This is a genomic window from Frigoribacterium sp. CFBP 13712 (genome assembly GCF_014842255.1).
In the GTDB taxonomy this organism is placed as follows: Bacteria; Actinomycetota; Actinomycetes; order Actinomycetales; family Microbacteriaceae; genus Frigoribacterium.
The window spans coordinates 57672-115342 of record NZ_JACYVH010000001.1 but is presented as its reverse complement, the minus strand read 5'-3'; the positions used below and the strand labels follow the sequence as shown (position 1 = coordinate 115342).

51 protein-coding genes (2 of these 51 cut by a window edge) are annotated in these 57671 nt (G+C 71.3%); 33 read left to right on the top strand and 18 right to left on the bottom strand.

The window, feature by feature from the left end:
- The 11 genes from IFT51_RS00530 to rbfA all read left to right on the top strand — a co-directional run.
- A protein-coding gene (locus IFT51_RS00530; RefSeq protein ID WP_192058068.1) for a MoxR family ATPase crosses the window boundary here: on the top strand, nucleotides 1-371 show its end. It extends 661 nt beyond the left edge of the window; 371 of the gene's 1032 nt are visible here — the last part of the coding sequence; the start codon falls outside the window, past its left edge; the stop codon is at nucleotides 369-371.
- Between the two features lie 5 nt (nucleotides 372-376).
- Nucleotides 377-1264 (top strand): DUF58 domain-containing protein, encoded by an 888-nt coding sequence (locus tag IFT51_RS00525; RefSeq protein WP_192058066.1) that lies wholly within the window; start codon nucleotides 377-379, stop codon nucleotides 1262-1264.
- A complete protein-coding gene (locus tag IFT51_RS00520) occupies nucleotides 1251-1733 on the top strand; it encodes a hypothetical protein (RefSeq protein ID WP_192058064.1) in 483 nt (160 codons plus the stop codon). The genes IFT51_RS00525 and IFT51_RS00520 overlap by 14 nt, the downstream gene beginning before the upstream one ends.
- Nucleotides 1724-2725 carry a VWA domain-containing protein gene (locus IFT51_RS00515; protein WP_192058062.1) on the top strand — a complete coding sequence of 334 codons (1002 nt, stop codon included), beginning with the start codon at nucleotides 1724-1726 and terminating at the stop codon, nucleotides 2723-2725. Before IFT51_RS00520 ends, IFT51_RS00515 begins: the two co-directional genes overlap by 10 nt.
- On the top strand, nucleotides 2722-3786 hold the full coding sequence (locus IFT51_RS00510) for a VWA domain-containing protein (RefSeq protein WP_371740628.1): 1065 nt from the start codon (nucleotides 2722-2724) through the stop codon (nucleotides 3784-3786). The genes IFT51_RS00515 and IFT51_RS00510 overlap by 4 nt, the downstream gene beginning before the upstream one ends.
- Nucleotides 3783-4607, top strand: coding sequence for a hypothetical protein (locus IFT51_RS00505; RefSeq protein ID WP_192058059.1), 825 nt, complete (start codon nucleotides 3783-3785; stop codon nucleotides 4605-4607). The genes IFT51_RS00510 and IFT51_RS00505 overlap by 4 nt, the downstream gene beginning before the upstream one ends.
- Nucleotides 4608-4651: 44 nt before the next feature.
- On the top strand, nucleotides 4652-6415 hold the full coding sequence (locus tag IFT51_RS00500) for a proline--tRNA ligase (RefSeq protein ID WP_192058057.1): 1764 nt from the start codon (nucleotides 4652-4654) through the stop codon (nucleotides 6413-6415).
- 156 nt (nucleotides 6416-6571) lie between these two features.
- The gene (gene nusA, locus IFT51_RS00495) at nucleotides 6572-7561 is read left to right on the top strand and encodes a transcription termination factor NusA (protein ID WP_192058055.1); all 990 of its coding nucleotides are present in this window, start codon (nucleotides 6572-6574) and stop codon (nucleotides 7559-7561) included.
- Between the two features lie 110 nt (nucleotides 7562-7671).
- Nucleotides 7672-7974: a YlxR family protein gene (locus IFT51_RS00490; RefSeq protein ID WP_192058053.1), complete on the top strand. Its 303-nt coding sequence runs from the start codon at nucleotides 7672-7674 to the stop codon at nucleotides 7972-7974.
- A 75-nt stretch (nucleotides 7975-8049) separates the two neighbouring features.
- Nucleotides 8050-10851, top strand: coding sequence for a translation initiation factor IF-2 (infB, locus tag IFT51_RS00485; protein WP_192058051.1), 2802 nt, complete (start codon nucleotides 8050-8052; stop codon nucleotides 10849-10851).
- A gap of 101 nt (nucleotides 10852-10952) precedes the next feature.
- Nucleotides 10953-11471 (top strand): 30S ribosome-binding factor RbfA, encoded by a 519-nt coding sequence (gene rbfA, locus IFT51_RS00480; RefSeq protein ID WP_192058048.1) that lies wholly within the window; start codon nucleotides 10953-10955, stop codon nucleotides 11469-11471.
- Here rbfA and IFT51_RS00475 read toward each other — a convergent pair.
- Entirely contained in the window at nucleotides 11468-12337 is an 870-nt protein-coding gene (locus IFT51_RS00475) for an A/G-specific adenine glycosylase (protein WP_192058046.1), read from the bottom strand. The two genes, rbfA and IFT51_RS00475, sit on opposite strands and share 4 nt — an antisense overlap.
- Before the next feature lie 71 nt (nucleotides 12338-12408).
- Here IFT51_RS00475 and IFT51_RS00470 point away from each other — a divergent pair, with 71 nt between their 5' ends.
- From IFT51_RS00470 to IFT51_RS00430, 9 genes are all read left to right on the top strand, one after another.
- The gene (locus IFT51_RS00470) at nucleotides 12409-12969 is read left to right on the top strand and encodes a hypothetical protein (protein WP_192058043.1); all 561 of its coding nucleotides are present in this window, start codon (nucleotides 12409-12411) and stop codon (nucleotides 12967-12969) included.
- Nucleotides 12970-13012: 43 nt separating this feature from the next.
- Nucleotides 13013-13915, top strand: a complete 903-nt coding sequence (gene truB / locus IFT51_RS00465; RefSeq protein WP_192059191.1) for a tRNA pseudouridine(55) synthase TruB — start codon at nucleotides 13013-13015, stop codon at nucleotides 13913-13915.
- Nucleotides 13912-14280, top strand: coding sequence for a hypothetical protein (locus IFT51_RS00460; RefSeq protein ID WP_192058041.1), 369 nt, complete (start codon nucleotides 13912-13914; stop codon nucleotides 14278-14280). Before truB ends, IFT51_RS00460 begins: the two co-directional genes overlap by 4 nt.
- Nucleotides 14281-14338: 58 nt before the next feature.
- Nucleotides 14339-14752, top strand: coding sequence for a hypothetical protein (locus IFT51_RS00455; protein WP_192058039.1), 414 nt, complete (start codon nucleotides 14339-14341; stop codon nucleotides 14750-14752).
- Nucleotides 14752-15696, top strand: coding sequence for a bifunctional riboflavin kinase/FAD synthetase (locus IFT51_RS00450; protein WP_192058037.1), 945 nt, complete (start codon nucleotides 14752-14754; stop codon nucleotides 15694-15696). The genes IFT51_RS00455 and IFT51_RS00450 overlap by 1 nt, the downstream gene beginning before the upstream one ends.
- A gap of 208 nt (nucleotides 15697-15904) precedes the next feature.
- Nucleotides 15905-17473, top strand: coding sequence for an SDR family oxidoreductase (locus tag IFT51_RS00445; RefSeq protein WP_371740666.1), 1569 nt, complete (start codon nucleotides 15905-15907; stop codon nucleotides 17471-17473).
- 78 nt (nucleotides 17474-17551) lie between these two features.
- Nucleotides 17552-18136 (top strand): GDSL-type esterase/lipase family protein, encoded by a 585-nt coding sequence (locus IFT51_RS00440; RefSeq protein ID WP_192058033.1) that lies wholly within the window; start codon nucleotides 17552-17554, stop codon nucleotides 18134-18136.
- 75 nt (nucleotides 18137-18211) lie between these two features.
- Complete coding sequence (locus tag IFT51_RS00435; protein WP_371740627.1) at nucleotides 18212-18577, top strand: DUF6804 family protein; 366 nt, start codon at nucleotides 18212-18214, stop codon at nucleotides 18575-18577.
- A 115-nt stretch (nucleotides 18578-18692) separates the two neighbouring features.
- A complete protein-coding gene (locus IFT51_RS00430) occupies nucleotides 18693-20324 on the top strand; it encodes a stealth conserved region 3 domain-containing protein (RefSeq protein WP_192058030.1) in 1632 nt (543 codons plus the stop codon).
- A 105-nt stretch (nucleotides 20325-20429) separates the two neighbouring features.
- Here the strand turns inward: IFT51_RS00430 and IFT51_RS00425 are convergent, their stop codons facing one another.
- Nucleotides 20430-20906: an NUDIX domain-containing protein gene (locus IFT51_RS00425; protein WP_192058028.1), complete on the bottom strand. Its 477-nt coding sequence runs from the start codon at nucleotides 20904-20906 to the stop codon at nucleotides 20430-20432.
- Nucleotides 20907-20944: 38 nt separating this feature from the next.
- Here IFT51_RS00425 and IFT51_RS00420 point away from each other — a divergent pair, with 38 nt between their 5' ends.
- A complete protein-coding gene (locus tag IFT51_RS00420; RefSeq protein WP_192058026.1) occupies nucleotides 20945-21769 on the top strand; it encodes an oxygenase MpaB family protein in 825 nt (274 codons plus the stop codon).
- Between the two features lie 506 nt (nucleotides 21770-22275).
- Here IFT51_RS00420 and IFT51_RS00415 read toward each other — a convergent pair.
- The 9 genes from IFT51_RS00415 to IFT51_RS00375 all read right to left on the bottom strand — a co-directional run bounded on the left by IFT51_RS00415 (nucleotide 22276) and on the right by IFT51_RS00375 (nucleotide 32951).
- Nucleotides 22276-23259 carry a phosphodiesterase gene (locus tag IFT51_RS00415; protein WP_192058024.1) on the bottom strand — a complete coding sequence of 328 codons (984 nt, stop codon included), beginning with the start codon at nucleotides 23257-23259 and terminating at the stop codon, nucleotides 22276-22278.
- Between the two features lie 226 nt (nucleotides 23260-23485).
- Nucleotides 23486-24661, bottom strand: coding sequence for an alcohol dehydrogenase catalytic domain-containing protein (locus IFT51_RS00410; RefSeq protein ID WP_192058022.1), 1176 nt, complete (start codon nucleotides 24659-24661; stop codon nucleotides 23486-23488).
- Between the two features lie 131 nt (nucleotides 24662-24792).
- Nucleotides 24793-25053, bottom strand: a complete 261-nt coding sequence (gene rpmA, locus IFT51_RS00405; RefSeq protein WP_192058019.1) for a 50S ribosomal protein L27 — start codon at nucleotides 25051-25053, stop codon at nucleotides 24793-24795.
- Nucleotides 25054-25082: 29 nt separating this feature from the next.
- Complete coding sequence (gene rplU / locus IFT51_RS00400) at nucleotides 25083-25394, bottom strand: 50S ribosomal protein L21 (protein WP_192058016.1); 312 nt, start codon at nucleotides 25392-25394, stop codon at nucleotides 25083-25085.
- Nucleotides 25395-26089: 695 nt separating this feature from the next.
- The gene (locus tag IFT51_RS00395; protein ID WP_192058014.1) at nucleotides 26090-26428 is read right to left on the bottom strand and encodes a histone-like nucleoid-structuring protein Lsr2; all 339 of its coding nucleotides are present in this window, start codon (nucleotides 26426-26428) and stop codon (nucleotides 26090-26092) included.
- A gap of 197 nt (nucleotides 26429-26625) precedes the next feature.
- A complete protein-coding gene (gene manD, locus IFT51_RS00390; RefSeq protein WP_192058012.1) occupies nucleotides 26626-27864 on the bottom strand; it encodes a D-mannonate dehydratase ManD in 1239 nt (412 codons plus the stop codon).
- A 125-nt stretch (nucleotides 27865-27989) separates the two neighbouring features.
- Nucleotides 27990-28325, bottom strand: a complete 336-nt coding sequence (locus IFT51_RS00385; RefSeq protein ID WP_320480007.1) for a TraR/DksA C4-type zinc finger protein — start codon at nucleotides 28323-28325, stop codon at nucleotides 27990-27992.
- On the bottom strand, nucleotides 28322-29344 hold the full coding sequence (locus IFT51_RS00380) for a glutathione S-transferase family protein (protein WP_192058009.1): 1023 nt from the start codon (nucleotides 29342-29344) through the stop codon (nucleotides 28322-28324). Before IFT51_RS00380 ends, IFT51_RS00385 begins: the two co-directional genes overlap by 4 nt.
- A gap of 115 nt (nucleotides 29345-29459) precedes the next feature.
- Nucleotides 29460-32951, bottom strand: coding sequence for a DNA polymerase III subunit alpha (locus IFT51_RS00375; protein WP_192058007.1), 3492 nt, complete (start codon nucleotides 32949-32951; stop codon nucleotides 29460-29462).
- 111 nt (nucleotides 32952-33062) lie between these two features.
- Here IFT51_RS00375 and IFT51_RS00370 point away from each other — a divergent pair, with 111 nt between their 5' ends.
- The gene (locus IFT51_RS00370; RefSeq protein ID WP_192058005.1) at nucleotides 33063-34457 is read left to right on the top strand and encodes an aromatic acid exporter family protein; all 1395 of its coding nucleotides are present in this window, start codon (nucleotides 33063-33065) and stop codon (nucleotides 34455-34457) included.
- 203 nt (nucleotides 34458-34660) lie between these two features.
- Complete coding sequence (locus tag IFT51_RS00365; protein ID WP_192058003.1) at nucleotides 34661-36025, top strand: glucose-6-phosphate dehydrogenase; 1365 nt, start codon at nucleotides 34661-34663, stop codon at nucleotides 36023-36025.
- 94 nt (nucleotides 36026-36119) lie between these two features.
- Here IFT51_RS00365 and IFT51_RS00360 read toward each other — a convergent pair whose 3' ends face one another.
- The 5 genes from IFT51_RS00360 to IFT51_RS00340 form a co-directional block, all read right to left on the bottom strand.
- A complete protein-coding gene (locus IFT51_RS00360) occupies nucleotides 36120-37907 on the bottom strand; it encodes a glycoside hydrolase family 15 protein (RefSeq protein ID WP_192058001.1) in 1788 nt (595 codons plus the stop codon).
- A 21-nt stretch (nucleotides 37908-37928) separates the two neighbouring features.
- The gene (gene pnuC, locus IFT51_RS00355) at nucleotides 37929-38618 is read right to left on the bottom strand and encodes a nicotinamide riboside transporter PnuC (RefSeq protein ID WP_192059186.1); all 690 of its coding nucleotides are present in this window, start codon (nucleotides 38616-38618) and stop codon (nucleotides 37929-37931) included.
- A 124-nt stretch (nucleotides 38619-38742) separates the two neighbouring features.
- The gene (locus tag IFT51_RS00350) at nucleotides 38743-39069 is read right to left on the bottom strand and encodes a DUF6504 family protein (RefSeq protein ID WP_192057999.1); all 327 of its coding nucleotides are present in this window, start codon (nucleotides 39067-39069) and stop codon (nucleotides 38743-38745) included.
- Nucleotides 39070-39176: 107 nt separating this feature from the next.
- Nucleotides 39177-40220 (bottom strand): App1 family protein, encoded by a 1044-nt coding sequence (locus IFT51_RS00345; protein WP_192057997.1) that lies wholly within the window; start codon nucleotides 40218-40220, stop codon nucleotides 39177-39179.
- A 17-nt stretch (nucleotides 40221-40237) separates the two neighbouring features.
- On the bottom strand, nucleotides 40238-40960 hold the full coding sequence (locus IFT51_RS00340; protein WP_192057995.1) for an SOS response-associated peptidase: 723 nt from the start codon (nucleotides 40958-40960) through the stop codon (nucleotides 40238-40240).
- Between the two features lie 147 nt (nucleotides 40961-41107).
- On the opposite strand from IFT51_RS00340, the gene IFT51_RS00335 reads away from it, so the two are divergent.
- Nucleotides 41108-41755, top strand: a complete 648-nt coding sequence (locus IFT51_RS00335; RefSeq protein WP_192057993.1) for a TetR/AcrR family transcriptional regulator — start codon at nucleotides 41108-41110, stop codon at nucleotides 41753-41755.
- Nucleotides 41756-41816: 61 nt separating this feature from the next.
- On the opposite strand, the gene IFT51_RS00330 is transcribed toward IFT51_RS00335, so the two are convergent.
- Nucleotides 41817-42476: a VTT domain-containing protein gene (locus tag IFT51_RS00330; RefSeq protein WP_192057991.1), complete on the bottom strand. Its 660-nt coding sequence runs from the start codon at nucleotides 42474-42476 to the stop codon at nucleotides 41817-41819.
- Between the two features lie 86 nt (nucleotides 42477-42562).
- On the opposite strand from IFT51_RS00330, the gene IFT51_RS00325 reads away from it, so the two are divergent.
- From IFT51_RS00325 to cydC, 4 genes are read left to right on the top strand one after another with little or no spacing between them, the layout of a single operon-like run.
- Complete coding sequence (locus tag IFT51_RS00325; protein WP_192057989.1) at nucleotides 42563-43975, top strand: cytochrome ubiquinol oxidase subunit I; 1413 nt, start codon at nucleotides 42563-42565, stop codon at nucleotides 43973-43975.
- Nucleotides 43975-44976, top strand: a complete 1002-nt coding sequence (gene cydB / locus IFT51_RS00320) for a cytochrome d ubiquinol oxidase subunit II (RefSeq protein WP_192057987.1) — start codon at nucleotides 43975-43977, stop codon at nucleotides 44974-44976. The genes IFT51_RS00325 and cydB overlap by 1 nt, the downstream gene beginning before the upstream one ends.
- A 10-nt stretch (nucleotides 44977-44986) precedes the next feature.
- Entirely contained in the window at nucleotides 44987-46648 is a 1662-nt protein-coding gene (cydD, locus tag IFT51_RS00315) for a thiol reductant ABC exporter subunit CydD (RefSeq protein WP_192057984.1), read from the top strand.
- Nucleotides 46645-48378: a thiol reductant ABC exporter subunit CydC gene (gene cydC / locus IFT51_RS00310; protein ID WP_192057982.1), complete on the top strand. Its 1734-nt coding sequence runs from the start codon at nucleotides 46645-46647 to the stop codon at nucleotides 48376-48378. The genes cydD and cydC overlap by 4 nt, the downstream gene beginning before the upstream one ends.
- A gap of 63 nt (nucleotides 48379-48441) precedes the next feature.
- On the opposite strand, the gene IFT51_RS00305 is transcribed toward cydC, so the two are convergent.
- On the bottom strand, nucleotides 48442-49338 hold the full coding sequence (locus tag IFT51_RS00305; protein ID WP_192057980.1) for an aminotransferase class IV: 897 nt from the start codon (nucleotides 49336-49338) through the stop codon (nucleotides 48442-48444).
- Between the two features lie 12 nt (nucleotides 49339-49350).
- Between IFT51_RS00305 and IFT51_RS00300 the strand changes: the two genes are divergently transcribed.
- The 5 genes from IFT51_RS00300 to holA form a co-directional block, all read left to right on the top strand.
- On the top strand, nucleotides 49351-50742 hold the full coding sequence (locus tag IFT51_RS00300) for an anthranilate synthase component I family protein (protein ID WP_192057978.1): 1392 nt from the start codon (nucleotides 49351-49353) through the stop codon (nucleotides 50740-50742).
- A gap of 147 nt (nucleotides 50743-50889) precedes the next feature.
- Nucleotides 50890-53520, top strand: a complete 2631-nt coding sequence (gene leuS, locus IFT51_RS00295) for a leucine--tRNA ligase (RefSeq protein WP_192057976.1) — start codon at nucleotides 50890-50892, stop codon at nucleotides 53518-53520.
- 38 nt (nucleotides 53521-53558) lie between these two features.
- Complete coding sequence (locus IFT51_RS00290) at nucleotides 53559-54269, top strand: ComEA family DNA-binding protein (RefSeq protein ID WP_192057974.1); 711 nt, start codon at nucleotides 53559-53561, stop codon at nucleotides 54267-54269.
- 14 nt (nucleotides 54270-54283) lie between these two features.
- Nucleotides 54284-56758 (top strand): ComEC/Rec2 family competence protein, encoded by a 2475-nt coding sequence (locus IFT51_RS00285; protein ID WP_192057972.1) that lies wholly within the window; start codon nucleotides 54284-54286, stop codon nucleotides 56756-56758.
- Nucleotides 56668-57671, top strand: the 5' portion of a protein-coding gene (holA, locus tag IFT51_RS00280; protein WP_192057969.1) for a DNA polymerase III subunit delta. The gene runs 31 nt beyond the window's last position; only the first 1004 of its 1035 coding nucleotides appear in the window; the start codon lies at nucleotides 56668-56670; its stop codon lies beyond the right edge, outside the window. Before IFT51_RS00285 ends, holA begins: the two co-directional genes overlap by 91 nt.

Here is a 57671-nt window from a genome sequence, read left to right as displayed (position 1 = left end):
GATCCGGGGTCTCCCTCGACGACGTCGTGTTCCTGCAGGGGCTGGCGAAACGGGTCTACGTCGACCCCTCGATCGTCAACTACATCGTCCAGCTCGTCTACGTGACCCGCCACCCGCAGCAGTACCTGCCGGGCAGCCTCGCCGACTACATCGAGTTCGGGGCGAGCCCCCGCGGCAGCATCGCGTTCACGCAGGCCGCGAGGGCGCTGGCCCTGCTGCACGGCCGCGACTACGTCATCCCCGAAGACGTCAAGCACCTCCGCCACGGGGTGCTGCGGCACCGCGTCATCCTCGGCTACGAGGCCGCCGCCGACGAGATCGCGCCCGAGACGATCATCGACGCGGTCTTCGCCGCCGTCCAGACCCCCTGACGACCGTGCCCAGCCTGCTGCTCCGGGTGCGGACCACCATGTCCCTCCGCGCGCACCGTCGATCGCTCGATCTGCTCGAGGGCGGGTACGCGTCGATCCATCACGGTCGCAGCCACGACTTCGACGATCTCCGCGCCTACGTGGCCGGCGACGACGTCAAAGACATCGACTGGAAGGCCACGGCGCGGCACGGCGAGCCGCTGGTCAAGCGGTACATCGCGAGTCGCCGGCAGCATCTCGTGCTCGTCGTCGACACCGGGCGCAACATGGCGGCGACCGCGGCCGGCGGCGAGACGAAGCGCGACATCGCCGTCATGGCGGCCGGCGCCCTCGGCTACATCGCCGCCTCGCACGGCGACACGGTCTCGCTCGTCGCCGGCGACGAGTCGGGCACCCGCGCCTTCCCGTCGGGCGGCACCGAGGCGCACCTCGAGATGCTGCTGAGGCAGATCGACCGGCGCGTGTCGCTCGACTCGGCGCGCAGCGATCTCGTCGGGGTGCTCGACTGGGTCGCGCGCGGCATTCGCCGGAGGTCGATGCTGCTGATCGTCACCGACGACGTCCCCCTCGACGACCGGCTCTCCCGGCTGCTCCGACGTCTCCGGGCGCAGCATGAGATCGTCTGGCTGACGGTCGGCGACGCCGACCTGATGACCCGGGGCGGTCGCGCGTCCGAGGTGTTCGACGTCCACGAGATGGCCGGTCTCCCGGCCTACCTCCGCGAGAACCGCGAGCTGCGGGTCGAGTTCGACCGTGCCGACGAGACCCTGCACGACGAGACCGAGCGCGGGCTCCGCGCGCTCGGCATCAGCAGCGAACGCGTCGGGAGCCGTGCCGAGGTCGTCGCGGCCCTGTTCACCCTGATCGAGAAGCACCGCCGTGCTCGACGATAACGGCTTCTTCGGCCCGTACCAGTACCAGGGCTGGCTGCTCTACGCCATCGTGGGCGTGCTGCTGCTGGCACTGATCGCCGGCTGGTACGTGTTCGTCGTGCGCTTCACGGCCCGGCGGCTCCCTCCGGAGGCACGGCTCGCCCTCCGGGGTCGACCCGCGGTCGATCTCCCGTCGCTGCGAGCCCGCTACCTCGGGTTGATCGACGACGTGGCGATGGCGTCCGAGCGGGGTCAGCTCGACGAACGGGCCGTCCATTCGCGGTTGAGTCTGCTGCTCCGGTTCTTCGTGCACGAGACCGACGGCGTCGACACGCACGTGATGACCCTGGCCGACCTCCGCGAGACGGAGCTGCCACGGCTGACCGGCGCCGTCGAGCAGTTCTACCCGCCGGCCTTCCAGCGCCTGCACCCGGGGGACCCGGCCCGGGCCCTCGAGACCGCCCGAGAGGTCGTGCGGACGTGGGGCTGATCTTCTGGTGGATGCCGCCGGTGCTGCTGGTCGTCGTGGCGGTCGCGGCCGTGCTGGTGGTCCGCCGTCGGCGCGGCGACCGCGATCGGCTGCGGCGCCTCGGCACACCCGTGGCGCACGGCGAACGCCTCACGCGCCTCCCCGTCTACCGCCGTCTCGTCGCCCGCTACCGGCTGGTGCTGATCGCGACCCTGGTGGCCCTCGTCGGGCTCGGCGGGGTCGCGGCGCTGCTCGCGTCGCGCGTCTCCAGCGTCGACGTCGTCGAGCCCCCGTCGTTCAAGCGGGACATCGTGCTCTGCCTCGACGTCTCGGGGTCGATGACCGAGGTCGACTCGCAGATCGTCGAGACCTTCGGTCGGCTGGCGGAGGGGCTCGACGGCGAGCGGATCGGACTCTCGCTGTTCGACAGCTCGTCGGTGACGGCCTTCCCGCTGACCGACGACTACGACTTCGTCCGCACCCAGCTCGAGCTCTACCGCCAGTCGTTCGACACCGTCGGAGAAGAGGGCACGCGGTACTGGTCGGGCACCGACCTCGGCGAGGGGGCCAGTCTGATCGGCGACGGTCTGGCCTCGTGCGTGCTCGGCTTCGACGACGACGGCGAGAGCACCAGACCCCGCTCGGTCATCCTCGCGACCGACAACTACGTCAACGGCGAGGCGCTCGTCACCCTGCCCGAGGCCGGCGAGCTCGCGACCGACCGCGACGTCCGCGTCTACGCCCTCAACCCGGCCGACTACTCGACCGACGCCGTCGCCGATGAGGTCGCGACCGAGCTCAAGACGACCGTCGAGGCGACCGACGGCGCCTACTACGCCCTCGACGACGACACGAGCGTCGCGAGCATCGTCGAGCAGATCGACGCGCGCGAGGCCGGCCTGTTCACCGGCGCCCGGCGCCTCGTGGTCACCGACGACCCCGTCGGTCTCGCGATCGCCGGTCTCGTGGCGGCGCTGGCCGCCCTGGTGCTCCTCTGGCGGGTGCGGCTGTGACGTCGATCGTCTTCGACCCCGTTCTCCCCACGTGGCTGCTGGCCGTCGCCGGGGTCCTCCTCGGCGGGTTCGCGGTCTGGCGTGTCGTGGCCGAGCGGCGCGGTCGTCGGCTCGCAGCCGCCTGGGCGCGCCGCCTGGTCGTCGTCGGTCTGCTCGTAGTGATCGCGGCGCGGCCGGGGCTGCCCGGCGGGTCGGCGCAGGCGTCGTCCGCCGACCTCAACGTCTTCTTCGTCGTCGACACCACGTCGAGCATCGCCGCCGAAGACTGGGGCGACGGCGAGCCGAGACTCGACGGCGTGCGCGCCGACGTGACGGCCATCGCCGAGCAGCTGGCTGGCGCCCGGTTCTCGCTCATCTCGTTCGACAGCACCGCCGTGCTGCGGACCCCGCTCACGGACGACGCGGCGGCCGTCGTGACGGCCGTGGAGGTCATGAACCGCGAGATCACGTACTACTCGACCGGCAGCTCGATCAGCGAGGCGAACGACCTCCTGGCCGAGCGTCTGGCCGAGGCACGCGAGACCGACCCCGGACGCGCCAACGTGGTCTACTACCTGGGCGACGGCGAGCAGACCGCCGACGCCGAACCCGAGTCGTTCGACGAGGCCGCCGGCGACGTCGACGGCGGAGCGGTCTTCGGCTACGGCACCGACGAGGGCGGGCGGATGAAGGTCTTCGACGGCTACGGCGACGACTACTCGGCCGACGAGTACATCGTCGACGGCACGCGGGCCGGTTCGCCCGACGCGGTGTCCCGCATCGACGAGGAGGCGCTGGGCGCCATCGCGACGCAGCTCGGCGTCCCGTACGTGCACCGTGACGCCGCCACCCCGGTCGACTCCGCCGTGGCCGACGCGCGCGACGGGCGGGTCACCTCGACCGACGCCCGCGCCGAGAACGTCACCGAGCTGTACTGGATCGCCGCGGTGCCCCTCTTCCTGCTGGTGCTCGTCGACATCGCGCTCGTGCTGCGCGCGCTCGGCGAGATCCGCGGGGGGCGGCGGGACGAGCCGACCCGCGCCTCCCCGGCTCCGGTCCCGTCGACGAGGTCGAGATCATGACGGCCCTGCTCGGGCCGCCGCCCGTCGACGACCGCGGCCCCTCGACGCTCGACGACGCCGGGATCACCGCCTATCGACGGAGACTCCGACGACGACTGCTCGGCTGGTCGCTGCCTGTGGTGCTCGTGGTCCTGCTCGTCGCGCTGAAGCTGCTCAGCATGCCCGTCTTCGCGGGGCTGACGCAGTGGGCTTACGACGACCGCGCTTACGAGCGCAGCACGACGCTGAGCGAGCCGCTCGGCGTGGCGAACCTCGTCGAGCCCTGGGTGCACCACTTCGACCGGGGCACCGGCTACGCGCAGATCGGCGTGCTCGACGTCGCCCGGCGCGAGTTCGGCACCGCGCTCGAGCTGGCACCCGACGACCCGACCATCTCGTGCGTCATCCGCACCGACCTCGTGCTCACCATCGAGGCGCAGGGCGACGCGGCGCTGCTCGAACTCCGGTACGACGACGCCGAGGCGCTGTTCCTCGAAGGGGCGAAGGCCATCGACGAGGCTCCCGAGGGCTGCTTCCAGCCCCCAGAGCAGCAGGGAGCGCCCGACACGTCCGAACCGCTCGAGGAGGCCGACGGCCGTCTCGGCGAGAAGGAGCAGGAGGCGCAGCGCGAGCAGCAGGGCGGCGACCCGCAGCAGGGCGACGAGGGGGAGCCCGAGGGCGGTGACGCCGACGAGGGGGACGGAGGCGGCAGCGGGTCCGCCGACCCCCTCGACCGCTTGCGCGAGCAGGGCGAGCAGAGCCAGCGCGACCAGCAGCAGGAGAACGACCGTCAGCGGTACTACGAGCAGAACCCGGGGGAGTACGACGGGCGACCCTGGTGAGCCCCGACCGTCGCCGCCGCCGGGTGCGCCCCTAAACTGGAACGGTGTCCACACGCCTCTCCCAGCTCTTCGTCCGCACCCTCCGTGAAGATCCCTCCGATGCCGAGGTGACGAGCCACCGGCTCCTCGTCCGCGCCGGCTACATCCGACGCCAGGCCCCGGGCGTGTTCGCCTGGCTGCCGCTCGGTCTCCGGGTCAAGGCCAAGATAGAGGCCGTCATCCGCGACGAGATGACCGCCGCCGGCGCTCAGGAGGTGCACTTCCCCGCTCTGCTGCCGCGCGAGCCCTATGAGGTCACCGGCCGCTGGGTCGAGTACGGCGATGCGCTGTTCCGCCTGAAAGACCGCAAGGGGGGCGACTACCTGCTCGCGCCGACGCATGAAGAGGCCTTCACGCTGCTGGTCAAAGACCTCTACTCGTCGTACAAAGACCTGCCCCTGACGCTCTTCCAGATCCAGGACAAGTACCGCGACGAGGCCCGTCCGCGGGCCGGTCTGCTGCGCGGTCGCGAGTTCACCATGAAGGACGCCTACTCGTTCGACGTGTCCGACGCCGGTCTCGACGCCAGCTACCAGGCCCAGCGCGACGCCTACGAGCGCATCTTCACGCGACTCGGTCTCGAGTACGTGATCGTCAAGGCCGACGCCGGGGCGATGGGGGGCTCGCGCAGCGAGGAGTTCCTGCACCCGACGGCCGTCGGCGAAGACACGTTCGTGCGCTCCGCGGGCGGGTACGCGGCCAACGTCGAGGCCTTCACGACCGTCGTGCCCGAGTCGATCGCCCTCGAGGGTCTGCCCGAGGCGCACGAGCTCGAGCCCGCCGACACGCCGACGATCGCGTCGCTCGTCGACCAGCTCAACGAGAGCCACCCCCGGGCCGACGGCCGCGACTGGACGGCGGGCGACACGCTCAAGAACGTCGTCGTGGCGCTCAGTCACCTCGACGGCTCGCGCGAGCTCGTCGTCGTCGGGCTGCCCGGCGACCGCGACGTCGACATGAAGCGACTCGAGGTGGCGTTCGCACCGGCCGAGGTCGACGCGGCGGGCGACGCCGACTTCACGAAGAACCCCGTGCTCGTCAAGGGCTACCTCGGCCCGCAGGTGCTCGGACTCGAGTCGGACTCGGGCATCCGCTACGTCGTCGACCCCCGCGTCGTCGAGGGCTCCGCCTGGGTCACCGGGGCGAACCGCCAGGGCGTCCACGTCTCCGGTCTGGTCGCCGGTCGCGACTTCACCCCCGACGCCGTCATCGAGGCCGCCCAGGTGCGCGAGGGCGACCCCGCCCCCGACGGCTCCGGTCCCATCGAGACGGCGCGCGGCATGGAGATCGGCCACGTCTTCCAGCTGGGTCGCAAGTACGCCGAGGCGCTGGGGCTCAAGGTGCTCGACGAGAACGGCAAGCAGGCCACGGTGACGATGGGCTCGTACGGCATCGGCGTGACCCGCATCCTGGCCGTCATCGCCGAGTCGAACAACGACGAGAAGGGGCTCGTCTGGCCCGCGAACGTGGCGCCCTTCGACGTCCACGTCGTCGCGACCGGTAAGGACCCGGTCGTGTTCGAGGTCGCCGAGAAGCTCACTGCCGATCTCGAGGCGCATCGACTCGACGTCCTCTACGACGACCGCCCCAAGGTCTCGCCCGGGGTCAAGTTCGGCGACGCCGAGCTGCTGGGCGTCCCGCAGATCGTCGTCGTCGGACGCTCCGCCGGCGAGGGGATCGTCGAGCTCTGGGATCGCCGCACCGGTGAGCGGACCCCCGTGCCCGTGGCCGAGGCGGTCGCGACCCTCTCGGCTCCCCGCACCGTCTGAGCGGCGGTCGACCCGCGCCTCCTCGGCTCCGAGCCCAGGAGGCGGGGGTCGACCGGGCCGGCCGTCCCGCGGTCGCCCCTCACTCGGGTACCGTAGGGGGATGCTGTGTGCGCCACCGCGCGTGCAGCCTGCAGATCTGAATAGTGGAGGCCCTCAGTGGACATCGACCTGAGTGTGCTGCGCCTCATGGAGCGCGAGCGTGAAATTCCCTTCGACGAGCTCGTGGGCATCATCGAGCAGGCCATCCTCACGGCCTACCTGAAGCACACGGACCAGCCCGAGAGCCGCGTTCCGGCTGCTCGCGTCGAACTAGACCGGAAGACCGGCCACGTGTCCGTCTTCGCCATCGAGCGCGACGAGGAGGGCGAGGTCGTCGGCGAGTCCGTCGACAGCCCGAGCGACTTCGGTCGCATCGCCGCGTTCGCCGCCAAGCAGGTGATCAACCAGCGTCTCCGCGACATCGGCGACGACAAGGTGCTCGGCCAGTTCAAGGGCCGTGAGGGCGACATCGTCGCCGGCGTCATCCAGCAGGGGCCGAACCCCCGCATGGTGCACGTCGACCTCGGCACCATCGAGGCGATCCTGCCGCCCGAAGAGCAGGTGCCGGGCGAGAAGTACGTGCACGGGTCGCGCATCCGCGTCTACGTGACGGGTGTGAGCAAGGGCACGAAGGGGCCGCAGATCACGGTCTCGCGCACGCACCCGTCGCTCGTCCGCAAGCTGTTCTCGCTCGAGGTGCCGGAGATCGCGAGCGGCGTCGTCGAGATCGTGTCGCTGGCGCGCGAGGCCGGTCACCGCACCAAGATCGCCGTGCGCGCCACCGAGGCCGGCGTCAACGCCAAGGGCGCCTGCATCGGCGAGATGGGCGCGCGCGTCCGTGCCGTGCAGACCGAGCTGAACGACGAGAAGATCGACATCGTCGACTACTCGAGCGACCTGCCCGTCTTCGTGGCCAGCGCCCTGTCGCCGGCCAAGGTGTCGTCGGCGTTCGTCATCGACAAGGCGACGAAGGCCGTCCGCGCGCTCGTGCCCGACTACCAGCTCTCGCTCGCCATCGGCAAGGAGGGCCAGAACGCCCGCCTCGCCGCGAAGCTGACGGGCGCGCGGATCGACATCCAGCCCGACAGCATCCTCGAAGACGACTGAGCGGATGGCGATCCGGTCACACGGATGAGCCGTCCAGCCCGACAGCATCCTCGCCGACGACTGAATCGCCGAGACCGTGCGTCTCGTATCCGACGACCCGAGGGGGTAAGGTGGATCCCGTCAGAACGTGCATCGGTACTCGAGCGCGCGCTCCGCGATCCTCACTCGTGAGGGTCGTCGCCCGAAACGGACGCCTCGTGGTCGACCCGACCGCGTCGCTCCCCGGGCGGGGTGCGTGGTTGACGCCGTCGATCGACGCGTTCGAGTCGGCAGCGAAGCGCAGGGCCTTCCGCCGTGCACTCCGCCTCGACTCCGAACCCGACATCGACGAGCTCCGCGCCTATTTCACGCGGATCACCGCTGCACGACCAGTAGCCACGACAGAACAGGCTGAACGGCACATGGACAACTAATGAGCGGCTCGAAATGAGACCCGTCCAGAACTGAAGGCTCTTCCCGTCTCGGGAGGAGCCCGAGACAGGAGAACTGTGGCTAAACCACGCGTACACGAGATCGCCAGCGAGCTGGGGATCGACAGCAAGACCGCACTAGAGAAGCTCAAGGAGATGGGCGAGTTCGTCAAGGGCCCGTCCTCCAGCGTCGAGCCCCCCGTGGCTCGCAAGCTGCGTCAGGCGTTCGCCGGCGCCGCCAAGCCCGCCGCCACGCCGGCTGCATCCTCGGCCGCACCCGCTGCACCGGCGGCCCCCAAGGCTCCGGCCTCGTCGGCACCCAAGCCCGGCGGTCCCCGCCCCGCTGCCCCCAAGCCCCCGGTGGCCGAGCCCGAACCGGCTGCCGCCCCGGTCGCCGAGCCCGACGTCGAGGCTGCTCCGGCGCCCGTGGCCCCGCTGACCGTCGCCGAGCGCCAGGCTCAGGCCGAGGCGCAGCGCGCCGCAGCCGCTGCGGCGAAAGACGACACGGCCGCACCCGCCGCCGACACCGCCACGCCCGGTGCCGCCGGCCCCAAGCCCGGCGGACCGCGCCCGGGCGCACCCCGTCCCGGCAACAACCCGTTCGCGAGCAACCAGGGCATGGGTCGGCCGAGCGCCCCCCGTCCCGCAGGCTCCGGTGCGGCCAGCAGCATGCCGCGTCCCGGTGGCGCAGCGGGCCCGCGCCCGATGGCTCCGCGTCCCGGCGCCCCTCGTCCCGGTGCACCCCGCCCCGGCGTCGGTGCCAGCCCCCGTCCCAACGGCTTCGGCCAGCGTCCCGCCGGTGCGGGTGCCCGTCCCGGCGGTGCCGGTGGCGGGTTCCAGCGTCCCGGTGGCGGCGCTCCCGGCGCTGCAGGCGGATTCCGCCCCGGCTTCGGCCCGCCCCGTCCCGCCGGTGGCGGCGGCGGTCGCGGTCGTGGCCCCGGTGGCGGCACGGCCGGTGCCTTCGGTCGCGGTGGCGGCAAGAGCAAGGCCCGCAAGTCGAAGCGGACGAAGAGGGCCGAGTTCGAGATGCGCTCGGCTCCGTCGCTGGGTGGCGTCAGCGTCCCCCGTGGCGACGGCAGCACGATCGTCCGTCTCCGTCGCGGCGCCTCGATCAGCGACTTCGCCGACAAGATCGACGCGAGCCCCGGCAACCTGGTGACCGTTCTCTTCCACCTCGGTGAGATGGCGACGGCGACCGAGTCCCTCGACGAGGCGACCTTCCAGGTCCTCGGCGAAGAGCTCGGCTACAACATCCAGGTCGTCTCGCCCGAAGACGAAGACAAGGAGCTCCTCGAGGGCTTCGACATCGACCTCGAGCAGGAGCTCGAGGACGAGGACGAGTCCGTCCTGCAGATCCGTCCTCCCGTCGTCACGGTCATGGGTCACGTCGACCACGGTAAGACGCGACTCCTCGATGCGATCCGCAATGCGAACGTGGTCGCCGGCGAAGCCGGTGGCATCACCCAGCACATCGGCGCGTACCAGGTCTGGGCACCGCACGAGGGCGTCGAGCGCGCCATCACCTTCATCGACACACCCGGTCACGAGGCGTTCACCGCCATGCGTGCCCGTGGTGCGCAGGTCACCGACATCGCGATCCTCGTGGTCGCGGCCGACGACGGCATCATGCCGCAGACGGTCGAGGCGCTGAACCACGCCCAGGCGGCCAACGTGCCGATCGTGGTCGCGGTCAACAAGATCGACAAAGAGGGTGCGAACCCGGCCAAGGTGCGTCAGCAGCTCACCGAATACGGCCTCGTCGCCGAGGAGTACGGCGGAGACGTCATGTTCGTCGACGTGTCGGCGCGCGACAACAAGAACATCGACGCGCTGCTCGAGGCCGTCCTCCTCACGGCGGACGCCGGTCTCGACCTGCGGGCGAACCCCGACAAGGACGCTCGTGGTGTCGCGATCGAGGCCCGTCTCGACAAGGGACGCGGTGCCGTCGCGACGGTGCTCATCCAGTCGGGCACGCTGCGCGTCGGAGACGCCATCGTCGCCGGCACGGCCTACGGCCGCGTCCGAGCGATGATGGACGAGAACGGCGAGGCCGTCCTCGAGGCCTACCCCAGCCGCCCCGTGCTGGTGCAGGGTCTGTCGAGCGTCCCGCGAGCCGGTGACACCTTCCTCGTCACCGAGGAGGACCGCACGGCCCGCCAGATCGCCGAGAAGCGCGAAGCCGTCGAGCGCAACGCCTCGCTGGCCAAGGCCCGCAAGCGCATCTCGCTGGAGGACTTCACCCGCGCACTCGAAGAGGGCAAGGTCGAAGCGCTCAACATCATCATCAAGGGCGACGTGTCGGGTGCCGTCGAGGCGCTCGAGGAGTCGTTGCTCAAGATCGAGGTGGACGACAGCGTGCAGCTGCGCATCATCCACCGCGGTGTGGGTGCGGTCACCGAGAGCGACGTCAACCTGGCGACCGTCGACAACGCGGTCATCATCGGGTTCAACGTGCGACCCGACACGAAGGCTCGCGAGCGCGCTGCTCGCGAGGGTGTCGACGTCCGCTTCTACTCGGTCATCTACGCGGCGCTCGAAGACATCGAGAACTCGCTCAAGGGCATGCTCAAGCCCGAGTTCGAAGAGAAGCAGTCCGGTGTCGCCGAGATCCGCGAGATCTTCCGCTCGTCGAAGGTCGGCAACATCGCCGGTGTCATCGTCCGCTCCGGAACGATCACCAGGAACGCCCGGGCCCGGGTCATCCGCGAGGGCGTCGTCGTCGGCGACAACCTGGCGATCGACTCGCTCCGTCGCTTCAAGGACGACGTCACCGAGGTCCGTACGGACTTCGAGGCCGGTATCGGTCTCGGCAAGTTCAACGACATCCAGATCGGCGACGAGATCGAGACCATCGAGATGGTCGAGAAGCCGCGGGTCTGACCCCCGGCGTCATCGCAGCACACGAGGCCCCGCTCCGACTACGGTCGGGGCGGGGCCTCACCCCTCTCGCCACGACGGCGAACAGCACGAAGGAGCTCACAATGGTCGACGCGCAACGCGCCCGCAAGATGGCCGACCGCATCCAGGAGATCGTCGCCCGACGTCTCGAACGCGGCATCAGAGACCCCCGCCTCGGATTCGTCACGATCACCGACGTCAAGGTGACCGGCGACCTGCAGCACGCCTCGATCTTCTACACGGTCTACGGCACCGACGAAGAACGTCGCGACACCGGTGCCGCACTCAAGTCGGCGACCGGCATGCTCCGCAGCGAGGTCGGCAAGAACATCACGGCGCGGCTGACACCGAGCCTCGAGTTCATCCTCGACGCCCTGCCCGAGAACGCGGCCTCGATCGACCGTCTCCTGCAGGAGGCGCGACAGCGTGATCACGAGAGCCAGACGATGGCCTCGTCCGCGGAGTTCGCCGGTGACGCCGACCCGTACGTGAAGCCCCGCGATCTCGACGACGACGAGGACGACATCGACGCGGACGACGAGGAGGCGGCCGTCACGCCGACCTCGGGCGACCCCGACGAGTCCGACGCCCCGAACCGCTAGTCGGCGAGGACGTAGCCCTCGTCGGACGACCCCGTGGCGAGTCCGTCACGGATCAACCCGGCGAGGGCGCGTTCGCGTTGCGCCGCGTCCGCCCAGACGGCGTCGAGCTCCGTCTGCGACACGGGTACGTCGCTGGCGCGCAGCTCGGCCATGATGAGGCCCCGGACCTGACGGTCCGAGCCCTCGAACCTCGCCTGGCCCCGGAGGCGCGGGCCGACATGCTCCGGACGTCCGGCCAGCACCCACGCGCACCGGTCGATCAGGGGGCACACGTCGCACCGGGGCGAGCGCGCCGTGCAGACCAGCGCACCCAGCTCCATGACTCCTGCGCTGACGACCCGCGCCTCCTCGGCGTCCTCGGGCAGCTGCGCCTCCATGAGGGGGAGGTCGCGACCGGCCTTCGGGGCCCACGGTTCGGCGAGTCCCTCGACGGCACGGGCGAGGACCCTCCTGACGTTCGTGTCGACCACCGGATGGCGGTGTCCGAAGGCGAACACGGCGACGGCACGCGCCGTGTAGTCGCCGACTCCCGGCAGCGCGAGCAGGGAGGGGACGTCTTCGGGGACGACGCCGTCGTGGCGCTCCACGATGGCGATGGCCGCGGCGTGGAGGGCCAGCGCCCGGCGGGGGTAGCCGAGTCGATCCCACGCGCGGACCGCCTCCGACGCGGGCGACGCGGCGAGATCGCGAGGCGTCGGCCAGCGCTCGAGCCACAGCTCGAGGCGCGGCACGACCCGGGCCACGGGCGTCTGCTGCAGCATGATCTCGCTGACGAGAGTGCCCCAGGCGGTGAACCCGGGGCGGCGCCACGGAAGATCGCGACCTTCGACTCGGAACCACGCGGCGACGGCGGGGGAGATGCTCACCGGACGAGCCTACGTGCGTCGGCGCACGGCGGTCCCCGCTCGTTGTCGGAGGTGCGGCGTAGCGTGGACGCATGACGACCAGATGGGCCCCGGCCAAGAAAGACACCCTCCGCGAGCTCGCGGCCGAGATCGTGCACAACTACGGCCGCGGCCGGGTCGTCGTCGCCGTCGACGGCGACACCGCCGGTGCCCCGGGGGTGGGCCCCTTCGCCGACGACCTCGCCGAGGCGATCCGCGAGTCCGGTCAGACGGCCTTCCGCGCCTCCCTCCGTGCCTTCTCCCGACGACCGGCGTCGGCGCCGCGCGACGCCGAACCCGAGCTCGACGAGAGCGTCCTGCGTCGAGTGCTCGTCGAGCCGTTCCTCCTCGGTGGCAGCACGGGCTGGGTCGAGGCGGCCTTCGACGCCGAGGCGGATCGCGCGCTCGAGCCCACCTGGGTGACGGGTCCGGCCGACGCCGTCCTGGTGGTCGACGGCACCGACATGAGCCGCCCCGGGTTGTCGGGCATCTGGCACTACCGGGTGTGGGTGTCGGTGGGCGACGCCCGCACGGCGGGTCGTGCCACGGCCTCCGCCGTCGTCGGCAACGACGATCCGGAGCATCCGCGTCGACGATTCGACGACGCATGCTGAGCGCGGTGCGGCACGGGGCCGCCTCGACCTGCGATAACGTCGTCTGGTGAACAGCGGCATCCTCCTCGTCGACAAGCCGCAGGGCATCACCAGCCACGACGTCGTCGCCCGGGTACGACGCGCAGCGGGAACCCGCAAGGTGGGCCACGCCGGCACGCTCGACCCCCTGGCCACCGGTCTGCTCGTCGTCGGTCTCAATTCGTCGACCCGGCTCCTGACGTTCCTCGTCGGTCTCGACAAGGGCTACGACGCGACCATCCGCCTCGGCGTCTCGACCACCACCGACGACAGCGAGGGCGACGTGATCGGCCGTGCCTCCGCCGCGTCGGTCACCGATGCCGCGATCGACGAGGGCGTCGCAGCCCTCACGGGTCCGATCAGCCAGGTGCCGACCACGGTCAGCGCCATCAAGGTCGACGGTCGCCGCGCCTACGACCTCGCCCGCGAGGGCGTCGAGGTCGAGCTGAAGGCTCGCGACGTGACGATCTCCGAGTTCACCGTCCTCGACCGGCGAGAGACCGTGGTCGACGGTCTGATCGTCCGCGACCTCGACGTGCGGGTGTCGTGCTCGTCGGGGACGTACGTCCGGGCGCTGGCCCGAGATCTCGGCGCGGCACTCGGCGTCGGCGGGCATCTGACGGCGTTGCGCCGGACTCGCGTGGGGCCGTTCGACGTGACCCGCGCCTCCGTCCTCGAGGGCATCGACGTCGCACCCGCCCTGCTCGCGCCGGCGGACGTCGCCGAGACGCTGTTCCCGGTGTGGCGCATGACCGCCGACGAGGCGACCGACCTGGGCCACGGCAAGCGCGTGGCCCTCGCACTCGACGACGCCGACGGGCCGATCGCGGCCCTCACGCCTCACGGCGCTCTCGCCGGGCTCGTCTCGGTGAGCGGCGGGCGTGCGAGACCCATCGTCAACTTCCCGAGCGACGAGGTCGTCCTGTGATCGAGTGGTTCACCTGGGTGCAGGTCGTCGTGGCCTGCGTGGCGGGCATCGTCTGCCTCGTCGCGGGCTTCTCGGGGCGTCTGCCGAACGACATCACCGTCGGGGCGACCGCGCTCGTCCTGGTGCTGCTCCTCGTGCAGCTGGTGGTGGCGATCGTCGCTCCCTTCGCCGGCAACGATCCGACCGGCAACGTGGTCGAGTTCTACATCTATCTGATCTCCGCCATCCTGCTGCCGCCGTTGGCCGTCGTGTGGGCGCTGGTCGACCGTTCCCGCTGGAGCAACGTCGTCCTGGCCGCCGCGGTCTTCGCCGTCGCGGTCATGGTCTACCGGATGCTCCAGATCTGGACGGTGCAGACGGCATGATCTCCCTCCACCCTCCCCGGTCGTCGAACGGCGACCCCGAGTCATATCCTTGGTCGTGATGGACACTCAGAAGTCAACGCGCGCGGTCGGTGTCGGACGTGTGCTGATCGTCGTCTACGCCGTGCTCGCCCTAGCAGCGACCGGGCGTTCGGTCTTCCAGATCCTCGAGCAGTTCTCCGAGGCCCCGCTCGCCTACACGCTGAGCGCCCTCGCGGCCGTCGTCTACATCGTCGCCACCGTGTCGCTGATCACCCGCGGCCGGACCTCGTACGCGGTCGCGTGGGCCACGATCGCCTTCGAGCTCGCCGGCGTGCTGATCGTCGGCCTGCTGACCACCCTCGACCCCGAGCTCTTCCCCGACGACACCGTCTGGTCGTTCTTCGGTCGCGGGTACGGCTTCATCCCGCTCGTCCTCCCCGTGCTGGGCATGATCTGGCTGGCTCGCACGAGACCCCGCGGCGGCTCCCGCTGATGGAGTTCTACGGATCGGCGGCCGACGTCCCCGAGGGGTTCGGACCGAGCGCGGTGACCATCGGCAAGTTCGACGGCGTGCACGTGGGTCATCGAGCGGTCATCGACCTGCTCGAGGAGGTCGCGGCCGCCGAGGGGCTGACGTCCACCGTCGTGACCTTCGACCGCCACCCCCTCGCCGTCCTCCAGCCCGACCGGGTCCCGACGGCTCTGGTCAGCAACCGCCAGAAACGCGAGCTGCTCGACGCGGCCGGGGTGGCGGCGACCCTGATGCTGCCGTTCGACGACGAGCTCAGGGCGCTCACGCCGACCGAGTTCGTCGACCGGATCCTCGTGGGCGCCCTGCACGCCCGGGTGGTCTTCGTCGGCGACGACTTCCGGTTCGGCGTCCGGGGGAGCGGCTCCGTCGCGACGCTCCGTGAGCTGGCCGGGTCGCGGGGCTTCAGGGTCGTGTCGATCGACGACGTGCGTCCTGCGGGCGGGCGCCGCGCCTCCTCGACCTGGATCCGCGAGCTGCTCGACTCGGGGCGCGTGCGCGAGGCCGGTCATCTGCTCGGGCGCGAGCCGGCAGTCCGCGGCGTCGTCGTGCACGGCGAGCAGCGCGGCCGCGAGCTGGGGTTCCCGACGGCGAATCTCGCACCGTTCAGCGAGGGGTTCGTCCCCGCCGACGGGGTCTACGCCGCCCGGGTCGTGATCGACGGGGTCACCTACCCCGCGGCCGTGTCGGTCGGCAACAACCCCACCTTCGACGGCGTCCCCGCCAAGCAGGTCGAGGCGCACCTGCTCGACGTGACCCTCGACCTCTACGGTCGAGAGGCGACGGTCCACTTCGTCGACTGGGTGCGCGGCAACGTCCGGTTCGACGGACTCGACGCCCTCATCGAGCACATCGCCGCCGACGTGAGACGGACGCGCGAGATCCTCGGGGTCCCCGCCCCGGCCTGATCGGCGGTGGCGCGTCTGCGCGCCACGCCGGCGTCGGATCGGCTCCGTCGGCCGCGACGCCCGCGTCAGCTCCGCCGGCCGCGTCGGCCCGATCGTCCGAAGCCGGTCGATGCTCGCTGTCGGGGGTGCGGCGTACGGTGGGGCCGTGCCAGAGAATCGAGCCTCCGACGTCCCCCCGTCCGACGACCCGACCGACGTGGACGGCGCCGTGGCGCGACGACGCGTGCTGGTCACCGGGGCGACTGGCTACATCGGCGGTCGCCTCGCGCCGCGACTCGTCGAGGCCGGGGCGGACGTCCGCGTCCTCGTCCGCTCGCCCGAGAAGCTCGTCGACGTCCCCTGGGCCCGACATGTCGAGATCCTCCAGGGCGACCTCACCGACCCCGACTCGGTCGCACCCGCGATGGCGGGCGTCGACGTCGTCTACTACCTCGCGCACGCCATGGGCGGCAAGGGCGACTTCGGGCAGGCCGAGTCGCAGGCCGCTCATGCGGTCGCCGACGCGGCGGCGGCGGCCGGGGTGGGGCGCATCGTCTACCTCGGTGGTCTGCACCCCGACGGCGAGCTGTCGAAGCATCTCCAGTCGCGGAAGGACGTCGGCGACATCCTGCTCGCGAGCGGCGTGCCGACCGTCGCGCTCCAGGCCGGCGTCGTGATCGGGTCGGGCTCGGCCTCGTTCGAGATGATCCGCCACCTCACCGACGTGCTCCCGTACATGCCCGCGCCCAAGTGGGTCCGCAACCGCATCCAGCCGATCGCGGTCCGCGACGTGCTGCACTATCTGCTCGGTGCGGCCGACGTTCCGTCCGACGTCAACCGGACCTTCGACATCGGCGGGCCGGACGTCCTGCGCTACGGCCAGATGATGAACGGCTACGCGCTCGAAGCGGGGCTGAAGCAGCGCCCCATCGCGTCTCTGCCCGTGTTCACACCGTGGCTCGCCTCGCAGTGGGTCAACCTCGTCACCCCGGTGCCGCGTGCGCTGGCCGTGCCGATCATCGCATCCCTGCAGTACGACTGCGTCGTCCACGAGCGCGACATCGACCGCTACATCGCGCCGCCGTCGGCCGGTCTGCTGCGTTACCGGGTGGCCGTCCGTCTGGCCCTGCAGCGCGAGAAGGACGGCGACGTCGAGACGAGCTGGCAGGACAGCAGCGTCTCGGGGGCCCCGAGCGATCTGCTGCCGAGCGACCCCGACTGGTCGGGCCACACGGTCTACACCGACGATCGCGAGACCGAGACGTCCGCGCCGCCGGCCGAGCTCTGGCGCGTCGTCGAGAGCATCGGCGGCGAGAACGGCTGGTACTCGTTCCCGCTCGCGTGGGCCGCACGGGGTTGGATGGACCGCCTCGTGGGCGGGGTGGGCCTCCGGCGAGGCCGTCGCAGCCAGACGACCCTCCGCGTCGGCGACGCGCTCGACTGGTGGCGGGTCGAGAAGCTCGAGCACGGCACGCTGCTGCGCCTGCGCGCCGAGATGAAGGTCCCGGGAGGCGCGTGGCTCGACATGACCGTCACTCCCGTCGACGGGGGCGGTTCGCATTACCGCCAGCGTGCGGTGTTCTTCCCGCAGGGGCTGGGCGGGCGCCTGTACTGGTTCGCCATCCTGCCGTTCCACGGGGTGATCTTCTCGGGCATGCTCAAGCGCATCACCGCCACGGCCGAGAGGGACGCCGCCGAGCGGTCCGTGGCTCCTGCCGGGGCGACGACCTCGGCGACCGCTGCGTCGTCCGTCCCGGCATCGGCTGCGGGGCCGGCCGACGCGACCGGCGTCGCGTGAGTGCGCCGCGCCTCCTTGTCGCTTCCCAGCGGTTGCTGACACCATGGGCCGACAGTGCTTTGTACAGAGAGGTCGGACATGTCGAACGATGAGAAAGTGGTGTTCGTCGGAGACGACGTCACCCGGGCCGGAGACTGGGGCACCTGGTTCCCCGGAGACGACGTCGTGAACCTCGGTGTCGACGGCGACACCACGGCCACACTGGCCGAGAGGGTCGATCAGATCGTGGCGGCGCAACCCGACTCGGTGGTCCTCCTCATCGGCACGAACGACTTCACCGCCCGGCGGTCCGTCGAGCAGGTCGTGCGCGGGGTCGAGAGTCTGCTCGTGACCCTCCGGCGGGAGCTGCCGGGCAGTCGACTGCTGCTGCAGTCCATCCTGCCTCGCGGGGCCGAGCTCGCGCCGCGCATCCGCGACGCCAACCGGCACCTCCGTCAGTTCTCGTCCACGGTGAGGGCGCAGTACCTCGATCTCTGGCCGGCTCTCGCCGACGACGCGGGCGAGGCGATCAGGCCCGAATTCACGACCGAGAACGGGCGGCTGACCCCTGAGGGGTACGAGGCCTGGCTCGACGAGCTGCGACCGGGTCTCGAGCGTCTGCGCGACGAACCGCCTATGAGTCGGCCGCTCAGCGTGCTGAACATCCCGTACGACATCGACTGAGTTCCGGCACGGGGGCGCCCGATAGGCTCGGTCGGTACGCCCGCAGGCCGTCTGCGGTCCATCGAGAGGTCTTCCGTGCCCACGCCCACCGCACCCGCATATACCCGCCCCGCCCTGGCCCCCGGCCTGCTGGGGGCGTTGGCGCTCGTCGTCGGGGTCGTGCTGCTCGACTCGGGGCTGTTCATCGGCTTCCGCTACGTCGTGTCGATCCTGGCGTTGATCATGCTGGTCTTCGCCGTCCGCGGCCGGACCTGGTGGGCGACGCCCCTCCTCGCGGCCGTCGCCGTCATCTGGAATCCGGTCGTCGTGATCCCGATCACCGGTCAGCCCTGGGCGGCGCTGCAGTTCGTCGCCGCGGGGGTGTTCATCGCGGTCGGCGTCGTCGTCAAGGTGCCGACCGACGAGGCCGGCACGACCGGCCGGGCCGCCACTCGTCGCTGACGGCAGGCCCTCCCGCGGCGGTCCACCGAGCGGAGTGCGCGAGCTACCGCTAAAATCAAATGTTCCCCCAGGGTGCAGCGGCCTACCCGAGGCCCGCACGGAAGGTTGAGTCTGAATGGTCACCGAGATCACCGGTACGACGGAGAGTCCGCTCCTGACCCCTCGTCCCCGATCCGGTGGTCTCGATCGCGACGACATCGTGCTCCGCAAGGGGCAGTTCACACTGCTGAACGGCCATCTGACGCCGCAGCAGTCGATGATCGAAGACCTGCTGTACCTCCGTCGGGTCCTCGACGAGGCGGACGTGCCCTACCTCCTCGTGCGAGGCAACGACATCCGTCCGGTGATCGCGATCGACATCGTGCACCGTGAGGCCTTCGTCACGGCGATGGTCGAGGCGTCCGCGAGCGAGCCGTTCTACGCGAAGGCCGGCAAATCGCGGGCGGTGCTGGTCGTCGAGGGCGGTCTCGACGTCGAGGCCGAACGCATCTTCAAGATCTACCGGCCGAGGGTCGAGCCCATCGGCCGTCTGCGCTACGGTGCGGGCACGGCCGTGCAGGTCGAGTTCTGGATCGTCACGGACGACGAGATCCTCGCCCCGACCGAGAACGCCCTGATGCGCACCGCCCTCCCGCGCGACGAGGCCGTCGAAGGCACCGTCGAGCGCTTCGGGCTCGAGTGGCCCACCCTGGCGCACATGTTCGACGACCACGCGACGGACATCACGTTCGAGATCGACCTGATCTTCTCCTGGGTCGACGGGAACTCCGTCGAGTACCAGCGGGCCCGTGCAGCTCAGGCCAAGCGGCACGTCGTGGGCGAGGGAGACGACGCCCCGGCTCGGTTCCGCCAGATCGACGAGCTGAAGTACGCGCTCCGTTCGGTCTACATGTTCGCCCCCTGGGTTCGCACCATCTACATCGCCACCGATTCGCCTGTCCCCGAGTGGCTCGGCGACCACCCGCGGGTGCGCGTCGTGCGCAGCGAGGAGTTCTTCTCCGACCTGTCGTATCTGCCGACCCACAACTCTCAGGCCGTCGAATCGCAGCTGCACCACATCGAGGGTCTCAGCGAGCACTTCCTGTACTCGAACGACGACATGTTCTTCGGTCGCCCGGTCGCGCCGTCGATGTTCTTCTCACCGGGGTCGGTGACGAAGTTCATCGAGGCCGACACCCGCATCGGCCTCGGGCTGAACAACCCCGAGCGCAGCGGCTTCGAGAACGCCGCCCGGGTCAATCGTCGTCTGCTCCAGCAGCGTTTCGGACGCGTCACCACCCGGCACCTCGAGCACACGGCCGCGCCCCTCCGACGCAGCGTGATGTACGAGCTCGAGCACGAGTTCGCGGCCGAGTTCGCCGCGACGGCCGCGAGTCCCTTCCGGGCGAAGGAGAACATCTCCGTCACCAACTCGCTGTACCACTACTACTCGCTGATGACCGGGCGGGCGATCGTCCAGGAGAACGCGCGCGTCAGCTACATCGACACGACGATGGTCTCGGGCCTCGCCTCGTTGTCCGACCTCCTCAAGAAGCGGTCCGACGACTTCTTCTGCCTCAACGACGGCAGTTTCCCCGAGGTCAGCGACGAAGAGCGCACCGCGACGGTGACGGACTTCCTCGAGCGCTACTACCCGTTCGCCGCCCCGTGGGAGCAGGCCGAGATGGATCGCGTCGCTCGCGAGAGCGCCGAACAGGATCGTCGTTCGCTGCGCGCAGGCGGAGTGCAGGGCAGCCTCGAGGGCTGAACGTCCCGGCGGGTCTGCTGGGTCTGCGGGGGTCTGCCGCGCCTCCTCGGCTCCCACGGGGGTCGCGGGTCGCTCGAGCGCCCTGCGCGTCTCGGGTGGCTCGGGTCAGGAGGGCGTCGTGCCGAAGCGCGCGGCGACCTCGTCGGACAGCGCGGCCTCGATGCGCCGGGTCATCTCGGTGCTCATCGGGGGAAGCGCCGTCGTCGAGAACCAGCGCGCCTCGGTGTTCTCGCCGTCGGCCGGGTGGGGTTCGCCCGCTCGGTGGCTCATGACGAACGTATGGTCGATGTACTGGGCTCGGTCGCCGTTGCCGTAGACGATCTCGTCGGTCACGCCGATGGCGGCCAGACGCTCGGGCACGGCCACGACGCCGGCCTCCTCGAGGGTCTCTCGGACGGCCGCGTCGGCGGGGTGCTCACCTGGATCGATGATGCCCGTGACCGGCGTCCAGGCGCCCGTGTCGGCACGACGGACGAGCAGGATGTCGTCGCCGCGGACGACGACCGCCGTCACCCCCGAGAGCCACAGCCGTTCGGTGCCGATCTTCTCTCGGAGGGACAGGACGAAATCGGGCGTCGACATGGGAGAACCCTACCGAGGGCGGCCTCTAGGCTGACCGCATGAGGCTGCCCTGGACACTGCGCGGAAGCGATGTGCGGACCATCGGCGACATGGCGGGGGAGTCCGTGCTGCTCGCCGGGGGCGGGCGGGCGATCCTGCTGCAGCTGGCCGACCCTGCCGTCGGGCATGGCGTGGCCGATCACAGCGACTTCGTCGACCGGCCCCTGTCGAGGCTGCACGGGACGATGACCTACCTGTACGCCGTCGTCTTCGGCTCGCCCGCGGAGCGCGCGCATGTGCGCCGTGAGGTCGGACGGGCGCATCGACCCGTCCACGCCGACGGCAGCCAGGGGGTCCGCTACGACGCCTTCGACCCGGCATCGCAGCTCTGGGTGGCGGCGACCCTCTACGACTCGGCCATGACGATCTTCGAGCAGGTGCACGGCCCCCTGACTCCCGAGGTCGCCGACTCGGTCTACCAGGAGTACGCCGTCGTGGGGACGGCCTTGCAGATGCCCCGCGAGCTCTGGCCCGCCGACCGCGAGGCCTTCGCCCGGTACTGGGCTGGGGCGGTCGACGCACTCGTCGTCGACGACGTCACTCGCGGCGTGGCCCGCCAGCTGCTGCACCCCGTGAACGTGCCCTGGTGGCTCCGCGTGCTCATGCCGGTGGCGCGGTGCGTCACGCTGGGGTCGCTGCCCGAGACCGTCCGGCTCCGGTTCGACCTGCCGTGGAGCGCCCGGTCCGCCCGTCGGTACGCCCGGGTGATGGGCGTCGCGTCGGTCGTCGTGCCGCATCTGCCGCCGCGACTGCGCCATGTGCTCCGCGACGGGTATCTGCGGCGGATGCGCGCCGCCATGGCGTCCGCGCCGCCCCGGGGCTGAGTTCCGAGATCTGAGTGTCTATGTCTGAGGCCCGAGATCTGAGGCCGGAGATCTGAGGCCCGGAGACACCCGGGGGCCGCGCGCCGGGCCGCGCGTCGGGCCGGGCCTTGGGCCGCACTCCCGTACCGCCCGACGCCGCGCCCACCGTCGGCAACTCCTGGCTTCTGCACCGTTCGGCTGATGACCACCCTCGTTCGGGGGCGCGGTCTGGCTCGGCGGGCAAGGATGAGGAGTTGCCGACGCGGGGCGCGTCCCGCCGCCTGCGCAGATCTCGTGTTCGGATTCAGCACGTGTGTGGTCGCGCGCTGTCGGTAACTCCCCACGCGTGAAGACGTTCGCGACCCGGCCCGCGCATCCTCGGGGCGGGCGACTCGCGGCGACGCACAGGTGAGGAGTTGCCGACGTGCACCGCGGCTGCTCGCGTTCTCGACCAGCACCGACCGGCACCGGCCGGCACCGGCACGAACCGACGCGACGAAAGGCTCCCCAGGCGCCCGGCACCGCCGCTACAGGGTGTCGATGGGCCCGGTGAGGGCGTAGTCCTGCCGAGCAGGCGCGGCGAGCGGCAGCGGCACGGGCGCGGTGTCGGTCGCCCGGTGGCGCGGTGCCGCCGGGGCGATGCGCACCCCGGCGAGGGCCAGGCGCTCGGCCACGACGTCGGCCGGGACGCGTTCGCCGACGGTCTCGTAGGTGCCGATCGGCACGACCGAGTGCACGACAGAGCCCTCGTACACGTGCACCAGGTTGAACGACTGGGCGCCATCGCGTCCGCGGGTGCCGCCGCCCGCGGCGTTGAGATCCTGCGTGTAGCAAGTCGCCGAGGCCACGGAGACGGGGATCCCCGCGAAGACCGTGTTGGTCGAGTAGTGCAGGTGCCCGGCGATGATCGACCGCACGTCGCTGCCTTCGACGACCTCGGCCAACGACGCCTGGTCACGCAGCTCGACGAGGGCGGTGAGGTCTTGAACGCTCGGCACGGGCGGGTGGTGCATCGCGATGATGGTGCCGTCGGGGGCGTCGGTGCTGAGCTCCTCCGCCAGCCAGTCGAGCTGCTCGCCCGACAGCTCGCCGTAGTGGTGCCCGGGCACGGTCGTGTCGAGGGTGATGATCCGCAGACCGTTGACGTCGTAGACGAGGTCGACCGGTCGCTGCGACGGCAGCTGGCCGAAGAGCTGCTCCCGGAAGGCCCCGCGCTCGTCGTGGTTGCCCATCGCCCAGATGACCTGGGCGCCGAGGCGGTCGGCCATCGGCTGGACGAGCTCGCGCAGCTTCCGGTAGGCGTCCGGCTCGCCCTTGTCGGCGAGGTCGCCCGTGAAGACGATCGCCTCGGGGCTGTTTCCCGAGGCCTCGATCTCGGCGACGATCTGCCGGAGACGGGCCTCGCTGTCGACGGCCCCGTAGAGGTCGCCGTCACCGCCGACGAGATGCGTGTCGCTGAGGTGCAGGATGAAGTGGTTCGGCCTGGGGTGTTCGGCCGTCCGGAGATCCATGGTTCTCTCTTCGATGTCGCCGACGGGGGCTCGGGACGAGACCCTCGTTGTTGATTCGACACTAAGTCCATCACTGGATTGCTCCGAATGTCATGAACGCAGGTGCGCGTTTCGATGAACTGTCGGCTAACTCGTCGTATTCCCGTCGGCCGTCCACGCACGGACGGCACCTCACGACCCGAGGAGGCGCGGGTCGTGAGGTGCCGTCGATGTCAGGACCTGCAGGTCAGGGCTTCAGGACCACCTTGATGCAGCCGTCGTCCTTCTGCTTGAACAGCTCGTACATGGCGGGGGCCTCGGCGAGCGGCACGGGGTGCGTGACGAGGTCCATCGTGCCGAGCGGGTCGGCCGGGTCCTCGACGAGGGGCATCAGGGTGTCCATCCACCGCTGCACGTTGCACTGGCCCATCTTGAGGGTGATCTGCTTGTCGAACAGCGTGAGGAACGGCGTCGGGTCGGCGGTGCCGCCGTACACGCCGCTGAGCGACACGGTGCCGCCGCGGCGGACGATCTCGAACGCGAGGTGCATGGCGCCGAGGGCGTCGAGGCCGGCCTTCTGCAGGACGGCCTGGCCGACCTTGTCGGGGAGGACGGCGGCGAACTTCTGCACGGCGGTCACTCCGCCGTGGTCGTGGGCCTCCATACCGACGGCGTCGAGGACGGAGTCGGGTCCGCGGCCGTCGGTCATCCCCGACACGACGTCGGCGATGTCCTTCGTGAGGTCGAGCACCTCGACGCCGTGGCGCTCGGCCATGGCGCGGCGCTCGGGGACGGGGTCGATGCCGATCACGCGGTAGCCGCGGTGCACGCCGATGCGGGACGCGAACTGGCCGACCGGTCCGAGTCCGAGCACGACGAGCGTGCCGCCCTCGGGGACCTGCGCGTACTCGACGCCCTGCCACGCGGTGGGGAGGATGTCGCTGAGGAACAGGTACCGCTCGTCGGGCAGGTCGTGCCCGACCGTGACGAGGTTGGCGTCCGCGAGGGGGACTCGCAGCTGCTCGGCCTGCCCGCCGGGCACCTGGCCGTAGAGCTTGCTGAAGCCGTACAGGGTCGCGCCCGAGCCGTACTCGGTGACCTGGGTCGTCTCGCACTGCGAGAAGAGCCCGCGATCGCACATGAAGCAGTCGCCGCAGGCGATGACGAACGGGACGACGACGCGGTCGCCGACCTTGACGCGTCCGACGGCGGATCCGACCTGGGTGACGACACCCATGGTCTCGTGTCCGAGGATGTCGCCCTTGTCGAGGTACGAGTCGAAGACGTCGTAGAGGTGCAGGTCGCTGCCGCAGATGGCGGCGGACGTCACCTTGATGACGGCGTCGGTGGGGTCGATGATGCGGGGGTCGGGGACGTCCTCGACCGAGACTTTGGTGACCGACTGGTAGGTGAGTGCTCTCATCGTTCCCGTCTACGCGCCGCGGCACACAGTGACCTGGCAGAGGGGTACAGGATCGTCCTCCATCGTGCCGGGACGCGGAACGGGGCGACCGGACCGAAGTCCGATCGCCCCGAGGCGCGTGCTGCCGAGACCTACGCGGTGACGGCGGCGACGATGTTGACGACCTTGCGGCCGCCCTTGTTGCCGAACTCGACGGAGCCGGGTGCGAGGGCGAAGAGGGTGTCGTCACCGCCGCGGCCGACGTTGGCGCCGGGGTGGAAGTGGGTGCCGCGCTGGCGGACGATGATCTCGCCGGCGAGGACGACCTGGCCGCCGAAGCGCTTCACGCCGAGGCGCTGGGCGTTCGAGTCGCGGCCGTTACGGGTGGACGATGCGCCCTTTTTGTGTGCCATGTGCTGTCAGCTCCTGATCTTCTACAGTGCTACTTGGTCGTGATCGAGGTGATCTTGACGCGGGTGAGGTCGGCACGGAAGCCCATGCGACGCTTGTACCCGGTCTTGTTCTTGTAGTTCTGGATGACGATCTTCGGGCCGCGGAGGTCGTTCAGGACCTCGCCCTCGACCGTCACCTTGCCCAGGTCGTCGCCCGAGAGGATCGTGTCGCCGTCGACGTGCAGGACGGGGACGAACGAGACGGTGTCTGCGGTGGAGGCCTTGAGGCGGTCGACGGTCAGAATCGTTCCGACCTCGACCTTCTCCTGACGGCCACCGGCGCGCACGATTGCGAAAGCCATGGGAACTCCAAAGTGAGGGGGTGTGACGCCCGGACTGCCGAGCGACGTCGTGGTGCCACGAGGGCAACTTGGATAGTCTTTCACAAATGTCACGACCGATCAAACTTCGCCGGCCGCCTCAGTTCACCGCCGAGATCGTCGACGACGCCCGAGAGCGCCTCGTCGACCTGCTGGAGGACCTGCGACGCATCACGACCGAGCACGCCGACGACATCGAGGTGTGGGGCTCCGCCGTCACCACGGCCGGCTGGGAGATCGCGAGCCTGGGCCAGTGGCTGGGGCTCGAGGGCGAGGCCGTGCTGCTGCTGGGTGGCGCCTCGTACCCCGAGATCGCCGAGCATCAGGGCACCAGCCCGTCCGCCGTGTACGCCCGGGTGGGGCGCTCGCTGACGCTGGCGCCCTACGCGCAGGCGTCCGGCTCCGACGGGGCGTCGAGTCGCGTGTCGGCCGAGGGCGTCGACCTCGCGAGGGCGGAGTACCTGCAGGAGGCGCACGAGACCGGTTCGGACTCGCCCGGTCCCGAGGGGGTCGGTGCGGGCGACTCGCTGGCCGACCGCATCCCCGAGATGCTGCGGGCGGGCGAGCTCCGCACGACGGAGATCGCGGCGGCGCTGCCCGACTACCGGCGGAGCAGCGTGCTCTCCACGCTCAGCGTGCTGACCAGGCAGGGTCGAGTCGAACGCGTNCCCGGTGGATCAGTGAGCGGCGTCGTAGGCCTCGCGGACCGAACCCGAGACGCGGCCGCGATCGGACACCTCGTGGCCGTTCGCGCGCGCCCACTCGCGGATCGCCTGCAGCTCCGCCGGGTTCGACTTGCCGGCGGGGCCCCGGCTCGGGGTCTGCTTCCGCCCCGTCCGGCGGCCGGCGGAGACGAACGGCGAGAGCGCGGAGGTGAGCTCGTCGACATGCGAGTCGTGCAGATCGATCTCGTACGTGGCGCCGTCGAGGGAGAAGGTCAGAGTGCGGCCCTCGCCATCGGCGATGGGCGAGCCGTCGAGATCGTCGACGAGTTGGATAAAGGTCTTCTGGGCCACGGGAATCCTTTGTTCGGCGATTAGACAAATCACAGAGGCGACTTATCGGATTCACTATGGCTTATTTCCGCGCTAATCGCACCTGGAGCTTTTCTCACGAATCCACTGAATAATGACGTATTCGACGAGCCGTTCGCTTTATCAGGGGCGATGGGATATCCGCATATGTCCTTCCGAGAGGGTGCGATCTCTCCGGTTCACCAGTCGTGCACCGTGCCATCGGCCAGCCGGTTGTACGGCAGATAGGCCTTCTCGTACGGATACCGGCCGGCCTCGTCGACGTCGAGCTCGACTCCGATGCCGGGTCGATCACCCGGGTGCAGCATGCCGTCGACGAAGGTGAATCCCTGGTCGAAGACCAGATCGGTGCGCGCACCGTGCTTCATGTACTCCTGGATCCCGAAATTGTGGATCGAGAGACCGAGGTGCATCGCGGCGGCCATCCCGACGGGCGAGATGTCCGTCGGGCCGTGCATGCCCGACTTGATCTGGTATTGCGCCGCATATTCGAGAACCCGTTTGAGATGCGTGATGCCGCCGGTGTGGGTCACGGCGCTCCGCACGTAGTCGATCAGCTGCTCGCGGACGATCTGCTGGTAGTCCCACACCGTGTTGAAGATCTCGCCGATCGCCAGAGGCGTCGTCGTGTGCTGGCGGACGAGGCGGAGGGCCTCGGGGTTCTCGGCCGGGGTGACGTCCTCGAGCCAGAAGAGGTCGTACGGCTCGAGGCTCTTTCCGAGGGAGGCCGCCTGGATCGGCGTCATGCGGTGGTGCCCATCGTGCAGGAGGGGGATCTCGGGGCCGAACTCGTTGCGGACCGCCTCGAAGACGGTGGGGACGTGACGCAGATACGAGCGGGTGTCCCAGTCCTCCTCGTTCGGCAGCGCACCCCGTTGAGCGGGCTCGTGGTCGTAGCGGACGCCGGTGTTGGCGTCGAAGGTCGCGTTGGACGCGATGCCGTAGATCGACTTCAGCCCGGGCACTCCGGTCTGCACCCGGATCGCCTTGTACCCCTGCTCCTGGTGATCCCGGATGCTGTCGAAGAGCTCCTCGAGGTCCTTGCCGGAGGCGTGCCCGTAGGTCAGCAGCCCTGTCCGGGAGGCGCCGCCGAGCAGCTGGTAGAGCGGCATGCCGGCGGTCTTCGCCTTGATGTCCCAGAGGGCGACGTCGACGGCGGCGATCGCCGCCATCGTCACCGGCCCCCGGCGCCAGTACGCGCTGCGGTACAGGAACTGCCAGGTGTCCTCGATGCGGGCGGGGTCCCGTCCGACGAGGAGGGGGACGACGTGCTCGGTGAGATACGCGACGACGGCGAGCTCCCGGCCGTTCAGCGTGGCGTCGCCGAGTCCGGTGATCCCCTCGTCGGTCGTCAGCTTCAGTGTCACGAAGTTGCGATCGGGGCTCGTGACGATCACATCGGCGCTGTCGATTCTCATTCCGTCTCCTTCGACCGAATCCGTGCTCGGGCGAGGGCCCGGGCACGGACCAGCTTAGGGAGACGACTCCGGGAGGGGCGGGCGGCAGCCGACCTGCACCTCCTCGGCTCGGCAGGAGGCGCGGGTCAGCGCGCGCAGTCGATGCAGAGTCGAGCGGTCGGCCGGGCGTCGAGCCGGGCCTCCCCGATGCGCGCCGAGCAGCGCTCGCAGCGGCCGAAGGTCCCCGCGGCGAGGCGCTCGAGAGCGGAGCGCGCGTCGTCCGCCCGGTCGAGCGCCGACCGGCGGATGGCGTCGAGCTGCGACCTCTCGTAGGCGATCGTCGAGCCCTCGGGGTCGTGCTCGTCGTCAACGTTCGCGGACTCGCGGGCCTCGGCCACCGCCTCCATGTCGCTGCGGAGGCGCTCGGCGAGCGAGAGGGCATCGTCGCGGATGCCCTCGAGGCGGGCGACGGGCCCGATCACGAGACGACGAGCGGGGGCACCTCTTCGCCGGCACGGGGCGGCGCCGGGGGAGTGCCGTCGCCGAAGGGCCGTCCGCCGAGCTCCTCGCGACCGTGCGCGGTCAGCCAGCCCGACGGGTCGGGCCCGGCGGGGACGATGCCGGTCGGATTGATGTCGCTGTGCACGATGTAGTAGTGCTTCTTGATCTGGTCGAAGTCGATCGTGTCGCCGAACCCGGGGGTCTGGAACAGATCGCGGGCGTAGGCCCAGAGCACGGGCATCTCGGTGAGCTTGTTCCGATTGCACTTGAAGTGGCCGTGGTAGACCGCGTCGAAGCGGGCCAGGGTCGTGAAGAGGCGGATGTCGGCCTCGGTGATCGTGTCGCCGACCAGGAACCGCTGATCGGTCAGTCGCTCGGACAGCCAGTCGAGTCGCTCGAAGAGGGTGCGGTAGGCGCGCTCGTAGCTCTTCTGCGACCCGGCGAAACCGGCACGGTAGACGCCGTTGTTCACGTCGCGGAAGACCACGGCGTTCACCTCGTCGATCTCGGCGCGCAGGTGCTCGGGGTAGAGGTCGGGTGCGCCGTCACGGTGGAGGTCCGTCCACTCGGTGGCGAAGTCGAGGGTGATCTGCGGGAAGTCGTTCGTGACGACCTTGCCGCTCGGCACGTCGACGATCGCCGGCACCGTGATGCCGCGCGGGTAGTCGGGCGTGCGGGCGAAGAAGGCCTCTTGGAGGCGCTCGATGCCGAGGACGGGGTCGCGCCCGTCGGGGTCCAGATCGAAGGTCCAGCTGCGGGCGTCGTGCGTCGGGCCGGGCAGTCCCAGCGAGATCGCGTCTTCGAGGCCGAGCAGTCGGCGTGAGATGACGCTGCGGTTCGCCCAGGGGCAGGCCCGCGCCGCGACGAGGCGGTATCGGCCCGACTCGACGGGCCAGCCGTCGGCGGCGTCGCGCGTGATGCGGTCCTCGATGTAGTTGGTGTCGCGGGTGTACTCCTGGCCGGGCTCGACGTAGGTGCCCTTCGCGTGCTGCTCGCTCATGCCGCCACCCTACGCACGCCCGGTCGGCAACTCCTGTCCGGTGTCACGCCGGGCCGCGACACGCCGACGTCCGGTGCGGCCGGGCGGCAGGGAGGAGGAGTTGCCGACGCGCGGGTCAGGCGCCGACGTCGACGGCGTCGAGACCGGCGGCCGAGGAGGCGCGGGTCGCGCTCCACTCCCGCCACATCGTCTTGAGATCCCAGGCGTCGTCGGCCTCGAGCGAGATCCCCCGCTCGCCGGTGCGACGGGTGCGGCCCTGGATCAGCATGAGCTGCGTGCCGAACAGGAGGGAGCCGGCGCGCTGCTGCGCCTCGTCGAAGAACGTCGAGTCGGAGACGCCGCTGCCGTCGTCGAGGCTGATGAACACGACGCGCCGACCGCTGCGCATCGGCGGGGTCTGGGTGGCGATGCGGATGCCGGCCACGAGGACGGTCGTGCCGTTCCAGTGGTCGCGCAGGTCGGCGGCCCGGACGACGCCGAGGTCGTCGAGCATCGGACGGTAGCTCTCGATGACGTGCTCGCTGACCTCCATCGACAGGATGTCGAGCTCGTCGCTCACCCGGTCGCGGACTCCGACGTCGGGGGTGCCGGTGGGCACGGTGTCGGAGTCGTCGACGACGAAGTCGAGCTGGTTCTCGACGTCGGCCGCCCGGGGCCGCGACGACCTGCCGGTCAGCGCGCGCACCCTGGCCAGGACATCGCCCCTCGTCCGCCCGGGGCCGGCGAGCGAGTCGAGCGCCCCGACCTGGGCGAGTCGCTCGAACAACGACCGCGACGGTGTCGCCCGCTGCCAGAAGTCGGTGATCGAGTCGTAGGGGCGACCCACGACGACCCGGGCGAGCTCGGCGTCGCTGATGCCGTGCACGTCGACGAGCGACAGCCGGATGCCGAGGTCGCCGGTGCGGGTCGGCGCGATCGGGGTGGCGGGTGCGCGCAGCCGTTCGACGCGGTAGACGTCTGTCGAGGCGTTGACGTCGAGCGGCAGCACCGGGATGCCCATCCGCCGCGCCTCGGTCAGGAGCAGCCGCTTCGGGTACATGCCGGGATCGTGGGTCAGGATGCCGGCGAGGAACTCGGCCGGGTAGTGCGTCTTCAGCCATGCGCTCTGGTACGTGGGCAGGGCGAAGGCGGCACCGTGCGCCTTGCAGAAGCCGAACGATCCGAAGCCCTTCAGCACGGCCCAGATGCGGTCGACGTCGGCGTCGTCGTAGCGGCGCAGCCCGGTCTCGGGGTCGACGTTGGCCCGGGTGCGGGCGCGGAACGTCGCCTCGAGGGCGTCGTCGTCGCCCTTGCCCATGTGACGTCGGATCTCGTCGGCCTCGGCGAGGCTCACCTGCATCGTCGCCTCGAGGATCCGCAGGACGTGCTCGTGGTAGATCACGACGCCGTAGCTGTCGTCGAGGAACCCCGCGAAGCTCGGGTGGATGTAGTCGGGATGCTGGAACCCGTGCTTCGTGTCGAGGAACGGCACGATCATGTTGCCCTTCATCGGCCCGGGGCGGAACAGGGAGATGTCGGCGATGAGGTCGGAGTAGCGGTCGGGCTGCATCTTGCCGATCAGCTCGCGCTGCCCCGGGCTCTCGATCTGGAACATGCCGAGCGTGTGCGTCGTCCTGATCGCCGCGAACGTCGGCTCGTCGTCGTGCGGGATCTCGTCGAGCTCGATCCGCCCCTCTCTGTTCACGTACCGTGCGTCCACCGGCAGCGCACCGGCCACCGCGGCCCTCGAGCCGTTCACGCGCTCGATCTCGTCGAGCGCGTACGCCAGCGTGCTCTGCATGCGCACCCCCAGCACGTCGAGCTTCAGCAGACCGGCGTCGTTCATGTCGTGCTTGTCGAACTGGCTCATCGGCAGACCGATGCCGCTCGGCTGGACCGGCGTCATGCTGAGCAGACCGGAGTCGCCGAGGATCACCCCGCACGGATGCATCGAGATGTGCCGCGGCAGCCGGTCGAGTCGCTCGCTGAGATCGACCAGCAGGTCGATCTGCCCGTCGCTGCGGGCCAGCTCGGCGATCTCGCGCAGCTCGGGCTTCTCGGCCAGGGCCGTCCGCAGGTCGCGGGCGTTCGAGCGCCAGACGTTCTTGGCGACGAGGTCGATCTGCTCGTCGTCGAGACCGAGCGCCAGACCGGCGTCACGGACGGCGCCTCGCCCCCGGTAGGTCGACTGCATCGACATGAGTGTCACCCGGTTGCTGCCGTACCGGTCGAAGATCGCCCGGTAGACCTCGTGCCGCCTCGCCGACTCGACGTCGATGTCGATGTCGGGGAGCGTCTCCCGCTTGTTGCCGAGGAACCTCTCGAACAGCAGATCGTGCTCGATCGGATCGACGTTCGAGATCCGCAGCAGATAGGTGACGAGGCTGCCCGCCCCCGACCCGCGTGCGGCGTTCCGCACCCTCATGTCGCGCATCAGCTTCGACACGTCGGCCACGGTCAGGAAGTACCCGGCGAAGCCGAACCCCGTGATGATGCCGAGCTCGTAGCGCATGCGCTCGTCGACCTTCTCGCGCAGAGCGCGACCGGCGTCGCCGAACCGCTCGGTGATCCCCGCCTCCGCCCGGCGGAACAGCACCTGGTCGGGATCGCCGTCGACTCCGATCGCACTCGGCTCGGGGACCTTCGGCCGACCCCAGCCCAGATCGGCGGCGGGGTCGAGTCGGCACCGGTCGGCCAGCCGCTCGGTCGCGGACAGCATCTCGTCGGCGGAGCTGCGAGGCAGCGAGGAGGCGTCGGTCACCATCCGCGCGACGGCGCGCATCGCATCGGCCGACTTCAGGAACGCCTGCGCGTTCGGCTGCGGGCGGAAGCTGCCCAGGGCGGCGAGGTGCCCCGCCGAGTCGAGGACGTCGGCGGTGACCGCCTCGTCGGGGTCGAGGTAGCGTACGGCGTTGGTCAGCACGGCCGGCACCCCGACGTGGTCGGCCAGCTCGAGCATGCGGGCCGCGTGCCGGATGCTGCGGCTCTCGCCCGGCTCGGTCAGATGGCAGACGACCTCGACCACCACGCCGCCCGGCAGCTCGGCCGCCCAGTCGGCCAGCGACGCCGCCGCCTCGGTGTGCCGACCCGCCTGCACCAGTCGACCCACGTCGGAGTCCGGGCCGAGCAGCACGGTCGCGGCGGGCCCCGACTCGCCCTGGACGAACGCCCGCACCCGTGACCGGCCGATGGTCGCCACGCTGTTCGCGCTGCCGCTCGCCTTCCGCGTCGCCCGGCCGTGCGCGGCGCTGATCAACCGGCAGAGCGCCGCCCACCCCGCACCCGGAGCGCCGCCGTCGATCGACCCGTGCGCCAGCACGACGATCCGATCGACCGGAGCACCCGCGCCCGCAGCACCAGCGCCTCCGCCTCCGCCGGCACCGGCACCGGCACCGGCGCCGGCACCGGCCCGATCGTCGCGGCACCCCAGCTCCACCCCCACGATCGGGTCGACGCCCGCGGCGCGACACGCGCCGATGTGCCGGATCGCCCCGTAGAGCCCGTCGCGGTCGGTGATCGCCGCGGCGTCGGCCCGTCGCCCGGCCACGGTCTCGACGAGGGTCTTCGGGTGGGCGGTGCCGTAGTGCGCGCTGAACGACGACGCGACGCGGAGATGGGTGAAACGCATGACTGGTGCCTCGTGCTCAGACCCCCGGCCGGGTCGGTTCGAACAGATGTTCGATCAGTGTACGTGGTCGACGACCCGGCGGCGACGCCCGCCGGCTGGCATCATCGAGCCATGACCGACCGCCGCTCGACCCTCGACCGGGACGCCCGCGCCGTCGGGCACTGGACCCGCGTGCTGCTCGCCCAGCCGCGCCTCCTGCTGGCTGTGAAGACGGCGTTCGCCGCGGGGCTCGCCTACTGGATCGCCCCGCAGATCCCCGGCACGGCGGCCGACTACCCCTACTACGCGCCGCTCGGCGCGGTCATCGCCATGTATCCGACGCTGCGGGCCTCCTTGCGACAGGGCATCCAGGTGCTGCTGGGCGTCGTCGTCGGCATCGCCCTCGCGACGGCGGTCTTCGCCCTGCAGGACGGGCCGCCCGGAGTCCTCGCGGTCGGCGTGCTGGTCGGCATCGGCGTCGTGCTCGCCGGCATCCGCTGGCTCGGGGCCGGTCGCGACTGGGTGCTCACCGCGGGCCTGTTCGTGCTGCTGCTCGGAGGATCCGACACCGAGTCGTACGGCATCGGCTACATCGTCCAGCTCGGCGTCGGCGTCGTCGTGGGCGTCGTCGTCAACTTCGTGATCGTGCCGCCTCTGAACACCTCGCGCGCCGAGACGCGGCTCCGGCGGGTCCGGCAGGCGCTCGCCGAGCGGGCCGACGAGATCGCCGGCGTCTTCGAGACGCCCTGGCCCCTCGAGGACGACGACTGGGAGGAGCGCGTCGGCGAGCTGCCCGCGACCCTCCACAGCGTGCGCTCGTCGGTGCAGTACGCCGACGAGTCGCGGCGGATGAATCCCCGGTGGCTGCTGCGTCGACGCGATCTCGGCCACGAGTACGCCGAACTGGCCGCGTTCGAGCGGGTCTCGTTCCATCTGCAGGACATCGCCGAGGTCTCCGGGGTCCTCGGCAGGCGCATCGGCCGCCAGATCGGCATGCCCGACTCGCTCGCCCCGGCCGTGGCGCACACCCTGCACGGGGTCGCCGAGGTGATCAGGCGCCACGACTCCGACGCCGACGTGTTCGTCGAGGCGCGCCGTCGCATCGCCGACCTCTGGGAGGCGATCGACGCCCACCGCGACCGCCCCACCACCGACACCAGCGGCGGGGTGTCGATCGCCGTCTCGCTCGGTCGCATCGTCGCCGCGCTCGACCCCGACGACGGCACCGCGCCCCGGCCCTCCGAGACGGACGCGGGGACGGCGGAGGCCGGGACCGACACCGAGGAGGTGCGCCCCGGATCCGACGGAGCCGAGACGGCAGGCGCCGACGACACCGCCGACGACACCGCCGACGACTCCGACACCGCCGACGACTCCGCGACCGCCGACGACTCCGCGACCGAAGGCGACTCCGCGACCGACGGCGACACCGGGGACGCCGACGGCACCACGGGCGACGACGGCACGGCCAGGGCCACGGAGGACGACGAGGCGCCCCGCGACACCGTCCGACGCGACGCCGACTGACGGGGTGCGACGCCCGCCGCCCAAGAGCAGTACGGTTGACCGGGCACCGACGCCGAGACGCGACCCGTGCCCTGACCGGCCGGGGCGGTCGACGGGAATGCCCGTCCGCCCTGTGCGTTGACACTCGTGGCCTGAGCACCCCACCCGCCGCCAGATCGACAAGCGACGATCCGTTCGCCGCCCTCATCCATGAAAGCCGCACAGTGACAGACACCACCACCCTCATCATCCTCGGAGCCAGCGGAGACCTCACCGAGCGTCTGCTGCTCCCCGGCCTCGCCAGCCTGCTGAAGAGCGACCGCGGAGTCGACGTGCAGCTGATCGGCACCGGCCGCAGCGAGCGCAGCGCCGACGAGTGGGACGACGTCGTCAAGACGGCGTTCAACGGCGACGCCGGCAGCGACCTCGCCAAGAAGACCCTCGCGTCGAGCCGCTACATCCAGGGCGACCCCACCACGGTCGAGCACCTGAAGGCGCTGTTCGAGGCCAGCGAGGGCACGCCCGTCATGTACTTCGCCCTCCCGCCGGCGATCAGCACGAAGGTCATCCAGTCGCTGGCCGAGATCGACCTCCCCGAGGGTCTCCGCCTCGCCCTCGAGAAGCCCTTCGGCTCCGACGAGCAGAGCGCTCGCGAGCTGAACGCCGAGCTGTTGAAGATCGTCCCCGAAGAGCGCATCCACCGCACCGACCACTTCCTCGGTCGTGCGACCGTGCTCAACATGATCGGCCTCCGCTTCGCGAACCGCCTGTTCGAGCCGGTCTGGAACAGCGAGAACATCGAGAAGGTCGAGATCTTCTACGACGAGGTGCTCGGTCTCGAAGGCCGCGCCCAGTACTACGACAAGGCCGGCGCCCTGATCGACATGATCCAGAGCCACCTCCTCCAGGTGCTCGCGGTCATCGCGATGGACGCCCCGTCGTCGATCGACTCGGTCGAGCTGCGCAGCGAGATCGCGCGCGTGCTGCGTGCCACCTGGGTCAAGGGCGGCGACCCCGTCGCGTCGAGCCGTCGCGCCCAGTACTCCGCCGGCACCATCGACGGCAAGGACGTCCCCGCCTACGCCGACGAGGACGGCGTCGACGACGAGCGTCAGACCGAGACCCTGGCCGAGGTCGAGTTCGAGGTCAAGACGCGCCGTTGGGCCGGCGTGCCGTTCATCCTCCGTTCGGGCAAGGGCATGACGAAGATCCGCAAAGAGGTCCTCATCACCTTCAAGCCCGTGCCGGCGCTGCCCGAGGGGCTCAACGGCTCCTCGACGCCCGACACGCTGCGCATCGAGATCAGCCCCGAGACGATGGAGCTCGGCGTCACGACCAACGGCTCCGGCAACCCCTTCGACCTCGAGAAGTCGACCATGTCGGTGACCCTCGGCAAGCCCGAGCTCACCCCCTACGGCGAGGTGCTCAGCGGCATCTTCCACGACGACCCGACGCTCTCGATCCGCGGCGACGTGGCCGAGCGCTGCTGGGCCATCGTCGCTCCCGTGATCGACGCGTGGCAGGCCGGCCAGGTGCCGCTCGACACGTACGCGGCCGGCTCGACCGGTCCGGCGGACTGGCCCGCCTGATCCACCGGCCCACCTGAACCACGGCAGCACCCCGACGGCCGTCCCGCTCGCATCGAGCAGGGCGGCCGTCGTCCGTTCCGCCGACCGGGGGAGCCTAGGAGGCGCGGGTCGCCTGCGCGCGCCCGATCGCGTCCGCCGCACGGACCAGCGCCAGGTGCGACAGCGCCTGAGGCGTGTTGCCGACGTGTCGCCCCGTCGCGACCTCGATCTCCTCCGACAGCATGCCGACGTCGTTGCAGTAGCCGACCAGGCGATCCATCAGGGTGACGGCGTCGTCCACCCGCCCCGAGGCCGCGTACTGCTCGGCGAGCCAGAACGAGCAGGTCAGGAAGGGGTTTTCGTCGCCCGCCAGCCCATCGACGCCGCTCTCGGTGCGGTAGCGCAGCAGCAGTCCGTCGTGCAGCAGGTCGTGCTCGATCGCGGCGACGGTGCCGAGCATGCGGGGGTCGTCGGCGGCGACGAAGCCGACCTGGGCGAGCTGCAGCAGCGAGGCGTCCACCTCGGTGGTGTCGTAGTGCTGCGTGTAGGAGTTCCGTTCGGCGTTCCAGCCGTCGCGTTCGACCTCGGCCCGCACCTCGTCTCGGAGCTCGCGCCAGCGGTCGACCGGGCCGTCGAGGCCGAACTGCTCGACGCCCGCGATGGCGCGATCGAGCGCGGCCCAGATCATGACCCGCGAGTGGGTGAAGTGCTGCAGCTCACCGCGGATCTCCCAGATGCCGCTGTCGGGCCGGGTGCGATTGTCGTCGACGTACTGCATCAGGGCCCGCTGCAACGGCCACGAGTACTCGGTCTCGTCGACGCCGAGCTGGCGGGCCTCGTGCAGGGCGATCATGACCTCGCCGAAGATGTCGCCCTGGTACTGCTTGTAGGCGGCGTTCCCGACCCGCACCGGAGCGGCGCCCCCGTAGCCGGGCAGGTGGTCGATCTCGCTCTCGTGCAGGTGGCGCTCGCCGGCGAGGCCGTACATGATCTGCACGTCGGCCGGGTCTCCGGCGATCGCCCTCAGCAGCCAGCCGCGCCAGCGATCGGCCTCCTCGACGTAGCCGTGCAGGATCAGCGCCTGCAGCGTCATCGACGCGTCGCGGAGCCAGACGTAGCGGTAGTCCCAGTTGCGCGAGCCCCCGAACTGCTCAGGCAGGCTGGTCGTCGCGGCGGCGACGATGCCCCCGGTGTCTTCGTGCGTCAGCGCTCGGAGGATCAGCAGCGAACGGCGGACCTCGCGTTCGTAGGCCGGGGGAGTCGTGCACCGTGCGGCCCAGGCCTGCCACCAGCCGACCGTGTCGTCGATGGCCGCGTCGATGTCCACCGCCGCGGGTGGCTGCCGGTGCGAGGGGTACCAGGTGAGGGAGAGGTCGACGACCTCGCCGGCCGCGACGTCGAACTCGGTCGCATGGGTGTGGTCGGTGGCGGTCAGGCGCGGCCCTCGGACGACGACGGCGTCGGGGCCGGCCGTCGCGACGAGTGCGGTGTCGTCGCCGTCGGTCACCTGCCGCACCCAGGGCATGGCGCTGCCGTAGCCGAAGCGGATGGCCAGATCGACGTGCAGGGTCACGGTGCCCGAGACCCCCGTCACCCGGCGCACGACATCGGCGCGGCGGTCGCCGTAGGGCATCAGATCGGTGACCTCTACGACGCCCGTGGCGGTCTGCCACCGCGTCACGAGCACGAACGTGTCGTCGATGTAGCGACGGGTCGCGGTGGCGTCGGCGTCGGTCGGGGCGATCAGCCACCGCCCGGCGTCGTGGTCGCCGAGCAGGGCGCCGAAGGTCGAGGCGGAGTCGAAGCGGGGCAGGCACAGCCAGTCGATGCTGCCGTCGGTGCCGACGAGGCATCCGGTGTGCAGATCACCGATCAGGGCGTAGTTCTCGATGGGCAGGGGCATGCGGCCATCCAAGCAGTCCGGTCAGCGACCCCGCTGGAGGGTGGGGTCGGGCCAGCGTGTCTCGACCAGGGGCTTCTGCCGGCGGGTGCGCGCCCAGACGACGAAGCCCATCAGGGTGAACGCGCCGTAGAAGACGTACATGAACGCCGAGGCGTAGTAGCCGGCGCTGAACAGCAGCGGTGTGCCCACGAGGTCGACGGCGACCCAGATCAGCCAGAACTCGACCCAGCCCTTGGCCATGCCGTACGTCGCCAGCAGCGAGCCCATGAAGATCCAGGCGTCGGCCCAGACGGGCTCGTACGAGCCCAGGGCGCCGAAGATCGGGGTGAGCACGGCCGTGCCGCCGAAGAGCGCCACGACGAGCAGGACGCGGTTGCGCCAGCCGGCCCACCGCGGCTCGACTGCAGCGCCGGCCCCGGTCTCGCTCTGCCGCCAGCGGCGCCACCCGTAGATCGAGACCACGATGAACATCACCTGACGCCCGGCCTGGCCGAGCAGATTGACCGGGTTCGGCGTGTCGAAGACCGCGCCGAGGAACACCGTGAAGAGCAGGGCGTTGCCGACGATGCCGATCGGCCAGGCCCAGACCTTCCGGCGCATGCCGCCGAGGGCGCTGAGCAGACCGAAGACGTTGCCGACGATCTCTCGCCAGAGGATGGTCTGATCGCCCAGCACGAGCTGAGCGTCGAAGAGCCACCGGATCACCTGCACGTCGTCCTCCTGGTCGTGGCGACGACGGTCTCCGTGGTCTGCCACGGCGCTCGAGTCGCCGAGGTCGGAACGAGCGGGGTGCGTCGTTCATTCCCGAGTGTCGGCATTCCCGAGTGCCGGCCGATCAGGCGAACAGCTGCTGCTCGACGCGGTCGTCGAAGACGCCGAGCAGCAGCCATGAGCCCAGCGCGGGGTCGAGGGCGAGGTCGAAGGTGCCGTCGATCCGATGGGCGCCGTCGGTCAGCGGCAGGGCGTCGACCCGCCAGACCGGCAGCTCGAGCAGATCGACCGCCCCGCCCCGAGGCGCCCGGGCAGCCGACCGCCACCACTCTCGGCGGGTGATCCACCGCTCGGGCGGGCTGACCACGCCGTACACGACGCCCCGCCACACGAATCGCAGCGGCGCCCCGTCGTCGGTCGTCTCGACCGGTACCTTCTCGTCGACCTTCATGTCGTCTCGCCCCGCTCGTCGTCGTTCGAATGTGTGTTCGAACGAAGTGTACGGTCGGCCGCCGACATCCGACCCGCGAGAGGGAGGATCGAGAGGCTGCTACGCCCTCACTCGACGACGCCGGCGTCGGCGAGCTGATCCCAGAGGCCCGCGCCGTCGGGGGCGGACACCCAGGGGGTGTCGCTGCCCTGGGCGTGCTCGGAGCGCGTCGACCGGCCACCCGCGAGGACGGCCTCGCTGGGCGACAGCTGGCGGATCGCCACGGCGGCGACCGAGTCGGGGTGCTCGTGCAGGAACCGCCCGTAGAGCTCTTCGTCGTGCTGGCCGTCGTCGCCCACCAGCAGCCAGCGCATGTGCGGGAACTCCTTCGCCAGCCGGTCGAGCGACGCGTGCTTGTGCTCGCGTCCGCTGCGGAAGAAGCGGTCGTGCGTCGGGCCCCAGTCGGTCAGCAGCAGCGGACCGCTCGGGTAGAGGTTGCGCGAGAGGAACCGCGAGAGGGTGGGGGCGACGTTCCAGGCGCCGGTCGAGAGGTAGATCACCGGGCAGCCGCCGGCCGTGCGCTGCAGTCGCTCGTAGAGCACCGACATGCCGGGCACGGGGCGTCTGGCGTGCTCGTTCAAAACGAACGTGTTCCAGGCGGCCAGGAAGGGCCGGGGCAGCGATGTCACCATGACCGTGTCGTCGATGTCCGACACGACGCCGAACCGCACGTCGGGGTCGATCACGTAGACCGGGGCGTCGACGGGCAGCGAGCCCTCGCAGCTGACGGTGGCGACGTGCCAGCCCGGTTCGAGGTCGACCTCGACCCGCACGTCGAGCACGCCGCCGCGGTCGGTCGTCAGGTGGTGCGTGCGCCCGCCGAGCACGACGTCGACCCTGGCCTTCTCGACCGGCACGCTGGTGAAGCTGCGCCAACCGCGCACGTTCGCCCGGTCGATCCCCTCGAGGGTTCCCTTGCGGGTCAGCAGCACCCGCGACAGCACGCGGGCCCAGCCGGACGAGCCGTAGCCCGTGTAAGGGACGACTGTCGGGAGGAGGCCCCGCTTGCGGGCGCGCTTCTCGCGGAACCGGTGGACCGAGTTCTCGATGCGGGCGGCGCGGTGCAGCAGCGGCTCGACTCCGGCCGGTGCCGGTCTACGGGTGTCGGGCATGCGCCCATCCTGTCACGTCAGACCGGTTCGACGAGGGCGGGGGAGTCGGACGACACCGAGCCGACCTCGGACGAGACCTCGTGGAACGACATGCGGTCCGCGATCTCGGGTGCGAGCCCCGCGACCCCCTGCACGAGATCGTCGTCGCCCTCGGTCTCGGGATCGAGCCAGTCGTCCATCACGTCGGCCCCCACGAAGACCGGCATCCGGTCGTGCAGGGTCTCGAGCGGCCCCGAGGAGGCGCGGGTCAGGATCGTCGTCGACAGCAGCCACCGGGACGGTGCGTCCAGTGCCGCCCGCGGGTCGCGCCACCACTCGTACAGCGCGGCGAAGAGCATGACCTCGTCGTCGGGGAGGCGCACCAGATGGGGGTGCTTGACGCCCGCGGGGTCGGTCGTCCATTCGTAGTAGCCGGTGGCCGGCACCAGCCCGCGACGGGCCGCCACCGCGTCGCGGAACATCGGCTTCTCGGCCGCCGTCTCCGATCGGGCGTTGAACACCGGGGCGCCCTCGGGTCCGTTCGACCCGCCGGGGACGAGTCCCCATCGGGCCGCCGCGAGCCGACGCACCGGCGGGCCGCCGGCGTCGGCGCCGCGGGGGGCGGCGTCGACCAGCAGATTCACCGGGCGGGTCGGAGCGATATTCCAGGAAGGATCTGGGAGAGTGTCTCCTGATACATCAACGTCGAACAGGGCCACCAGGTCGCTCGAGGCGCGAGCCATCACGAATCGTCCGCACATGCGTCCATTCTCCCGGCTCGCACCGACATCGGCCGCCACCGACGGGCGGAACGGTGCACGAGGTCGGTGCGCACCGCGCCCGCGGCGCCCTCGATCGACGTCCAGCACCATGTCGCGACGACGTCGCGAATCGCAGAAGGAGAACCGTTGCTCGCCACCGAGGTCACAGAAGCACTGCCCGGGGGATCATCACTGCTCAGGAACGAGCCGGTCCAGGCCCGGAGCTCCGCGCGCCTCACGGGGCTGCTCGACGCCGCGGCGTCGATCATCGACGAGATCGGTTACGAGCGCCTGACCACCGCCATGGTCGCCGAGCGCGCGGGCGCCTCGATCGGCACCGTCTACCGGTACTTCCCCGACCGCATCGCCGTGGTCGACGCCCTCGCACTCCGCTGCATCCAGCGCCTCACGGCGACGGTCGCCGAGCGGGTGGCCGACCCCGACATCGTCGACTGGCGTCGTGCCATCGAGGCGCTCATCGACGCCAAGGCCGAGATGTACCGCGACGAGCCCGGGTTCCGCGCCATCAGGTTCGGCGACGCTCCCGACCTCGGCGCGCCGCACGAGGCGCCCGCGGGCAGCCCTCTGGCCGATCGAATCACGAGTCTGCTGGTCGACCGCTTCGGGGTCGTCCGCGACGCCGAGACCGAGCTGGCGGTCGAGGTCGTCGTCGAGATCGGCAACTCCCTCCTCGCCCGGGCGTTCGTGTCCGGCGGCGACGGCGACCCGCGCTTCATCGACGAGTGCCGACGCGTCGTCGTGGCCTACCTCGAGCCGGTGCTCGCCGTCCGCTGATCCGAGCGGTCACCCTGATCGGTCGCTCCGGGCGCTGACTCCGGGCGCTCGCCGCGGGCGGTCATTCCGAGGGGGCGTCGTCGGGGGCGGACATGTGCCGCTCCTCCCGAGCGTGCACGATCCTCTTGACGACGACCACGACCACGCCGAAGACGACGATCACCGCGACGAAGAGGTAGCCGGCCCAGTGCAGCCGGTCGGCGATCTCCCGGTAGCCGCCCGCGGCGGCGGCACCGACCGAGACGTACGCCGTCGACCACAGGATGCACGCCGGGGCCGTCCAGGCCAGGAACGTCCGGTAGCGCATCGGGCTCATCCCGACCGTCAGCGGGATGAGCGAATGCAGCACCGGTAAGAAGCGCGAGACGAACACGGCGACCCCGCCGCGACGCGCCAGGTAGTTCTCGGCCCGGACCCAGTTGCGCTCGCCGAGGCGCCGCCCGACCGCACTGCGGCGGATCGCGGGGCCGAAGCGCCGACCCAGGGCGAACCCCACGCTCTCGCCGATCAGAGCCCCGGTCACGAGCGCCAGCACCAGCGCGACGAACTCGAACGGCGTCGCGACCGCCGTGGCCGACACGATCGCCACGGTGTCGCCCGGCACGACGAGTCCGAGCAGCACCGAGGTCTCGAGCACCATGGCGAGACCGGCGAGGAGGGTCCGCAGCACCGGATCGACCGATTGGACGAGGTCGAGGAGGCTGCCGAGGAGGTCGTTCACGAGCTCGATCCTATTCACAGCCGTTCGGCAGCGACCAGAACCGCTAAGCGACACCTGTTGTGTAACTGGGGACGCATACTGTCTCTGTGAACGACCTCCTCGACCCGCTCCTCCTCTCGCGGTGGCAGTTCGGTCTGACGACGATCTACCACTTCCTCTTCGTGCCCCTGACGATCGGCATGGCCTTCACGGTCGCGGTCTTCCAGACGGCATGGGTGCGCACCGGGAAGCTGCACTATCTGCAGCTCACCCGGTTCTTCGGCAAGATCTTCCTGATCAACTTCGCCATGGGCGTCGTGACCGGAATCGTGCAGGAGTTCCAGTTCGGCATGAACTGGTCCGACTACTCGAGGTTCGTCGGCGACGTCTTCGGGGCGCCGCTCGCCCTCGAGGGTCTGCTCGCGTTCTTCCTCGAGGCGACCTTCATCGGCATCTGGATCTTCGGCTGGGACAAGGTCCCGAAGAAGCTCCACCTGGCGAGCATCTGGGGTGCCACCGTCGGCAGCATCCTGTCGGCCTACTTCATCATCGCCGCGAACGCGTTCATGCAGAACCCCGTCGGTTACGCGATCAACGAGGAGAAGGGCCGGGCCGAGCTCACCAGCCTCTGGGAGGTCCTCACCAACAAGGTCGCCCTCGCCGCGTTCCCCCACACGATCTTCGCCTGCTTCATGGTGTCGGCCGCGGTCATCGTCGCGGTGGCCGCCTGGCACCTCTCGCGCAACCAGAACCTCGAGACCATGCGGCCCGCGCTGCGCTTCGGTCTCTGGACGATGGTCGCCGCCGGCGCCCTCACCGTCCTCACCGGTGACCAGCTCGGCCTCGCCATGGTCGAGACCCAGCCGATGAAGATGGCGGCCGCCGAGGCGCTCTACAAGACCTCGACCGGTGCCGACGCCTCGTTCTCGATCTTCACCCTCGGCACGCCCGACGGGGTGCACGAGCTGTTCAGCATCCGGGTCCCGTACCTCCTGAGCTTCCTGTCGACGCACACGTTCGACGGCACGGTCGAGGGCATCAACGACCTGCAGGCGCAGTACGTGCAGCTCTACGGCCCCGGCGACTACACGCCGATCATCTGGGTGACCTACTGGTCGTTCCGCTGGATGATGGGCCTCGGCATGGTCGCCATCCTCATCTCCCTCGTCGGCCTCTGGGTGACCCGCAAGGGCCGCCTCCCGGTCAACCGCTGGGTGTGGCGCGCGGCCGTCTGGTCGTACCCCCTCCCGTTGATGGCGATGATCGTCGGCTGGGTCTTCACCGAGATGGGACGACAGCCCTGGCTGGTCTTCGGGCTGCTGAAGACCGAGGACGGCGTCTCGCCCAACGTGACCGGTCTGACCGTGCTCATCTCGCTGATCGCGTTCACGCTCATCTACGGCAGCCTCGCGGTCGTCGAGTTCCGACTGATCGTCAAGGCCGCCCAGAAGGGGCCGGGCGAGGCGCCCGTGCCCGACCCCGAATCCGGCGAGATCCGCCACGAAGCGACGGTGTACTGATGGACCTCCCCACCCTCTGGTTCCTGCTGCTCGCGTTCTTCTTCGTCGGCTACTTCGTGCTCGACGGGTTCGACTTCGGCGTGGGCATGTCGTTGCCGTTCCTCGGCAGGGACGACACCGACCGTCGGGTGCTGATCAACACGATCGGCCCCGTCTGGGATCTGAACGAGACCTGGGTCATCGTGGCCGGCGCGTTCATGTTCGCGGCGTTCCCCGAGTGGTACGCGACCCTGTTCAGCGGCTTCTACCTGCTCCTGCTGCTGATCCTGCTGGCGCTCATCGCCCGCGGCGTCTCGTTCGAGTACCGCCACCAGCGCCCCGAGGCCGCCTGGAAGCGCCGCTTCGACCTGATGATCACCGTCGGCTCGGCCGTGCCCGCCTTCGTCTGGGGACTCGTCTTCGCCAACGTCGTCCGCGGGGTGCCGCTCGACGAGGGGTTCAACTACACGGGCGGCCTGACCGATCTGCTCAACCCCTACGCTCTGCTCGGCGGCCTCGCGACCCTCCTGCTCTTCTTCACCCACGGCGTGGTCTTCGTCTCGCTGAAGACCGAGGGCGAGATCCGCGAGCGTGCACGGCGACTCGCGGTGCGGGCCGGGCTGGTCACGATCGTCGTCGCCGCGTCGTTCCTGGTGATCACGACGCTGATGCACGGTACGGTCGCGTCGGCCGTGCTCTCCGCGGCGGCCGCGGTGACCCTCATCGCCTCGTTCGCCGCCAACCTCCGGGGGCGCGAGGGGCGGGCGTTCGCCCTGATGGCCGTGACCATCGCGTTCGCCGTGGCGAGCCTGTTCGCCGCCCTGTTCCCCGCCGTCATGCCGGCCAGCAACGACCCCGCGAACAGCCTCACCATCGCGAACGCGGCGAGCTCCGACTACACCCTCACCGTGATGAGCTGGGTCGCCCTCGTCTTCGTGCCGCTCATCCTCGGCTACCAGGGGTTCACGTACTGGATCTTCCGCAAGAGGATCAGCCGCGCGACGATCCCGGCCGCCTCGTGAGCCGACGACCGTGAAGCCGCTCGACCCGCGCCTCCTCGGCTACGCCGCCGCCGCCCGCACGTTCCTCGTGATCGGGGCGGTGCTCGGGGTCGTGCAGACGGCGTGCGTCATCGCGGTCGCCTGGTCCGCCTCCCGCTCGGTGGTCGCCGTCGTCGACGGCCGCGGCGCACCCGCCCTCACCGAGGCGCTCGTCGGGCTGGCGCTCGCCGTGATCGCCCGCTCGCTCGTCTCGTGGGCGCTCGAGGCCGTCGCCGCGCGGACGGCCGCCGTGGTGAAGAGCCAACTGCGCCGCCGCGTCGTCCGAGCCGTCACCGACCGGGGCCACGAGTGGCTCGCTCGCCGGAACTCGGCCCGGCTCGCCACCCTGATCGGCCCGGGCCTCGACGCGCTCGACGACTACTTCGCGAAGTACCTGCCGCAGCTGATCCTCACGGCGCTCAGCACCCCGCTCATCGTCGCCGTGATGGGCGCGAACGACTGGCTCTCCGCGCTCATCGTCGTCCTGACCCTGCCGCTGATCCCCGTCTTCATGGTGCTCATCGGCTGGACCACCCGCACCGCCCAGGCCCGGCAGTGGGATCGGCTCGCCGGTCTCGCCTCGTCGTTCCTGGACGCGGTGAACGGCCTGTCGACCCTCAAGGTCTTCGGCCGCGAGCGACGCCAGGTCGCCCGCATCGGCCGACTGACCGACGACTACCGGACGCAGACCATGTCGGTGCTCCGCGTGTCGTTCCTCAGCGGCTTCGCACTCGAGCTCGCCGCCTCGCTCTCCGTCGCCCTCGTGGCCGTGTCGATCGGCATCCGGCTCGTCGACGGGTCGCTCGGGCTGCCTGTCGCGCTGTTCGTGCTGCTGCTCGCCCCCGAGGCCTACCTGCCGCTGCGGCAGGTGGGGGCGAACTTCCACGCCGCCTCCGACGGCGTCGCCGCCGCGACGGAGGTCGTCGAGCTGCTCGACGACGCCGACCGGGAGACGACCTCCGCCAGTGGCGCCGCCGACCCCGCCCGCGCCTCCGCCCCCCTCGCCGCCGTCGGTCCGACCGACGCCCTCGTCGTCTCCGAGGTCTCCGTGCACCGAGGAGGCGCGCCCTCGTCCCCGACGACGTCGTTCGTCGCCCCCGTGGGCAGCCTCGTCGCGATCGTCGGACCGAGCGGCGCCGGGAAGACCTCGCTGCTCGCCGCCCTCCGGGGTGCGGTGCCGTCGGAGGGCGAGGCGCGCTGGCAGGATGCCGACCGCGCCCCCGCCCCGCACGAGATCGCCTGGTCGGGGCAGACCCCCGGTCTCGTCTCGGGCACCGTCGCCGACAACATCGCACTCGGCGACGAGGTCGACCCCGAGGCCGTGCTCGCGGCGCTCGCCGCCGCCGGCGGGCAGGGCATGGACCCCGCGGTCGAGCTGGGCGCGGGCGGCACGGGACTCTCCGGCGGGCAGGCGCAGCGGGTCGCGCTGGCCCGGGCCGTCTACCGGCTGCGGCGTCGCGGCGGCCGGCTGCTGCTCGTCGACGAGCCGTCGTCGGCGCTCGACCCCGTCACCGAGACCACGATGATCGACGGACTCGTCGACATCGCGCGCTCGGGCGTCGCCGTGATCGTCGTGACCCATCGGGCAGCCGTCCGCGATGCGGCCGACACCGTCGTGACCCTGTCCGCCCTCGACCGGAGCGCCCTCTCATGACGACCTCCCTGCTCCGCACCGCCCAGCCGACGGCGCGACGCTCGCTGTCCGGCATCGTCTTCGGCGTGCTGAGCGCCCTGAGCGCCATCGCGCTGCTCGCCGCGTCGGCGCACCTCATCACGCACGCCGCGGAGCAGCCGCCGATCCTCTTCCTCACGCTGTCGATGGTGGGGGTGCGCGCGTTCGCCCTCGCGCGGGCGTTCTTCCGCTACCTCGAGCGGTTGGCGAGTCACGACGCCGCCTTCCGTCAGCTCGCGGTCGTGCGGACCGAGCTCTACCGCCGACTCGTGCGAATCGCCCCGGCGGGGCTCGGCGGCACCGACCGCGGCGATCTGCTCTCGCGGATGGTCAGCGACGTCGACGCGCTGCAGGACCTCCCTCTCCGCGTCGTCCAGCCGCTGATCGTGTCCGGTGTCGCGTCGGCCGTGTCCGTCGCCGGTGTGGCCTTCTTCTCGCCCCGGGCCGCGCTCGTGCTCGCCGCCGGGCTCGCCGTCGCCTTCGTCGTCGGCTGCGCGGCGGCGGACGCCCTGGCGCGTCGCAGCGAACGCGCACTCGCCGACCGACGGGGCGCGCTCTCGGGCGCCGTGCTCGACACCGTGCAGAACCTCGACGTGCTGACGGCCTTCGACGCCCTCGACGGTCAGCTCGACCGGGTCGCCCGGCTCGACGACGACCTGCGGCGGGCGGCCCGCCGCCGGGCCACCTCGACCGGGGTGGTCGCGGCGCTGATGTCGCTGCTGTCGGGCGCCACCGTCTTCGCGACCATCGTCGTGGCGGCGCCGACGGTGGCGGGCGGCGACCTCTCGGGGCCCTCCTTCGCCCTGGTCGCGCTGGTGCCGTTGGCCGTGTTCGAGATCGTCGGCTCGGTGCCCACGGCCGTGCTCGCCTGGCGTCGGGTGCGGGCCAGCGGGGAGCGTCTCGAGTCGGCGGTCCCGGCCGTCGCCCCCGCGGGCGTCGTCGTCGACGAGGTGCCGAGGGGCGACGAGCCCGCCGCGGTCGGCGGGGCCGACGTGGTCGACGCGGCCTCGGCCCGGCTGCCGCTGCCGCCCGCGGGCGGCACCGCCCTCCGCCTCGCGGCCCTGTCGGCGGCCTGGCCCGGGTCGACCTCGCCGGCGCTCGACACCGTCGACCTCGACCTCCGGGTCGGCGAGCGGGTCGTCGTCGAGGGACCGAGCGGGGCGGGCAAGAGCACGCTGGCCGCCGTGCTGGCGAGGTTCCTCGACCACCGGGGTCGCTACGAGGTCGGCGGCGTCGACGCGTCGACGGTCCCGGCCGACCGGGTGCGGGCCACCGTCGGCCTGATCGAGCAGGCGCCCTACCTCTTCGACGAGTCCGTCCGCCAGAATCTGCTCTTCGCCAGGGACTCCGCCACAGACGACGACCTCTGGGCCGTGCTCGACCGGGTCGACCTCGCCGACTGGGTGCGGGCCCGCGGCGGCCTCGACGCCCGACTCGGTGAACGCGGCGCCCTGGTGTCCGGCGGTCAGGCGCAGCGGATCTCGCTGGCCAGGGCCCTGCTGCACGGGTTCCCGGTGCTCGTGCTCGACGAGCCGACGGCCGGGCTCGACGCCGACCTGGCCGAGCGTCTCGTCGCCGACGTGCTCGCGACGGCACAGCAGGAGGGCACGACCGTGCTGCTCATCTCGCATGTGCCGGTCGACGACGCGCTCGTGACCCGTCGGGTCCGGGTCGAGGCGGGGCGGATCGTCGACGCGACCCGCGCCTCCTAGGCTCCATGCCTCCGTGCCTCAGGGCCCCCGGGCCTGAGCGCCTTCGCGCCTGCAGGGACGCCGTCAGACCGACGGCAGCGGACGGCGCAGGGCGTCGAGCCGCGACCGCCAGAGCGCCAGCCGACCGGGCTGCTCGGCGGGCGACGGGCCGTCGACCCAGCCGGTCGCGATGCGGATCCCGTGCAGAGCGCTCGTGGTCCAGACCTCGAAGCCGCTCAGCTCGTCGGGTCGCGCGTGCTCGTGCAGCACGTCGACGCCCATCACCGCAGCGAGGGTGGCCAGAGTCCGCACGGTGACGCCCGGCAGACGCGGCAGATCGTCGGACGGCAGGCAGAGGGCGTCGCCGCGCCACCAGACGATCGAGCTCCACGCCCCGTCGACGACATGACCGTCTCCGCTCAGGACGACCGCCTCGTCGGCTCCCCGCGAGCGGGCCTCGTCGCGCACCCGGCCGAGCGCCATGAGATCGGGCCCCTTGACGAGCGGGCTGACCCGCGGGTCGTGGGCCGCCGTCGCCAGCACCACGGTCGCGCTCGCCGGGGGAGCCGGCCGCAGCCGCAGTCGCAGGGCGACCGAGGAGGCGCGGGTCGAGTCGGCCCCGCCCGTCGTGTCGGCCCCGCCGGTCGCGTCGTCCCCGGCCGCCACCAGCTCGACCCGGGGGAACCACCGGCCCGTGCGCGGCAGCCGGGCGACCACGGCCGTCCAGAACGCGTCGACGTCGTCCGGGGTCGGCCGACCGGTCATCCCGGCCGTCGCGGCGTCCACCGACCCGGCGAACCGCTCGCGGTGCACGTCGAGGGCCCGGACGCGACCTTCGTCGACCAGCCAGGAGTCTGCGACCAGCAGCGTCGGCTCGATCACACCGGTGTCGGCCTCATCGACGCCGTCGGCACCCCGTCGGGCGTCGGGCAGGGGCTCGAGGAGTCCGCCGCGCCAGAGGAGGGTCGTCGCGGTGCTCATACACTCAAGGCTATGCGTCCTCCGGTGGTCCGTGCGCCGCTCGAGTGGCGCGACCCAGAACTCGTGGTGTCGTGTCTCGCGACCGAGGGAGACGTGGTCTGGATCGACGCCGGGCTCGACGCCGCGACCGGTCGATCGGTCCTGGCGTGGGGCGAGGCCGTGACCGCCTCCGCGTCCGGCGGTCGCCTCGACGCGGTCTGGTCGGCGCTGCACGACGACCTCTCCGCGCCGAGAGCCGACGCGGATCCGCTCGGCTGGGCCGGCTGGCTCGGCTACGGGGTCGGCCTCTGGCTGCTCGACCGCGACGGCGGACTCGGTCGCGGGGCGCACCCCGTGAACGACGCGGGCGAACGCGCCGACGGCACCGCGCCTCCTGATCTCGCCCTGCTCCGCACCGACCGGGCGCTCGTCTTCGATCACGCGCTCCGCACGGTCGAGGCCGTCAGCACCGCCGCGCCCGACTGGCTCGAGGGCGTCGTCGCCCGGTGGGACGACCTGGAGGCCGAGGAGGCGCGGCTCGAGACCGCCCCGCACCGCGCCTCCTCGACGCACCCCCGCTGGGATCACGACGCCGAGTCGTACCTCGCGCTCGTGGCCCGCTGCCAGGAGGCGATCGTCGCCGGCGAGGCGTACGTGCTCTGCCCCACGACCCGGGTCGCGGTCGACGGAGCCGTCGACGATCTGGCGGTCTACCGGCGCCTCCGACGGACCTCGGCCGCCCCGCGCGCGTCGTTCGTGCGGATCGGCGGGACCTCGGTGCTGGGCGCGTCGCCCGAGGCCTTCGTCGAGGTCTCGGCCGACGGCACGGTCTCGTCGTCGCCGATCAAGGGCACCCGCCCGCGGGGGCGCGACGCGCTCGCCGACGCGGAGCTGTCCGACGAGCTCGCGACGAGCGAGAAGGAGCTCGCCGAGAACCTGATGATCGTCGACCTCGTGCGGAACGACCTGACCCGCGTCTGCGCCCCCGGCAGCGTCGAGGTCGTCGAGCTCTTCGCCGTGCACTCGTACCCCGCGGTGCACCAGCTCGTCAGCACCGTGCGCGGGCGCCTGCGACCCGGGCTCACGGGGCTCGACGCCGTCGCCTCGATGTTCCCCGCGGGGTCGATGACCGGCGCGCCGAAGCGCCGCGCCGTCGAACTGCTGACGGCGTGGGAGGCGCGCCCCCGGGGGATCTACTCGGGCGCGATCGGCACGTTCGGACTCGACGGCACCGTCTCGCTGGCCATGGTGATCCGCTCGATCGTCGTCGACCGGGCCGGAGCGGGCGGCGCCGGCACGGCGACCGTCGGCGTCGGCGGGGGAGTGACGTCGGCGTCGGTGCCCCGCGCCGAGTGGGACGAGGTGGGGGTGAAGGCGGCCGCCCTGCTGGCGGTGCTGGCGGACGGGCCGACCCGCGCCTCCTGAGCTCCCCCTCCTGTGCCGGCCTGAGGGCGGCTTCCCCAGCGGCGGATCCGGGTTCGGCGGACGGCGGGCCGGTCATCTACGCTAGATCGTCGGGTCGCCGTGCCCGCACGTCGACGTGCGCTGCAGCAGGTGCGTCCCTCCCCAGGAATGAATGAGAGTCCCGTGGCACACGAGCACGACAACACCGCGCCTTCCGAGAAGACCGCCGCCGGCGAGCGTCCGCCCCGCCCCGAAGAGGAGCGCGAGTACGACGTCGCGCGTCTGCAGCGCAAGTGGCAGGCCATCTGGGAGGAGGCGAAGCCGTTCGCCGTCGACCCCGACGACAAGCGCCCGCGCAAGTACATCCTCGACATGTTCCCGTACCCGTCGGGCGACCTGCACATGGGGCACGCCGAGGGCTACGCGCTCGGCGACGTGATCGCGCGCTACTGGCGTCAGCAGGGCTTCAACGTGCTGCACCCGATCGGGTGGGACAGCTTCGGCCTGCCGGCCGAGAACGCGGCCATCAAGCGCGGCGTCGACCCCCGCGAGTGGACCTACGCGAACATCGAGCAGCAGAAGCAGAGCATGAAGCTCTACGCGCCCTCGTTCGACTGGGACCGCGTGCTGCACACCAGCGACCCCGAGTACTACAAGTGGAACCAGTGGCTGTTCCTCAAGATGTACGAGAAGGGCCTCGCCTACCGCAAGGACAGCTGGGTCAACTGGGACCCTGTGGACCAGACCGTGCTCGCGAACGAGCAGGTGCTGGCCGACGGCACGAGCGAGCGTTCGGGCGCCGTCGTCGTCAAGAAGAAGCTGACGCAGTGGTACTTCAAGATCACCGACTACGCCGACCGTCTGCTCGACGACCTGAACCAGCTCGAGGGCCGCTGGCCGTCGAAGGTGCTGAACATGCAGCGCAACTGGATCGGCCGCTCGGTCGGTGCCGACGTGCACTTCGAGATCGAGGGGCGTGACGAGCGGGTCACGGTCTTCACCACCCGACCCGACACGCTCTACGGCGCGACCTTCATGGTCGTCGCCCCCGACTCGGACCTCGCCGCCGAGCTCGTGGCCGACGCCACGGACGACGTGCGCCAGCGCTTCGCCGAGTACCTGACCGCCGTTCAGAAGACGACCGAGATCGAGCGTCAGTCGACCGACCGCCCCAAGACCGGCGTGCCGCTCGGGCGCGTCGCGGTCAACCCGCTGACCGGCGACCCGATGCCCGTCTGGGCGGCCGACTACGTGCTGGCCGACTACGGGCACGGCGCCGTCATGGCCGTGCCGGCCCACGACCAGCGCGACCTCGACTTCGCCATCGAGTACGACCTGCCCGTGCGCGTCGTCGTCGACACGAACGCCCCGGTGACCGGTGTCATCCCGAAGCTCGAGCTCGACGCCGACGGTCAGGCGATCCTGCCCGACGACCTGCCCGAGCTGAACCCGCGCGAGACGGGGGTCGCGCTCGCGGGCGACGGCCGCCTGATGAACTCCGGTCCGTTGACCGGGCTCAGCAAGTCGAACGCGATCAAGCGCGTGATCGAGCTGCTCGAGGCCTCGGGCGCCGGCAAGGGCGCCAAGACCTACCGTCTGCGCGACTGGCTCATCTCGCGTCAGCGCTTCTGGGGCACGCCGATCCCGATCGTGCACGGCGCCGACGGCACCGAGATCCCGGTGCCCGAAGACCAGCTGCCGGTGCTGCTGCCGCCCACCGAGGGTCTCGACCTGAAGCCCAAGGGCAGCTCGCCGCTCGGCGCGGCCACCGACTGGGTGAACGTGCCGAACCCGATCGACGGCACCCCGGCGAAGCGCGACGCCGACACGATGGACACCTTCGTCGACAGCTCGTGGTACTTCCTGCGGTTCCTCAGCCCGACCGACGCCGACCGCGCCTTCGATCCCGCCGTCGTCAACCGCTGGGCGCCCGTCGATCAGTACGTCGGGGGCGTCGAGCACGCGATCCTGCACCTGCTCTACGCGCGCTTCATCACGAAGGTGCTGTTCGACCTCGGTCACCTCGACTTCACCGAGCCGTTCAGCGCGCTGCTGAACCAGGGCATGGTGCTGCAAGACGGCGCGAAGATGAGCAAGAGCAAGGGCAACCTCGTCACGCTCTCCGAAGAGGTCGAGAAGCACGGCGTCGACGCGATCCGCCTGACCATGGCGTTCGCCGGCCCGCCGGAGGACGACATCGACTGGGCGGACGTCTCGCCCGCCGGCTCGGCGAAGTTCCTGGCCCGGGCGTTCCGGCTCTCCGGCGAGGTGTCGAGCCCTCGCGACGTGGTCTGGGCCGACGGCGACCAGGCGCTGCGCCGGGTCACCCACCGGTTCCTGGCCGAGGCGCCGGGGCTGACCGAGGCGTTCAAGTTCAACGTCGTCGTCGCCCGCCTGATGGAGCTGGTCAACGCGATCCGCAAGGTCGTCGACTCGGGTGCCGGTGCGGGCGACCCGGCGGTCCGCGAGGCCGTCGAGACCGTGACCCTGGGGCTCTCGCTGTTCGCGCCCTACACGGCGTCCGAGATGTGGGAGAAGCTCGGCTACGACGGCGTCTCCGTCGCGAAGCACGGCTGGCGGAAGGCCGACCCGACGCTGCTCGTCGAGACGAGCGTCACCGCCGTCGTGCAGGTGAACGGCAAGGTGCGCGATCGCCTCGAGGTGTCGCCGAAGATCGCTTCGGAAGAGCTCGAGGCATTGGCCCGGGCCTCGGCCGCCGTGCAGCGCTCGATCGGCGAGAAGGAGATCGTGAACGTCATCGTGCGCGCGCCGCGACTGGTGAACATCGCGGTGAAGTGACCTCCCGGGGGCGNTCGGGCGGCTCGTAGCCTGCCGCCATGACCGTCTCGTTCAGCACCGCACCCGACCCGTCGCGGGGGCCGCGCTGGCGGACGGGGGTCGGGGCGGCGGTCGTGCTCGTGCTCGCCGCGCTGGTCGTGACCGTCGTGGTGTCGGCCCTCTCGACCGCAGGAGGCGCGGGGACGACCACGATCACCTCGCCTCCGTCGACCGGTGCGTCGTCCGACCCGGGTGCGCCCGGCGGGGCGGGGGCGTCGGCCGGCGACGCGGACGGCGCGCTGTTCGTGCACGTGCACGGCGCCGTCGTCTCGCCCGGTCTCTACGAGCTGGCGGCGGGGGCGAGGGTCGTCGACGTCGTGGCCGCCGCCGGCGGGTTCGCCGACGGCGCCGACCAGGCGGGGGTCAACCTGGCGCGACCGCTCGTCGACGGCGAGCAGCTGCGGGTGCCGGCCGTGGGGGAGCCCGCGGCGGCCGTGGGGGACGGCGGCGGGGGAGCGGCGGGTGCCGGCGGGGCCGCGGGCGGAGCGGGTGTCGGCGGGGCGGGTGCCGGTGGTGCCGCGGCCGTCGACCTCAACCTCGCCGACGACGCCGCGCTGCAGACCCTGCCCGGGGTGGGCCCGGCGACGGCCGCGGCGATCCTCGACTGGCGGGAGCAGAACGGCGCCTTCCGTTCCGTCGACGATCTGCTCGGCGTCCCCGGCATCGGCGAGAAGACCCTCGAGAAGCTGCGTCCGCAGGTGACGGTGTGATCGACGAGCGGCCCGTGCTCGACGTACGCTGGGCGCTGCCCGCCGCCGTCGGGTGGATCGCGCTGGTCGTCCTGCTGCCGAGCCCCGACCGGCTCGGTCTCGCGGCCGCGGTGGCGGGGGCCGTCTCGCTCGCGGCGCTCGTCGCGGCCCGCACGTGGTCGCGCGGCGGGCGGTCGTCCTCCTCGCGGGCGGTGGGTGCCGCGACCGCCGTGGCCGTGAGCGTCGGCCTGGCCGGCCTCCTGCTCGCCGGCGCCGCCGTCCGTCACGACGTCCGGTACCCGCCCGAGCTCACCGCCCTCGTCGGGCACACGGTCGAGCTCGACGCCACGGCGTCCGAGCGACTGACGGCGGCGTCGCAGGTCGCGTCCCTCGACGTCCGGTCGGTGACGAGCGGCGAGCGGATGTGGCAGGGGCGCGTCTCGATGCTGGTGCTGGCGCCTCGGGTCTCCGGCGCCGTCGAGGTGGGGCAGCGCGTCGCGCTCCGGGCGACGGTGCTGCCCGTCGAGCCGGGTGGCGACGCCGCGTTCGTGGTCGCGGCGCGGGGCGAGCTGCGACCCGGGGCGCCCGCCTCGGGAGCGGCCGGGCGGGCGGAGGCGATGCGCGCCTCCTTCCGAGCCGTCGCAGCGGATCTGCCGGGCGACGGCGGTGCACTGCTGCCCGGCCTGACGATCGGCGACACCTCGGCCGTGCCCGACGACCTGCGAGACGCGATGCGCACGTCGTCGCTCTCGCACCTCACGGCGGTGTCGGGCTCGAACTGCGCGGTGCTCGTGGCGCTGACCATGCTGGTCGGCGGCGCGCTCGGGGTGCCTCGGGCGGTGCGGGTCGTCGCGGCGTCCGTCGTGCTGCTCGCGTTCCTCGTGCTGGTGACCCCCGATGCGAGCATCGTCCGGGCCACGGTGATGGCCCTCGTCGTGCTCGGGCACCTGGCCGGGTCGAGGCCCGTCTCGGGGCTTCCGGTCGTCGCCGTCGCGGTGACGGGCATGCTGATGGCCGACCCGTGGATCTCCCGCGACATCGGGTTCGCGCTGTCGGTGCTCGCGACGGCGGGTCTGGTCGTGCTCGCGGCGCCGCTGGCCCGTCTGCTCGCCCGGGTGATGCCCGAACCGCTCGCCCTCGTGCTGGCCGTGCCGATCGCGGCTCAGCTCGCCTGCGGCCCGGTGCTGCTCCTCCTCGACCCCGGGCTGCCTCTGCACGGCGTGGCGGCCAACGTGCTCGCCGAGCCCGCCGCTCCGGTGGCGACCGTCCTCGGGCTGCTGGTCTGCGTGCTGGCGGGGTGGGCGCCGGGGGCGGCCGGTCTCGTGGCCGGGGTGGCCTGGGCTCCGGCCTCGTGGGTCGCGGCGGTCGCCCGCTCCGTCGCCGACTGGCCGGCGGCCCGGGTGGAGTGGGGGCAGGGGGTCGTGGCCGTCGGGCTGCTCGCGACCCTGACCGGGCTCGTCGTCGTGCTCGTGCTCGCGGGGCGGCGGAGCAGGGCGCGCCGGGTCGCCGCCGCGGGGCTGGTCGGCGTCGTGGTGATCGCCGGAGGCGCGGTGCTGGGATCGGGGATCGGCTCCCGCGGCAGCATCCCCGACGACTGGACCGTCGCGCAGTGCGACGTCGGGCAGGGGGACGCCGTGCTCGTCCGCAGTGCGGCGAGCGTCGCACTGATCGACACGGGCGACGACGAGGCGGCCCTCGACCGCTGCCTCGACCTGTTCGGTGTCGACCGCGTCGACCTGCTCGTGCTCACCCATTTCGACACCGATCACGTGGGGGCCGTCGCGGCCGTCGAGCGCCGCGTCGACGCCGCGCTCGTCGGCCCGACCGGGCGGAGCGCCGACGAGCGCGTCGTCGAGCGGCTCGTCGCCGCCGGGGTCGAGGTCGTCGACACCCGGGCGGGCACCTCGGGCGTGCTGGGCGAGTCGAGCTGGGAGGTGCTGTGGCCGCCCCTCGAGGGTGCCTCGCCGCCGCCGGGCAACGACGCGAGTCTCGTCATGCGCTTTCGTCCGACGACTCACTGCCGAGCGGGGTGCCTCGATCTCGTGGCCCTCGGCGATCTCGGGGCGGAGGCTCAACGTCGGTTGTCCGCGACCGGTGGGCCGCCCGGGCGGGTCGACGTCGTGAAGGTGGCCCATCACGGTTCGGCCGATCAGGACCCCGCTCTCTACCGGTCGCTCGGCGCGTCCGTGGCGCTCGTCGGGGTGGGGGCCGACAACACCTACGGGCATCCGACCGACTCGCTGCTCGCCGTGCTCGACGAGACCGCGTCCGCCGTGGCCCGATCCGACCTGGACGGCTCGACGGCGGTGGTGGTCGACGACGGCGGGCTCCGTCTGTGGCGTGAGCGCGCCTCCTCGTCGGAGGCCTCGTCTACGCTGGTCGCGGCGTCCGTTCCGCATCCGGTCGCCGGAGGAGGACCGTGGCCGCGCGAGCGAGTGCCAAGCCGGCGAAGAAGACCGGTGTCGCCATCGATCAGGTCGGATGGGACAGAATCCGGCCCGCCGCCGTGATCCTCGTCAGCGGGCCCGAGCAGTTCCTGGCCGACCGCGCCGTGCGGCAGCTGCGCGATCAGCTCACCGCCGAAGACCCCAGTCTCGAGGTCAACGACCTCGAGGCCGATCACTACCAGCCGGGCGAGCTGATCACCCTCGCGAGCCCGTCGCTGTTCGCCGAGCCTCGTCTCATCCGTGTGGCCAACGTCGAGAAGTGCACCGACGCGTTCCTCACCGAGACCCTGCGGTACCTCGAATCGCCGGCCGACGACACCTACCTCGTGCTGCGGCACGGCGGGGGAGTGCGCGGCAAGAAGCTGCTCGACACGATCCGCGGCGGCACCGGCCAAGGGCTCGAGGTCGTCTGCGCCGAGCTGAAGAAGGACACCGAGAAGCTCGACTTCGCCGCCGCCGAGTTCGCGGCCGAACGTCGACGCGTCACCTCGGGGGCGCTGCGTGCGCTCGTCACGGCGTTCTCCGACGATCTCGCCGAGCTGGCCAGCGCCTGCCAGCAGCTCATCTCGGACGCGGCGGAGGAGATCACCGAGGCCACGGTCGAGAAGTACTACGAGGGGCGCGTCGAGACGAACTCGTTCAAGGTCGCCGACATGGCCGTCGCCGGGAGGCAGGGCGAGGCGCTCGTGCTGCTGCGCCACGCGCTCGCATCGGGCGCCGACCCGGTGCCCGTCGTCGCGGCCTTCGCGATGAAGATCCGCGGCATGGCCAAGGTGCACGGGGCCTACGGCCCGTCGGGTCAGCTCGCGTCGCGACTCGGCATGGCGCCGTGGCAGGTCGAGCGGGCCCAGCGGGAGGTGCGGGGCTGGAGCGAGGACGGCCTCGGGCGCTGCATCGAGGTCGTCGCCGAGACCGATGCGGCCGTCAAGGGCGCCGAACGCGACGCCGTCTACGCGCTGGAGCGCATGGTCACGGT

Excerpts from the sequence above, each read along its gene's own strand:
- IFT51_RS00505 (WP_192058059.1), top strand. The coding sequence starts at position 3,783 with ATGACGGCCCTGCTCGGGCCGCCGCCCGTCGACGACCGCGGCCCCTCG.
- rbfA (WP_192058048.1), top strand. The coding sequence starts at position 10,953 with ATGGTCGACGCGCAACGCGCCCGCAAGATGGCCGACCGCATCCAGGAG.
- IFT51_RS00470 (WP_192058043.1), top strand. The coding sequence starts at position 12,409 with ATGACGACCAGATGGGCCCCGGCCAAGAAAGACACCCTCCGCGAGCTC.
- IFT51_RS00455 (WP_192058039.1), top strand. The coding sequence starts at position 14,339 with ATGGACACTCAGAAGTCAACGCGCGCGGTCGGTGTCGGACGTGTGCTG.
- IFT51_RS00450 (WP_192058037.1), top strand. The coding sequence starts at position 14,752 with ATGGAGTTCTACGGATCGGCGGCCGACGTCCCCGAGGGGTTCGGACCG.
- IFT51_RS00440 (WP_192058033.1), top strand. The coding sequence starts at position 17,552 with ATGTCGAACGATGAGAAAGTGGTGTTCGTCGGAGACGACGTCACCCGG.
- IFT51_RS00430 (WP_192058030.1), top strand. The coding sequence starts at position 18,693 with ATGGTCACCGAGATCACCGGTACGACGGAGAGTCCGCTCCTGACCCCT.
- IFT51_RS00425 (WP_192058028.1), bottom strand. The coding sequence starts at position 20,906 with ATGTCGACGCCCGATTTCGTCCTGTCCCTCCGAGAGAAGATCGGCACC.
- IFT51_RS00420 (WP_192058026.1), top strand. The coding sequence starts at position 20,945 with ATGAGGCTGCCCTGGACACTGCGCGGAAGCGATGTGCGGACCATCGGC.
- IFT51_RS00415 (WP_192058024.1), bottom strand. The coding sequence starts at position 23,259 with ATGGATCTCCGGACGGCCGAACACCCCAGGCCGAACCACTTCATCCTG.
- IFT51_RS00410 (WP_192058022.1), bottom strand. The coding sequence starts at position 24,661 with ATGAGAGCACTCACCTACCAGTCGGTCACCAAAGTCTCGGTCGAGGAC.
- rpmA (WP_192058019.1), bottom strand. The coding sequence starts at position 25,053 with ATGGCACACAAAAAGGGCGCATCGTCCACCCGTAACGGCCGCGACTCG.
- rplU (WP_192058016.1), bottom strand. The coding sequence starts at position 25,394 with ATGGCTTTCGCAATCGTGCGCGCCGGTGGCCGTCAGGAGAAGGTCGAG.
- manD (WP_192058012.1), bottom strand. The coding sequence starts at position 27,864 with ATGAGAATCGACAGCGCCGATGTGATCGTCACGAGCCCCGATCGCAAC.
- IFT51_RS00380 (WP_192058009.1), bottom strand. The coding sequence starts at position 29,344 with ATGAGCGAGCAGCACGCGAAGGGCACCTACGTCGAGCCCGGCCAGGAG.
- IFT51_RS00375 (WP_192058007.1), bottom strand. The coding sequence starts at position 32,951 with ATGCGTTTCACCCATCTCCGCGTCGCGTCGTCGTTCAGCGCGCACTAC.
- IFT51_RS00370 (WP_192058005.1), top strand. The coding sequence starts at position 33,063 with ATGACCGACCGCCGCTCGACCCTCGACCGGGACGCCCGCGCCGTCGGG.
- IFT51_RS00360 (WP_192058001.1), bottom strand. The coding sequence starts at position 37,907 with ATGCCCCTGCCCATCGAGAACTACGCCCTGATCGGTGATCTGCACACC.
- IFT51_RS00350 (WP_192057999.1), bottom strand. The coding sequence starts at position 39,069 with ATGAAGGTCGACGAGAAGGTACCGGTCGAGACGACCGACGACGGGGCG.
- IFT51_RS00345 (WP_192057997.1), bottom strand. The coding sequence starts at position 40,220 with ATGCCCGACACCCGTAGACCGGCACCGGCCGGAGTCGAGCCGCTGCTG.
- IFT51_RS00340 (WP_192057995.1), bottom strand. The coding sequence starts at position 40,960 with ATGTGCGGACGATTCGTGATGGCTCGCGCCTCGAGCGACCTGGTGGCC.
- cydB (WP_192057987.1), top strand. The coding sequence starts at position 43,975 with ATGGACCTCCCCACCCTCTGGTTCCTGCTGCTCGCGTTCTTCTTCGTC.
- cydC (WP_192057982.1), top strand. The coding sequence starts at position 46,645 with ATGACGACCTCCCTGCTCCGCACCGCCCAGCCGACGGCGCGACGCTCG.
- IFT51_RS00305 (WP_192057980.1), bottom strand. The coding sequence starts at position 49,338 with ATGAGCACCGCGACGACCCTCCTCTGGCGCGGCGGACTCCTCGAGCCC.
- IFT51_RS00300 (WP_192057978.1), top strand. The coding sequence starts at position 49,351 with ATGCGTCCTCCGGTGGTCCGTGCGCCGCTCGAGTGGCGCGACCCAGAA.
- leuS (WP_192057976.1), top strand. The coding sequence starts at position 50,890 with ATGAATGAGAGTCCCGTGGCACACGAGCACGACAACACCGCGCCTTCC.
- IFT51_RS00290 (WP_192057974.1), top strand. The coding sequence starts at position 53,559 with ATGACCGTCTCGTTCAGCACCGCACCCGACCCGTCGCGGGGGCCGCGC.